This window comes from Streptomyces sp. STAM6 (genome assembly GCF_054963715.1).
The window spans coordinates 110,879-154,663 of the sequence record NZ_JBUEFZ010000014.1 but is presented as its reverse complement, the minus strand read 5'-3'; the positions used below and the strand labels follow the sequence as shown (position 1 = coordinate 154,663).

Genomic DNA, 43,785 nt, shown 5'->3' with positions numbered 1-43,785 from the left:
GTTTGCGGCTCGGTCCTCCCCCTGGCTTCGCCGGGGGGACCCCCCACCGGGCGCCTGTCGCTGCTCCGCTCACTCGCCCGACACCCGACCGGCCGGATTGGTTCCCGGACGGCGGGTGAGGGTGCTCTCACCGCCGACGGCCCGAACGGCCGGTACGATCGCTCGCAATCGAATCGTTACCTTGCCGAGCAGGGGAGAGCTCCGTCGTGGGTAAACGTGCCGCCGCACCCCGTCGCCGTCGCCGTCGCAGCGGCGGCCGGGGGCGTTCCGGTGGCCGCCGTTCGGTGGCCCCGATAGTTCTCCTGGCGCTGGGCCTCGTGGCCCTCTGCCTGGGCGGGGGCGCCGCCCTCGCCCGCTGGCGGGGCGGGGACCACTCCGCCACCGCCACCCCCGGCAACGCCGCCAGTCCCATGGGCCGGGCCCCCGGCACCCCGGTCGGTGAGCCCACCCCCGGCACCGCCCCCGGCAGCGTCCCCGACACCGCCCCCTCTCCCCGTCCCTCCGGCGCCGCCCAGCCCCCGAAAAGCGTGCCTTCCCCGGGCCCCGGCACCTTCACCACCGCCCGCGCCACCGGCGCCAAGGTCGGCTCCGGGCCCCTGCGCCGCTACCGCGTCCAGGTCGAGAACGGCACCGGCATCTCCGCGCCGCAGGCGGCCCAGGAGATCCAGGGAATCCTTGCCCACCCGCGCGGTTGGGCCGCCCACGGTCGCGGCTCGTTCCAACTCGTCGCGGAGAAGGCGGACTTCGTCATCCGGATCGCCACCCCGAAGACCGCCGACACGCTCTGCGGCGCCCAGGGGTTCGACACCGGCGGGGAGTTGAACTGCGAGACGACCGACGGCGTCGTGGTCAATCTCAAGCGCTGGACACAGGGCTCGCCGACCTTCACGGGCCCCGCCACCGAGTACCGCCACTTGATCATCAACCATGAGGTCGGGCACGAGATCGGCATCCGGCAGCACATGGGCTGCGGCGGTCCCGGAAAGCTCGCCCCGGTGATGATGCAGCAGATCAAGGGCCTGGACGGCTGCAGATCCAATGCGTGGCCGTATGACGAGGACGGCCGGTACATCACCGGGCCGCTCGTGCAATGATGCGACTGGGACCGCGCACCGGCGCGTGACGCGGCCCGAGGGGACCGGGGCTCCACCGCAGGCGCGAGTGAGCCGAAGGGGCGCGCGGGCGTCGAGAGGGAGAAACGCGGAGGGTCGCGAGGTACGAGCGACCCGAGCACGATCGACCGTCGACGCGCGCAGCAGGCGCCCCGGAGGCGAACCCAGCGCCGGAACAGGTGTGGGCAGACCGCTACCCGGTAGCACGCATTGATGGAGACAGCGATGTCTACTGCCCCCAATGCCTCCGCAGCCGGTTCGGACACCCCGAACCTGGACTTCGCAGGCACGACGCCGTACGAGGACTACGTCCAGGCGGATGTACTCACCCACCTCCAGCACCCGCTCTCGGACGATCCGGGAGAAATGGTCTTCCTGGTGACGACCCAGGTCATGGAGCTGTGGTTCACCGTGATCGTCCACGAGTGGGAGACCGCGAGCCGCGCCCTGCGCGAGGACCGCGTCCCGGTCGCGATGGACGCGCTGAAGCGGTCCGTACGGGAGCTGGAGGCGCTGAACGCCTCCTGGAAGCCGCTGGGCCAGCTGACGCCCGCGCAGTTCAATTCGTACCGCAGCGCCCTCGGGGAGGGCTCCGGGTTCCAGTCGGCGATGTACCGGCGCATGGAATTCCTGCTGGGTGAGAAGTCCGCGTCGATGCTGGTCCCGCACCGGGGCGCGCCGCGGGTCCACGCCGAGCTGGAGAAGGCCCTGCACGAGCCGAGCCTGTACGACGAGGTGCTGCGGCTCCTCGCGCGGCGCGGGCTGCCGGTGCCGGACAGTGTGCTGCGGCGCGACCTGTCGCAGCGGTACGAGCCGTCGCCGGTGATCGAGGAGATCTGGGCGGGGATCTACGGGGACCCGGACCAGAACGGCGAGCTGGTGCGGCTCGGCGAGGCGCTCACGGACGTCGGCGAGCTGGTGTGGCGCTGGCGCAACGACCACCTGGTGGCGACCCGGCGGGCCATGGGCTCGAAGACCGGCACGGGTGGTTCGGCGGGTGTGGCCTGGCTGGAGAAGCGGGCCCGCAAGAACGTCTTCCCCGAGCTGTGGACGGCGCGCAGCCATGTCTGATCTCACGGCGAGGGCGGCGGCGCTGGACACCGCTGATGTGCTGGCCAAGCACCGTGAGCTGTTCGCGCTCGACGACGGTGCGGTGTATCTGGACGGGAACTCGCTGGGCGCGCTGCCCCGCCACGTTCCCGGCCGGATGGCGGACGTCATCGGCCGCGAGTGGGGCGAGCTGCGCATCCGCTCGTGGGACGAGAGCGGCTGGTGGACCGCGCCGGAGCGGATCGGCGAGCGGATCGCGCCGATCGTCGGCGCGGCACCCGGCCAGATCGTCGTCGGCGATTCGACGAGCGTGAATGTCTTCAAGGCGCTGGTCGGGGCCGTGCGGCTGGCGGACGCGGACCGTGACGAGATCGTCGTGGACGCGACGACGTTCCCGACGGACGGGTACATAGCGGAGTCGGCCGCACGTCTGACCGGCCGGCGTCTCGTGCCGGTCGAGCCCGGTGACGTACCGGCCGCGGTCGGCCCGCGTACGGCCGCCGCGCTCGTCAACCACGTCGACTACCGCACGGGCCGGCTGCACGACCTGCCCGGCATCACCGCGGCGATCAGGTCGGCGGGCGCCCTCGCGGTGTGGGACCTGTGCCACAGCGCGGGCGCCCTGCCGGTGGGCCTGGACGCGCACGGTGTGGACCTGGCGGTGGGCTGCACGTACAAGTACCTCAACGGCGGCCCCGGCGCGCCCGCGTACCTGTACGTCGCCGAGCGCCACCAGGGCCGCTTCGACTCGCCGCTGCCGGGCTGGAACTCGCACGCCGACCCGTTCGCGATGACGCCCGGGTACACGGCGGCGGACGGTGCCCTGCGCGGCCGGGTCGGCACGCCGGACATCCTGTCCATGCTGGCGCTGGAGGCGGCGCTGGACGTGTGGGACGGAGTGTCGATCGAGGACGTACGTGCGAAGAGCCTGGCCCTGACGGACTTCTTCCTGGAGTGCGTCCGGGCGTACGCCCCCGAGGGCCGCGTCACGTCCGTGACGCCGGAGGCCCACGGGGAGCGCGGCAGCCAGGTGGCGCTGCGCTGCGACGACGCTCCCGCGGTGATGAAGGAGCTGATCGCGCGCGGTGTCGTGGGCGATCTGCGCCGCCCTGACGTGCTGCGTTTCGGCTTCACGCCGCTGTACGTCGGCTTCGCGGACACCGAGCGGGCGGCACGCGTCCTCGCGGACGTGCTTTCGGGTCCCACGGCCTGATGTTCGAGCTTGATCTGCGGGGGCCGTACTCCTGATACGGTCCCCCGCAGGTCAGGCCAATTCGGCCCCAGCTCCGAAAGGTTGAGCACTATGCCCGACCCCGCCGCGCGCGACGCCGCAGAGGAAGCGTCGGCCCTGTCGCATCCGGCCGTCGACCCGGACTCCACCGCTTCGTACGGGGAACACCCGGACCAGATCGTGGACTTCTACGCTCCCCGGGACGACGGGGGCGGCCTGGGTGAACGCGTGCCGCTCGTCGTGGTGCTGCACGGCGGGGCGTGGCGGGCGCCGTACGACCGGCGGCACATCACCCCGTTCGTGGACTACCTCGCGCGGCGCGGCTTCGCCGTCGCCAACGTGGAGTACCGGCGCGGCGGTGACATCCCCAGTGGGCGGGGCCGGGAAGCGGCGGGCGACGGCCCGGTCGCGGGCCGCTGGCCGGAGACGTTCGACGACGTGGCGGCGGCGCTCGACGCGCTGCCCGCCCTGGCCGCCACGCATCTGCCGCAGGCCGACCCGCGCCGCACCGTCGTGACCGGGCACTCGGCCGGCGGGCATCTGGCGCTGTGGGCGGCCGCCCGGCATGTACTGCCCGCCGGGTCGCCGTGGCGGCTGTCCGCGCCGCCCGAGCTGCGCGGAGTCGTCGCCCTCGCTCCCATCGCGCACTTCGAGCGGGCCGTGGAGCTGGACGTCTGCACCGGTGCGGTCCACCAACTCCTCGGCGGTCAGGCGGAGTTCCCGGGCCGGGTCGGTCATGCCGACCCGGCCGCGCTGCTGCCGACCGGGATCGCCACGGCCGTCGTGCAGGGCCGGGAGGACACCGTCGTCCCGCAGGCCGTCGCGGAGGCCTATGTGGAGGCCGCGGCGAAGGCGGGCGAGACGGTCGGGCTGACACTCCTGGAGGACGTGGGCCACTTCCCGCTCATCGACCCGGTCGCGGACGCGTGTGCGGTGGTCGCGGAGGAAATCGCGCAACTCGCCTGGTGACGCGGCGACTCGAGGACGGAAGCTGACCGCAAGGGCCCGTAGCTTCGGCGCCATGACGAATCTCGTGACCGGAGCAACCGGAACCGTCGGCCGCCAGGTGGTCGCCGAACTGCTGCGCCTCGGCAGGCCCGTCCGCGCCCTCACCCGCGACCCGGAGAAGGCCGGCTTCCCCGAGGGCGTGGAGGTCGTGCGCGGCGACCTCACCGACCCCGACACCCTCACCGACGCCCTGAAGGGCGTCACCGGACTCCATCTGATCACCTTCTCGGGGGAGTACTTCGCCCCGCTGGAGACCGGTCCGCGCATCCTGGAACTGGCCCGCGAGGCGGGCGTCCGGCGGATCACCGTGCTGCACGGCGGGGGACCGAGCCCGCTGGAGGACGCGGTACGGGCCGATCCCGGCTTCGCGTGGACCGTGCTCATGCCGGTGGAGTTCATGGGCAACGCCCTGGAGTGGGCCGAGCCGGTCCGTGCCGCGGACGAGGTCCGCGAGCCGTTCACCGGCCGGCTGAGCGCCATGGTCCACGAGGCCGACATCGGCGCGGTCGCGGCGGTCGCGCTCACCGAGGACGGGCACGGCGGCCGGGAGTACGTGATCACCGGCCCCCAGGTGCTCACCCTCCAGGACAAGGTCGACGCCCTCGCGCAGGCCCGGGGCCGCGCCATATCGCTGATCGAGCTCTCCGAGGAGGCGGCGGTCGAGCAGTGGCGGGCGGCCGGGCACCCGCAGGACGTGATCGACTTCCTGCTGGAGGCGTACGGCGACACCCCGGCCGTCGGGCGCACGGTCGTCGACACGGTCGAGCGGGTCACGGGCCGCCCGGCGCGCACGTTCGCGCGGTGGGCGGCCGAGCACGCGTCCGCGTTCCGTCCCTGATCAGCGGTGTAGTCCTCAAGGGGGACGCGGAAGGATCCGCATCGAAGGTGACGACCGCGTCCCCGCCCCCGCTTACGGTTTAGGGCGTGACCGAGACCAAGACCTCCAGCCGGAGCCCCGAGTACCGCATGGCCAAGGACCTGGTCCAGGGCCTGCGACGGGAGCTGTTCGACGACGTATTCGAATACCGGCTGCTCCCGCCCCTGGGCACCGACGGCCCGGTGATACGGCGCATGCCGCGCCGGATACGCCCCCAGCTGGTCTGGACGCCGCACGCCACGGTGGCCATGGCCGCCCTGATGGTGCTGTTCATCGGGTACGACACCGGCCTGTCGGTGTTCGCGGTGATCCCGGCCGCTGCCGTACTGCTCACTCTGGTCCGGCCGCTCGCCGCGTTCTGGCTGTCGATGGCGTCGGCGCCGTTCCTGGCCGTGCTGGCGGCGGGGAACTGGACGGGGTGGCCGTGGCAGGACGCCTCGTTCGTGGCGCATCTGATCGTGCTGGTCGTGGTCGCGGCGCGCACCCGGCCCCGGGCCGCGGCCTGGATGTGGATCGTCACCGCGGTGTACGGGGTCTTCGCCGGGGCCGTGCTCAGCCGCGGCTTGGGCGAGAACACCCCGCAGATGCTGTTCTTCGCCGCGCTGGCCCTCCTCGTCGTCACGGTCCGGCAGGTGCGCCGCGAGGCCAAGGAGGAGGTCACCGCGCAGCAGACGGTCACCGCGCAGGAGCGTTCCAGGCGGACCCTGCTGGAGGAGCGCACCACCATCGCCCGCGAACTGCACGATGTGGTGGCCCACCACATGTCGGTCGTCGCCATCCAGGCCGAGGCCGCGCCCTACCGGGTCGAGAACCCGCCGCCGGAGCTGGAGCAGGCCTTCGTCACGATCCGCGAGAACGCGGTGGCGGCGCTGACCGAACTGCGCCGCATCCTCGGGGTGGTCCGGGCCGAGGACTACGAGGCGCCGGACGCGCCGCAGCCCACGCTCACCGATCTGGACGGCCTGATCACCAACGTCCGTGACGCCGGGCTGACCGTCGACAAGACGGTGACCGGCGCGCCGCGGGAGCTGCCGCAGGGTGTGGAGCTCTCCGCCTACCGGATCATCCAGGAGGCACTCAGCAACGTGCTGCGGCACGCACCGGGAGCGGCCGCGAAGGTGGAGGTGTCGTACGTGCTCGGCGGCCTCGGCCTGCGGATCGTGAACGGTCCGGCGCGGGGTCTGGTGAAGCCCTCGCCCGGTGCCGGGCACGGCATCACCGGCATGCGGGAGCGGGTCGCCATGCTGGACGGCGAAATGACGGCGGAGGCCACGGAGGACGGCGGCTACGAGGTCGCGGCGTTCATCCCGGCCCCGAGGGACCCGGGGGAGCGGTCATGACCATCCGCGTACTGATCGTCGACGACCAGATGATGGTCCGGGAGGGCTTCTCGGTCCTGCTGAACGCGATGCCCGACATCGAGGTCGTGGGCGAGGCCGTCAACGGCCGGGAGGCCGTCCGGCAGGTCGCCGCCCTGCGCCCGGACGTCGTCCTGATGGACATCCGCATGCCGGAGCTGAACGGCATCGACGCCACCCGCGAGATCGTCGCGGCCGACGGTGACGCGAAGGTGCTGGTGCTGACCACCTTCGACCTGGACGAGTACGTCTACCAAGCGCTGCGCGCCGGCGCGTCGGGCTTCCTGCTGAAGGACGCGTCGGCCCGGCAGCTCGCCGACGGCGTCCGGGTCGTCGCGGCCGGCGAGGCCCTGCTGGCGCCCACCGTCACCAAGCGGCTCATCACGGAGTTCGCGAAGGCGGCGGAGACCCCGCGCCCGCCGGCCCTGGCCCAGGTGGGCGATCTGACCGAGCGCGAGACGGAGGTGCTGGTGCTGATCGCGCAGGGCCTGTCGAACTCCGAGATCGCCTCCCACCTGGTCGTCGCCGAGTCGACGATCAAAACGCATGTGAGCCGCATCCTGGTGAAGCTGGGGCTGCGGGACCGCACACAGGCGGCGGTGTTCGCGTACGAGGCGAGGCTGGTGACACCCGGATAGGCCGCCGGGTAGCGTCCCGCCATGGATGCCACCGCCGTTTTCGATCCCTGGGCGCCCGCCTTCGTCGCCGATCCGTATCCCGCGTACGCCGCGCTGCGGGCGCGCGGGCGGGTGCACTGGTTCGAGCCGAGCCGGCAGTGGCTCGTCCCGCACCACGCCGATGTCTCCGCGCTGCTGCGGGACCGCCGGCTGGGGCGGACGTATCTGCACCGGTTCACCCACGAGGAGTTCGGGCGGACCCCTCCGCCCGCCGCGCACGAGCCGTTCCACGTGCTGAACGGCAACGGGATGCTCGATCTGGAGGCGCCCGACCACACCCGGATCAGACGGCTGGTGTCGAAGGCCTTCACGCCCCGCACGGTCGAGCGGCTGGCTCCGTTCGTCGAGCGGCTCGCCGACGAGCTGGTGGGCCGGCTGGTCGAGGCGGGCGGCGGGGACCTGCTGGCGGAGGTCGCCGAGCCCCTGCCGGTCGCCGTCATCGCCGAGATGCTCGGTGTCCCCGAGGCCGATCGCGGGCTGCTGCGGCCCTGGTCGGCGGCGATCTGCGGCATGTTCGAGCTGAACCCGGACGAGGCGACCGCGGAGCGGGCCGTACGCGCCTCGCTCGACTTCTCCGGCTATCTGCGGGAGCTGATCGCCGAGCGGCGGGCCGTGCCCGGCGAGGACCTGATCAGCGCGCTGATCGCGGCCCACGACGAGGGGGACCGGCTCAGCGAGCAGGAGATGATCTCGACATGCGTGCTGCTGCTGAACGCGGGCCACGAGGCGACGGTGAACACCACGGCGAACGGCTGGTGGACACTCTTCCGCCACCCCGAGCAGCTGGCCGTGCTGCGCGCGGGCGACGCGGCGCTGCCGACGGCCGTGGAGGAGCTGCTGCGGTTCGACACCCCGCTGCAGATGTTCGAGCGGTGGGTCCTGGACGACATCGAGATCGGTGACGTCACCGTCCCGCGGGGCTCCGAGGTGGCGCTGCTCTTCGGTTCCGCCAACCGCGACCCGGCCCGTTTCGAGGACCCGGACCGGCTGGACCTGACCCGGGCGGACAACCCCCACATCACCTTCGGCGCCGGTGTGCACTACTGCCTGGGCGCCCCCCTGGCCCGTCTGGAGCTGTCCGCCTCCTTCGGCGCGCTGCTCCGCCGCGCGCCGCGGATGCGGCTCGCGGCGGAACCCGAGTGGCAGCCCGGTTATGTCATCCGGGGCCTGAAGGAACTGCGCGTCGAGGTGTAGGGGCCGGACACCTTTCCGGCCGGGGCACCTTTCCGGCCGGGAGCCGCTGGGCCGTGGAGCCGCTGGGCCGGGGAGCCGCCGGTCTGGGAGCCGCTGGGCCGGGAAGCCGCTGGTCTGGGAGCCACTGGCCGGGCACCTTTCCGGGCCGGGGAGCCGCTGGGCCGGGAAGCTGCCGGGCCGGGAGCCGCTGGGCCGGAATGCGCCGGAGCCGGGGAGCCGCCGGCTCGGGAGCCGCCAATCCGGGAGCCGCTGGCCCCGGCCGGCTCACGTGGTCATGTCCCGGCGCTTGAGCCCCGCCAGGCCCGCGGCGACCAGGGCGGCCGCCAGGGCGAGGAGGACCAGGACCGGGCCCCATTCCATCTCCTGGCCCGGGAGCTTCGGCAGGTGGCCGAAGGGCGAGAGGTTCAGCACCGTCCGCGGGAGGTTCAGCGCCGGGCCGATCCAGCCGAGGGCCAGCGCCAGACCCGCCACGCCCCAGGCCGCCACCGCGGCCTTGGGCGCGGCGCCGTGCAGCAGGACGGCGAGGGCGCCGAGCAGCCACACCGCCGGGAGCTGGACGAGTGCGGCGCCCAGGATGGGCCCGAAGTCCCTGCCGTACGACAGGGCGAGCCCGGCCGCGGCCGCGGTCAGGACGAGGACCGCTCCGCCGAAGGCGATGACGAGGTGTCCCGCCGCCCAGCGCAGCCTGCCGACCGCGGCCGCGAGGACCGGTTCGGCGCGCTGCGAGGTCTCCTCGCCGTGCAGGCGCAGTACCGAGCCGACCACGTACAGCGCGGCGATCAGGCCGAACAGCCCGGTCATCGCGGCGAGGAAGGCGTCCGTCAGACCGCCGCTGCCGCCCATCCGCTCGAAGATCTCGCGGGTCCGCTCGTTGTCGCCGACCAGCTCGGCCGCCCCCTCGACCATGCCGCCGAAGACCAGCCCGCCCGCCAGGAAGCCGAGCGTCCAGCCGAGGACACCGCCGCGCTGGAGGCGCCAGGCGAGGGCACCGGCCGTGGCGAGCCGGCCCACCGCGGGTCCCGGCCGGGTGGGCAGGAAACTCATCCCGACGTCACGGCGCCCGGCGAGCGTGTAGGCCACCACGGTCTGCACGGCCACCGCGGCGGCGAGCAGCAGCAGCACCCACCACCGCTCGCCCGCGAAGGCGCGGACGTTCTCCGCCCATCCGATGGGGGAGAGCCAGGTCAGCACGGACGATCCGTCGTCCGTTCCGGCGTCCCCGGCGGCCCGCAGCACGAACGCCACGCCCAGGGCCGCCGCCGTCAGCCCCTTGGCGAGCCGTGCGCTCTCGGTGAGCTGGGCGACGATGGCCGCCATGGTGGCGAAGACCATGCCGGTCCCGCCGACCGCGAGGCCCAGGGCGAGCGCCCCGCCCGCGCCCTGTCCGGCGAGTCCGGCCGTGATGAGCAGGGCGACCGCGGTGTTGGCGAGGAGCGCGGCCAGCAGTGCGGCCGTCAGCGGGGCGCGCCGCCCGACCACGGCCGCGGACAGCATTTCCTGACGGCCCGTCTCCTCTTCCTCCCGGGTGTGCCGGACGACGACGACCAGGCTCATCACGGCGGCGAGCACGGCGGCGAAGACGCCGAACCGCCAGGCGACCAGGCCGCCGACGGAGTCGGTGAACACCGGGCCGTACAGCGACCGCATGGAGCTGTTGGCGTTCATCGTCGCGGCGGCCGCGGCCCGTTCGGCGGCGCTGCCGTACACGCTCTGCAGCGAGCCGGAGCCACTGGCGACCATGCCGCCGACGACCACGACCCACAGGGGCATCATCAGCCGGTCGCGGCGCAGGGCGAGCCGCCCGAGGGTGCCGGTTCCGGCGAGCGCGCTCATCGGCCCGCCGCCTCGTCCGCGTAGTGGCGCAGGAACAGCTCCTCCAGGGTGGGCGGCGTGCTGGTCAGCGACCGGATTCCGGACTCCGCGAGGGACGTGAGCACCCCGTCCAGCCGGTCGCTCTCGACCTGCAGCCTGACCCGGTTCCCCCGGATGTCGAGGTCGTGGACGCCGGGCAGGTGCGCGAGTCCGTTGGGCGGTCCGGCCAGTTCGGCGGTGACGCTGGTACGGGTCAGATGGCGCAGCTCGGCGAGTGAGCCCGACTCGACGGTGCGGCCCTTGCGGATGATGCTGACCCGGTCGCAGAGGCTCTCCACCTCGCTGAGGATGTGGGAGGAGAGCAGGACCGTCCGTCCGCGGTCGCGCTCCTCGTCCACACAGTTCTGGAAGACCTCCTCCATCAGCGGGTCGAGGCCGCTCGTCGGCTCGTCGAGGATCAGCACGTCGACGTCCGAGGCGAAGGCGGCGACCAGGGCTACCTTCTGGCGGTTGCCCTTGGAGTAGGTGCGCCCCTTCTTGGTGGGGTCGAGCTCGAACCTCTCGACGAGGTCGGCGCGCCGGGCCTTGTCGAGCCCCCCGCGCAGCCGCCCGTAGAGGTCGATCACCTCTCCGCCCGACAGGTTGCGCCACAGGGTGACGTCACCGGGGACGTACGCGACCCGCCTGTGCAGTTCGACGGCGTCGCGCCACGGGTCCTTGCCGAGGAGCCGGGCGGTGCCGGAATCGGCGCGCAGCAGTCCGAGCAGGACCCGGATGGTGGTGGACTTCCCGGCGCCGTTGGGGCCGAGGAACCCGTGGACCTCGCCGGCCTCGACGGTGAGGTCGAGTCCGTCCAGCGCGTGTGTCCGCCCGAACGACTTGTGCAGGCCGGTGACCTCAAGAGCGAGGTATGCCTTCGTCATACTTCAGAACGTACGCGACTTTCACAAATTTGTGAAGTTAAGGAAGCGTATAAAGTCGAGGAGTGCGGTGGACGACGGGAGACGATGAGGTCATGGCGACGGCGAACGAGCGCAACGAGGAAGAGGTCGGCCGCGTCGTGGAGCGGTTCGCGGCCGAACTCACCGAGGCCGGCATGCAGCGCATGGCCGCCCGGGTCTTCGCCGCGCTGCTCGTCTCCGAGAACGCGGCGCTGACCTCCGCCGAGCTGGCCGAGCGACTGAAGATCAGCCCCGCCGCCGTCTCCGGCGCGGTGCGTTACCTGGCCCAGGTCAACATGGTCAGCCGCGAGCGCGCCCCGGGCTCCCGGCGCGAGCGGTACGTCCTGCACAACCAGGTCTGGTACGAGGCCCTCGCCCGGCGCGACCATTTGCTCGGCCGCTGGCAGACGGTGATGAACGAGGCCGCCGACACCCTCGGCCGGGAGACCCCGGAGGGCGCCCGGGTCGCGGAGACCGCCGAGTTCTTCGAGTTCCTGCAGAAGGAGATGCTCGGGATTCTGGACCGCTGGCGCGAGCACCGGGCCCGTAGTGGATCATGAGTCCATGAAGAGGATAGTGCTGCGCACGGCCGGTGTCGTCGTCCTGCTGGCCGGAATCGCCCTCGGCTTCTGGGTCGTCTTCGGAGCGCCCCACGACTGGACGGGCGGCATGCGGCTGCTGAAGTTCGCGCTCGGACTGACATCGATGGGCCTGATCGCCGGAAGCGCCAAGATGATCTTCCCCGGAGACGGTTCCGAAGAACCGGACGAGGACGAACAGCTGCCGGTCGCCGGTCCCCTGGACGCGCTCTGACGGACGGGCCGGCGAGGCGCGGGGTCAGGCGATCCGGACACCGCCCCGGCTCTGGCCGGTGCGCTGGTCCGGCACCGTCAGGGACCAGGCCCCCGGCCGCAGCGTCCAGGTGCGGGTCCAGACGGGGCCCGTGATCGCCGCGTCCGCGCGGTAGCGGAACGACGCGCCCGAGACGGTCACGGCCCTGGCGTCCACGCGGACCGGCTCCGCCGCCCTCGGCCGGACGACCACCTGCGCGACCCCGCCGCGCGACGCCACCGTCACGTTCTCCACCGGATCGTCCAGGTCGCTCAGCAGCCGCCCGTCGGCCTCGACCCGCAGCCGGTGCAGCCGGGCCGCCCGCACCGGGGGCGCCGGGCGGACCAGGGTGCGCACCAGCGACCGGCAGGTGTCCCACACCGTGGCCGTCGGGACCGCGGTCACCCGGGCCGGGCCCGCGGGGATGCGCAGCCCGCCCACCACCACCCCGTCGCTGTCGTCGACCAGCAGGTCCAGATGCCGCTCCGTGCCGTCGAGCACGGCCCGCGCGGCGGCCACCGCCCCGAGGGGCACCCCGAGCGAGCCGGCCAGCTGCACCGATCCGCGCGGGCCCACCGGGACCACCGACACGGCCCCGCCCGTGAGCTCGCGGCCCCGGTGCAATTGGGCCACGGCCCGCAGCAGCGCACGGTCGTCGCCGACCACCACCAGACGCCGGGAGCCCCGCCGCGCCACGGCCCGGGCAAAATCCCCCGGGCCGTCCGGCAGGCAGATTTTCGCTTCTGAGCCCCCGCGCAGTACGTCTTTCGCGATCCGCACGGACTCGCCGTCAGTTCGGCGGGCGACCGGGTCGATGACCACCATCAGCTGGTCGTGAGCCGACACCTCGGTCCTTCCTCGGGTAGCATCTTTGTGCAAGAGCCCCTTGCGCTATTGCGCCAGGGGCTTCGTCTATTCCGGGGCACACCGGTGAGGCGGCGTCGGCCCCCTGACCTTGGACATGCCCCGCCCGGAAGGGGTGTACGCCTGTGCCCGCACTTGTGCTGCTCGGTGCTCAGTGGGGTGACGAGGGCAAGGGAAAGGCCACCGACCTCCTCGGTGGATCCGTTGATTACGTGGTGCGCTACCAGGGCGGCAACAACGCCGGCCACACGGTCGTCGTCGGCGACCAGAAGTACGCGCTGCACCTTCTCCCTTCCGGAATCCTCTCGCCGGGGTGTACCCCGGTCATCGGAAACGGTGTCGTCGTCGACCCGGCGGTCCTGCTCTCCGAGCTGAGCGGGCTGAACGAGCGCGGCGTCGACACGTCGAAGCTGCTGATCAGCGGTAACGCGCATCTGATCACGCCGTACAACGTCACGCTCGACAAGGTGACGGAACGGTTCCTCGGCAAGCGGAAGATCGGCACCACGGGCCGCGGCATCGGCCCGACCTACGCCGACAAGATCAACCGTGTCGGCATCCGCGTCCAGGACCTGTACGACGAGTCGATCCTCACCCAGAAGGTGGAGGCGGCGCTGGAGCAGAAGAACCAGCTCCTCGCCAAGGTCTTCAACCGCCGCGCCATCGAGTCCGGCCGGATCGTCGAGGAGATGCTCCAGTACGCGGAGCAGATCAAGCCGTACGTCGCCGACACCACGCTGATCCTGAACAACGCCATCGACGAGGGCAAGGTCGTCCTCTTCGAGGGCGGTCAGGGCACCCTGCTGGACGTCGACCACGGCACGTACCCCTTCGTGACCTCCTCGAACCCGACCTCCGGCGGTGCCTGCACCGGCGCGGGCGTCGGCCCCACGAAGATCAGCCGGGTCATCGGCATCCTCAAGGCGTACACCACCCGTGTCGGCGCGGGCCCGTTCCCGACGGAACTCTTCGACGAGGACGGCGAGGCGCTGCGCCGCATCGGTGGCGAGCGCGGTGTGACCACCGGCCGTGACCGCCGCTGCGGCTGGTTCGACGCGGTCATCGCCCGCTACGCGACCCGGGTGAACGGTCTGACCGACTTCTTCCTCACCAAGCTGGACGTGCTGACCGGCTGGGAGCAGATCCCCGTCTGTGTCGCGTACGAGATCGACGGCAAGCGTGTCGAGGAGCTGCCGTACTCGCAGACCGACTTCCACCACGCGAAGCCGATCTACGAGTACCTGCCCGGCTGGTCCGAGGACATCAGCAAGGCGAAGACCTTCTCGGACCTGCCGAAGAACGCGCAGGCGTACGTGAAGGCGCTGGAGGAGATGTCCGGCGCGCCGATCTCGGCGATCGGTGTCGGCCCGGGCCGCACCGAGACGATCGAGATCAACTCCTTCCTGTAGGACCCGCAGGTCCTTCACCTCTGACCGGTGGCCGGTACTCACTGAGTGCCGGCCGCCAGTCATAGGGCCGTGCGTGCCCTGGCTACGCTGTACGACGCGGCGACAAAAGGGGGCAGCTGATGGGCGCGAGGAAGCCGCCGACCGAGCGGCAGCGCCGGCTGGGCATGGAGCTGCGCCGGATGCGTGAGCAGGTCGGGCTCAGCATCAACGAGGCCGCGGTGCTGAACGGCACCGACCGGACGACCGTGAGCAACACGGAGTCCGCGCGCTTCGGCGTAAGCGCTGATCGAGTCCGTGTCTGGGCTTCCAACTATGCATGCCCTGATGCCGATTATGTCGACGCGCTCGCCTCGATGGCCCGGGAGCGCGGCGGTGGCCACTGGTGGGACGAATACCGCGACGCTGTCGCTCCGGCACTACTCGACCTTGCGGAACTGGAGCACCGTGCCACCGCCTTGAGGCATATCCAGATCACGCACTTGCCCGGGCTTCTGCAGTCTCCGGACTACGCCCGCGCTGTGTTCCAGGAGGCAGTGCCCCCGTTGAGGGAGGAGGAGATCGAGCGGCGGATCGAGTTCCGCACGAGACGGCAGGGCGTCCTCGATCGATCGGATGCTCCGGAGTGCTCGTTCCTTGTGCACGAGGCGGCACTACGTATGCGCTTCGGTGGCCGGGCTGTCATCAGGGCGCAGTTGGATCGCATGCTGAAGCAGGCCGACCGGGAGCAGGTGACCATCCGCGTCATCCCCTTCGAAGCCGGTGGCTTCACAAGCGTCGGGGGCTCCACCCTCTACGCGTGCGGGCCCGTGTCAGCGCCCGACACGGTTCAGATCGACCTGTCCAGCGGGATGGATTTCCTGCACGCGGAGACTCACCTGGTCAACTACCGAGCGGTCCTGGCACGTATGGAGGATCGCTCCCTCGACCCGGCTCGCTCGCGGGACTTCCTCCATGAAGTGGTGCAAGAACTGTGAGGGTGTGCTCAGAGTGGACATTCAGTGGCGCAAGTCGTCTTTCTCGGGCCCGGAGGGCAACTGCATCGAACTCGCTGTGCGGGACGGGCAGATCCTGGTGCGGGAGAGCGACGACCCCGACGTCATAGTGACGACGAGCCCGAAGAAACTGCGGGCGTTCCTGGCCGGCGTCAAGGCGGGCGAGTTCGACGACCTCATCTGACGGCAAGTCCAGCCTAATGTGTTGTGATCCCCAACATGTTGGGTCTACGGTGAGTGTGCTGCGCGCCACACATAGTGATGAGCGTGATCTCGGCGCGCGAAAAAGGGCGCCCCGGCGGTGTTGGTAGCACCCCGGGGCGTGGCCAACGAACTCTGCGGAGCGTCAGCATGGTCCACCGTATCCGGCATGCCCTCCAGCGGGCAGCCGCTTTCCTTCATCTCGCCGCACCGGGCGCGCCTCAAGTCCCCCTCCCCGCGCCGCCCCTGTCTCCGCGCCCGCGCCGGGTCTTCCTCGGTGACCTCGTCCTCGACTGCCCGAGCCCCCTCGTCCGTCCCTATGTGGTGGGCCGATGAGCCCCCTCACCGTGGTGCGGCGGTGGAGCCGGAGTCCGCGATGTGTGGGGCTCGCGCGGGGCGAGCTCGCCGTCACGCTGGCCGGCTGGGGTCTGCAAGGGATTGAGGACTCGGCGGTCCTGGTGCTGTCCGAGTTGTTCACCAACGCCGTCCGGCACGCCCGCGTCCGCGGCCGGGACGTGGAGACCCGCTTTCTGAGACTGGCGCGCGGCGCGCGTGTCGAGGTGCACGACGCGTCGAGCGTACGGCCGGTACGGGGCGACGGCCGGGGCCTCCTCGTCGTCGACGCCGTGTCCAACCGGTGGGGGGTCTCCGGCCGCCGGGGCCCCGGCAAGGCCGTCTGGGCCGAACTGCGGTCCGGGGTGGTGACCGTATGAGCGGGCCCCTCGCCTGCGTGGAGCCGCCCGGTGCCGAGTCCGTGGACAGCCTCGGTGTCACCTCCTGGGTCGACCGTGGCGCCGGCGGCCTCGCCTGCCTGCTGATCACGGGGTGGCTGCCCGGCAGCGAACGTGCCCTGCGGGGCACGGCGCTCGGCCTGTGGCTCGCCCCGGTCACCAGTCGCCGGACTCCCCTCGGGTGCGGGCGGCTGCTCATGCGCGGCGACGTCGTCGCACTGGACTACGGACATGCGTCCTGTCTCCTGCGGGTGCCCACACCGGGCCCGGTGTGGCTGGCCCGTGCTGCCGTGCTGGGCGCGGTCCGCGTCACGGTGGGGCTCGATCCGCTGACGCTCGGGGCGGACAGGGAAGAAGTGGGGGCGTACCTCGGCCGCGCGAGGGAGACGGGTCGCGCGTTCGTGGGAGTCTGTGTCGCGACGCAAGATGCCAGTCGGGTTCCGTGACTCGGCGACAACCGTTCCGGCTTCACCTTCGCCGCTGCACGCGTGGCACCTCTCCAAGGTCCGAGCCCGGTTCGACCGCCATGCCCCCGTCGGCGCTGTCCTCATCACGTCCGTTCTGCGGCCTACTGAGGTCGTGCGAAGGGGGGGCCGGGGCGCGTCAGAACTCCTTGAAGTACTCGCCGGGCTCGCCGTCCGCCGCCATGCCGTACACCAGCAGCCGGTCCTTGCCCTCGAAGCGGTCGAGACGCAGGCTCTGCGAGGAGCCGGAGCCGAACTCCTCGCAGCCGGGGTCCGACCCGGTGTCCAGGGACGGCGGGCCGATGATCACCAGGTTTCCCGCGCCGCCGAGCACGGCGGTGCTCGCGCAGTTCAGCGAGGAGCCGGTCGGTTCGCCGGTCTCCTCGTCGGTCTTGGGGTAGCTGTCCGAGAAGTGCACCAGCGGGGCGCCGACCGGGCCCTGGGTGATGGTGATCTCGGAGCGGTAGAGATCCTGCTCCGCCTTGGGGATCTCGGGGTGCGGGGCCTGCTTCCAGTGGCCGACCATCTTCGCCGGGACGATCTCCGTCGCCGTCCGCACCTTGCGGAAGGTGGCCGTCACCGTCCCCGACGTCCACTGCAGGACGTCCGGCGAGGTCATGGTCAGGGTCTGGTGCGCGGCGGGCACGCACTGCTTGGCGGGCACGCTCGTCGTCACGTCGCTCTCGCCGAACACGACCTTGTCCTCGTCGGCGGAGACGAGCGTGGAGCGGCCCATGCACAGTCGCTCGCCGGTCACATGGACGTACGTGCCTGCCTTCTCGCCGGGAAGGCCGGTGCCGATCTCGATGCGGGCGGTCTCGTACGGAGCGTCCTGGGTGCCTTTGACGACGCCCTCCCAGGCGCCCCGGAAGGCGGCCGGGACCGCGTTCGTGGCCTTGCCCGGGGTCTTGTGGTCCTTCGTCGTGACGGCGCGCTCGCCTGGCCAGTAGGTGTAGGCCAGGCCTCCGGCGGTCGCCACCACGACCGCGGCGGCGGCGCAGGCGGCGACGAGCGCCCGGCGCCGCTTGCGTGGTGTGCCCGTGCCGCCGGCGCCGTCCGGGCCGCCCGGCACGGACGGCAGGGGCGTCGCGGGCGTGACGGGGGTGGGGTCGCCGTCCTCGTCGAGGAGGCGGGCGGCGTGGCGGCCGAGCTGGGCGAGGAGCCCGGCGGGCAGCCACGGGTCCGACGCCGGGACGTGTTCGGCGAGGTGCGCGGCGGTGGGCCGGGCGGCCGGGTCCTTGTGCAGACAGCCGCGCACCAGGTCGTCGAGCTCGGCGGGCAGGCCGGTCAGGTCCGGCTCGTCGTGGGCGATGCGGAACATCATGGCGTGGACGCCGCTGTCGGCGGTGCCGAACGGGGCGCGGCCGGTCGCCGCGTACGCCAGGACGGACCCGAGGCAGAAGACGTCCGACGCGGGCGTGAGCCGTTCGCCCCGCACCTGCTCGGGCGACATGAAGCCGGGGGAGCCGACGACCGCGCCGGTGCTGGTGAGGCCGCCGTCGGTGACCGTGTCGACGGCGCGGGCGATGCCGAAGTCGATGACGCGGGGGCCGTCCACGGTGAGCAGGACGTTGGCCGGCTTCAGATCGCGGTGGACCAGTCCGGCGGCGTGGATGTGCGCCAGGGCGCGGGCCAGGCCGACGGCGAGGGAGCGCACGGACGACGGGGGGAGCGGGCCGAACTCCTGGGCGACGACGGACCGCAGGGAGGGCCCGGCGACATAGCCGATGGCCACCCACGGCGCCTCGGCCGCCGTGTCGGCGCCGAGTACCGGGGCGGTCCCGGTCCCGCCGACCCGTTCCAGTGCGGCGACCTCCCGCGCGAACCGCCGGCGGAACTCGTCCTGGGCGGCCAGTTCGGCGTGCACGACCTTGACCGCGACGGTGCGTCCGCCGGCCGATCGTGCGAGGTAGACGCGGCCCATGCCACCGGACCCGAGCCTGCCGAGCAGGCGGAAGGGGCCGATCTGGGTGGGGTCGTCGCCGTTCAAGGGGTCCACTGAACAGAGCATGCCAGACAGGTGTCACCGGGCGGTCTCGACGCCGGGGCTCCCTCGGCGGGCGGGAGTTCACAGGTAACCAGGATTGGTCCAGACCTTGACAGGTACAGACCATTCGCGGTTCGGTGGGGGCCGGCCCCCCACCGGAAGGACCCCCATGCTGCGACGCATGTCGGCTCTGTTAGCCGCGCTCTGCACCGCCGTCGGACTCGCCGTCCTCCTCCCCGCCTCCACCGCCTCGGCCGCCGAGTGCGCCGCGCCGTGGAGCTCGTCCGCCGTCTACACCGGCGGCAAGACCGCCTCGCACAACGGCCGCAACTGGCTCGCCAAGTGGTGGACCCAGAACGAACGCCCCGGCTCGGCCGACGTCTGGTCCGACCAGGGCGCCTGCGGCGGCGGATCCGGAGACCCCGGCCCCTCGCCGTCCGGTTTCGTGGTGAGCGAGGCCCAGTTCAACCAGATGTTCCCGAACCGGAATCCGTTCTACACGTACAGTGGGCTGACCGCCGCGCTGAGCGCGTACCCCGGCTTCGCGAACAGCGGCAGCGACACGGTGAAGAAGCAGGAGGCCGCGGCCTTCCTCGCCAACGTCAGCCACGAGACCGGCGGCCTGGTCCACATCGTGGAGCAGAACACCGCCAACTACCCGCACTACTGCGACCGCAACCAGCCCTACGGCTGCCCGGCCGGCCAGGCCGCCTACTACGGCCGCGGCCCCATCCAGCTCAGCTGGAACTTCAACTACAAGGCCGCCGGCGACGCGCTCGGCATCGACCTGCTGAACAACCCGTACCGCGTCGAGCGGGAGCCGGCCGTGGCCTGGAAGACCGGCCTCTGGTACTGGAACACCCAGAACGGCCCCGGCACGATGACCCCGCACAACGCCATGGTCAACCAGGCCGGCTTCGGCCAGACGATCCGCTCCATCAACGGGGCCCTGGAGTGCGACGGCAAGAACCCGGCACAGGTCCAGAGCCGGATCAACAACTACCAGCGCTTCACCCAGATCCTGGGCGTACCGACGGGCGCCAACCTGAGCTGCTGACACTCCCCCCGGGAACGCACACCGCCGTCGCGCGCCGCTCCGCGCGGCGGCGGTGTGCCCTCACCCGCTCCGGGACATTCCCGCCGGAGGGGCGAAACTGGCCCGCAGATACCGCTCGTCGAGTTCGGGCGGGTCCGGCAGGCCCAGCTCCGCGCACCGCCCCCGGGCGTACGTCCGGTGCAGCCGCCCGTACGCCGCGACGCCACCGCCCAGGCGCGTCAGCAACTGCTCCAGCATCCCGCGCGGCGCGGCACCCTCCGGGTCCAGCTCCACCCGCAGCCAGGGCGTGTGGTGGGTCATGGCGTCCAGCAGCCGCCGGACCGGGGTCTGCCGGGGATGCACCACGTGATAGGTCGTCACACCGGGGGCGGCCGGCCGCCGCGACACCTCGACCATCGTGTCGGCGGCGTGCTGCACCGGCAGCACGTTCATGTGCGCGTCCGGATCCCCGGGCATCCGGGCCACCACCACACCGCCGCCGGACCGGACCACCCGGCCCGTGAGCGGACCCGAAAGCAGGCCGCCGACCCGCGCGAGTCCGGCCGCGGCCACGGTGTGCGGGCTGCGCGGCCCGCCCGGCGTCGCGGGCCGGTCGTCGGCCAGCACACTGGGCCGCAGCACCGCGATCGCGTCGTCCCGGCCGCAGGCGAAGGCGCGCACGAGCTGCTCCGCGCGGAACTTCGACCCTTCGTACGGGGTCAGGAAGCCGTCGCCGCAGTCGAGTTCGTCCTCGCCCACGTGGCCGTGTGCGCGGCCGCCCGCCACATAGGCGGTGCTGACGTGGAAGAGGCGGACCGGGCGGCGCGCGGCCGCGACCAGATCCAGCACGTGGCCGGTGCCCCGCACGTTCGTGCGGTCCAGGACGTCCGGCCGGGCCGTGAGCCGGATGTCACCGGCCACGTGCCAGATCGCGCCGGCCCGTTCGGCGAGCGTCCGGTACGTGCCCGGGTCCAGACCGAGGCGCGGCCGCACCACGTCGCCCCGGACCAGACGTACGCGCGCGTCGAGATCGGTGGGCAGGGGGACACCGGTCGCGCGCAGGGCGATGCGCAGACGGGCGGCCGCCGCGCACGGATCGTCCCGGACCAGCGCCACGACACGGCTCCGGCCCGCCCGCAGGAGCCGGGCGAGCAGATGGGAACCCAGAAAGCCGGTGGCACCGGTCATCACGAGCAGGTCCGGCTCACCCGTCAGCGGTTCCACGGTCGTCGCCGCGTCGCCGGAGCGAGTCATATATTCACCTTTCGCGGTGGACGGGAATCCGGGGCAATTATCGGATCGCTGCCCGGAATTCCTCGCAAAGCATAGCCCTGACGCGTGAACTGCCCTTCCGGCGTGGACCGCGCGCCGTTGAAAGAGTCGTCCGATGATTAGCCCCTGATAGTTTCGCGTCCGCCCTTCTCCGCCCGGAACGTCGACCACTCGCATTCCAAGGAGCGTCATGACGGACATGTACCGCGTACTCGCCGAGAAACTCGCCGAGCAGCCGTTCGGCATCCCGGCGGAGGAACTGACGCCACAGGCCACTCTCGCCGGACTGGGACTCGACTCCCTCGCGCTGCTGGAACTTCTGACGGTCCTGGAGGACCAGTACGGGGTCAAGCTCCTGGAGGAGGAGAACGCCCCCGGTCCCGACAGCCCCCTCGCGGACATCGCGGCCTGGCTGGAGGGCCGGCTCGTCCAGGTGGGCCCGTGAAACCGGACGACGTCGTCGTCACCGGCCTCGGCCTCGTGACACCCGCGGGCGTGGGTGCTGACGAGAACTGGTCGGCCCTGTGCGCGGGGCTGTCCACCGCCCGCACCGACCCGGCACTGGCCGGCATGCCGGTCGACTTCTCCTGCCACCTGCGGGACTTCGACGCCGCGGCGCTCATCGGCCGTGCCGCCTGGCGCATGGACCGCTTCACCCAGCTCGCCGTGTGCGCGGCCCGGCAGGCCGTGGCCGACGCCGGGCTCGACCCCGCCTCCTGGGACGGGGCACGCGTGGGCGTGGTCCTCGGGGTCGGCTCGACCAGCATGGAGCTGTGGTCGACGGAGTTCGGCAAGGTCCTCGGCGGCCGCCCGCAGGCCGTCTCACCGCTCGTCCTGCCCCGCAGCGTGCCGAACATGGCGGCCGGGGAAGTGGGCATCGACCTCGGGGCCCGGGGCCCCGGACTGGCCGTCAGCACCGCCTGCGCCTCCGGGGCCACGGCGATCGGCACGGCCAAGGCACTGCTGACCGCGGGCGCCTGCGACGTCGTGATCGCCGGCGGGAGCGAGGCGCCGCGCCTCTCCCCGATCGTCAGCCTCTGCTTCTCCCGGATGACCACCCTGTCCACCCGGGGCCACGACCCGGCGGGTGCGTCCCGCCCGTTCGACGCCGACCGCGACGGCTTCGTACTCGGCGAGGGCGCGGGGCTCCTCGTCCTGGAACGCGCGGACCACGCCCGCGCCCGCCGCGCCCCCGTCCGCGCCCGCCTCGCCGGCTTCGGCCTCTCCGCGGACGCCCACCACCCCACCGCCCCCGCACCCGACGGCGCGGGACTGCAGCAGGCGGTCCGGGCGGCCCTGGCCGACGCCGGGATGCGGCCCACCGACATCGGCCACATCAACGCGCACGGCACCGCCACCCGCACCAACGACCTCGTCGAGGCCAGGGCCATGACGGCGGTCTTCGGTGGCGGCCCGCCGCCCGTGACGGCCACCAAGAGCGTCGTCGGGCACGCGCTCGGCGGCGCCGGCGGCATCGAGGCGGCGTTCGCCGTCCTGACCCTGCAGCACCAGATGGTCCCGCCGACGGCCAACCTCGACCGCCAGGACCCGGAGATCGACCTCGACGTCGTGACAAAGGTGCCGAGGCACCTGCGCATGGAGGCGGTCCTGTCGAACTCCCTCGGATTCGGCGGCCAGAACGCGGCCCTGATTCTCGCGGCGCCCTGACCCGAAAGGAATTCCGCCCTTCCGCCCTTCCGCCCTTTCCCGGTTCACGCCCGGGCGCCACGCCGGTATATCGCCTCGCCCGTCCCGGGCCCGCCGCCCCGTAATGTCATTTCCCGTCCCAGGAAAACCCGGAGGTGGGAGAGTCGTGATCCGACGGGCGATCGGCAGGCCGTGGCGGGTGCTGTTCTGCGCACTGGGAATCGGCCTGCTGATGGCGGCCGCCGCGATCGGCACCGGATCCCGGCTCTCCAACGGCGGCTACATCGCGGAAGGCACCGAGGCCACGCGCACCGACGCGGAGATCCGTGAACGCTTCGGCGCGGGTATTCCGGACGTGGTGCTGGAAGCGAGGGCGGACGGGCCCGTCACCGCGCCCGACGTGGCGCGCGCCGGCATCGCCCACACCCGGCGCGCGGCCCGGGAGCCAGGGGTCGGCCGGGTCGTGTCCTACTGGACCACCGGCGACGCCCGCATGCTCGGCAGGGACGGCCGGACGGCCCTGATCACCCTGGAACTGCCGGGCGGTGAACACACCGCCGCCCGCCGCGCCGCGACCCTCGTCCCCGAACTGACCGGACGACACGGCCCGTTGCGGGTCAGCGCGACCGGACCGGCGTGGAGCATGGCCCAGGCCACCGCCCTGAGCCGCGCCGAGCTGATCCGCGCCGAGCTCATCGGCGCGCCCCTGGCCGTCCTGGTCGGCCTCTTCGCCTTCGGCTCCCTGACGGCCGCGCTGCTCCCGGCCGTGATCGGCGCCCTGGCCGTCGTGAGCACCTTCGCCGTGCTGCGGGCCGTCACCGTGCTCATGCCGGTCTCCGTGTACGCGGCGAACATCACCACCGCGCTCGGCTTCGGACTGGCCGTCGACTACGGGCTGTTCGTCGTCACCCGCTACCGGGAGGAGCTCGCCGCCGGCGCCGGCCCTGCCGACGCGGTGGTACGCACCATGCGCACCGCCGGGCGGACCGTCCTCTACTCCGCCGTCACCGTCATCGGCTGCCTGGGCGCGCTGCTCCTCTTCCCGCTGGGCATCCTGCGCTCCATGGCCGTGGCGGGCATGTGCGTGGTCGCGCTGGCCGCCGCCGCGACCTTCCTCGTCCTCCCCGCCCTGCTGGCGGTACTGGGCCACCGGATCGACCGGGGCGACCTGTTCGCCCGGCTGCGGCGCGGCGGCCGGGCCGTCTGCGGTGCCGCCTGGCGGCGCGTCGCCCGCGCGGCGAGCAGCCGGCCCCTGCTGGCGGCCGGGGGCGCGGCGCTGCTCCTCGCGGCGCTGGCACTGCCGTTCACACACGTGCGGTTCGGCGTCACCGACGAGCGGGCCCTCCCGGAGCGCGTCGAGTCCCACGCCACCGCCCAGCGCGTCGAACGGGACTTCGCGGCGCCGTGGAACCGCACGGTGTCCGTGCTGCTGCCCCGCCTGGACGCCCGCGAACGGCCGGGCGAACTCGACGCCTACGCCCGTCGTGTCTCCGCCCTGCCGGCCGTCGCCGACGTCAGGGCCGCGACCGGTGTCTACCGCGACGGCCGCCGCGCCCAGGCCCCCGGCCCGGACGCGGTGGTCCACACAGCCCCCGGCGCCACCTGGCTCGCGGTGACCGGCCGGGGCGCCGCCGACCGGGACGAGCGACTGGTCGAGGCGGTGCGCGCCCTGCCCGCTCCCGGACCCCACGCGGTCTCCGGCCGCCCGGCCCGCGTCCTCGACACCAAGAACGCGATGCTGGACGCCCTGCCCACGGCCGCCGCTCTCATCGCCGGCAGCGTGCTCCTGCTGCTGTTCTGCTTCACCGGTTCGGTGCTCATCCCCGTCAAGGCGGTGATCGTGGGCGCGCTCAGCCTGAGCGCAGGCTTCGGGGCCATGGTCCACGTCTTCCAGGACGGCCACTTCCGCGATCTGCTGGGCGGCTTCACCGTCACCGGACACCTGGACATCCCCGTGCCCGTCCTGGTCTTCGGCATCGCCTTCGCGCTCTCCCTGGACTACGAGCTGTTCCTCCTCTCGCGCATCCAGGAGCACTACCGGGCCACCGGCGACCACGAGGCCGCCGTGGTCGACGGCACGGCGCGCACGGGCCGCGTGATCACCACGGCGGCGGTGGTCTTCGCCGCGGCGCTGCTGCCCCTGGTGACCTCGGGCATCACCCTGCTCAAGCTGATCGGCTGCGGCCTCGCCCTCGCGGTCCTCATGGACGCCACGGTGGTCCGGGGCGTCCTGGTCCCCGCCTTCATGCACCTGGCGGGCCGCGCGAACTGGTGGGCCCCGCGCCCGCTGGCGGCCCTGCACGGCCGTCTGCTGCCGGGCCGGCGACACGGGCCGGCCCTCACGCCGGTCCGTGTCGGTCTGGACGAGGCCTGAGGGAGCCGGGGGCCGCCGGCCTAGGCCCTGTGCTCCAGCAGCTCCTTGAGGTGTTCCTCGTTCCTCGGCAGTTCCTTGCGCACCCTGGGGCGGACCATGAGCGGCACGAGCACCTTGCCGATCCCGTGGCCCTCGAAGTCCATGTCGAGCGTCAGCCGGGACCGCTCACCGTCGCCGAGCGGTTCGACCGTGCCGTGGACGTGGCCCCTGACAGGCCCGTCGACGCCGTCGATGCGCCAGCTGCGCGGTGGATCGAGCTCGCTCATCTCCATGGTCATCGGCATCTGCCGCCTCCCGACCCTCCGGGTCACCACGGTCCGCGAGCCCACGCCGAACGGGGCGTCGCCCACCGGCCGTACCGCCACCGCGCTCTCCTGCCATTCCGGCAGATGGGAAGGGTCGGTCACATAGGAGAAGACCTCTTCGGGACGGCACGCGATGTCGATGGTTTCCTTGATCGAGGACATGGCGCCCCCTTTCGTGGGAGTCAGGAAAATCGTCGCACCCGTAACGCGGTGGCGTCCAATATGCCCGTCCTGCCGGGGAACCCCAGCGCCTAGCGGGTTCCCCAAGGGGCCGGAGGCCGTGTTCCGACCACGACCGTGGCGTACAGGTCCTCGCACGTCGCCACCCGCGGCACCAGTCCGTCGGCCGCGACGACCGCCGTGGCCGCCGGGACCTGGCGCTCGCTGGTCTCGAAGAGCAGGCTGCCGCCCGGGGCCAGCCAGTCGGCCGCCTCCGCGGTCACCCGGCGCAGGACGTCCAGGCCGTCGGCGCCGCCGTCGAGCGCCACGCGGGCCTCGTGGATACGGGCCTCCGGCGGGAGCAGCGCGACGTCGTCGGTCGGGACGTACGGGACGTTGGCGAGCAGCACGTCGACGCGGCCCCGCAGCGCGGCGGGCAGCGGGGCGTACAGATCCCCCTCGTAGACCTCGCCGCCGACCGGTGCGACGTTCCGCCGGGCGCAGGCCACGGCGGCGGGGTCGATGTCGGAGGCGTGCAGTGCGGCGCCCTCCAGGGTGGAGACGAGCGCCGCGCCCAGGGCGCCCGAGCCGCAGCACAGATCGACGACGAGCGCGCCGGTGCGCGGGGCGAGGGACTCGGCCCGCTCGACGAGGAACTCGGTGCGGCGGCGCGGTACGAAGACGCCCGCGTCGACGGCCATCCGGTGGCCGCGGAACTCCGCCCAGCCGAGGACGTGTTCCAGCGGGTGGCCGGCGGCACGGCGCTCGACCATCGCGTCGAGCTCGGCCGCTGTGGCGGCGGTGGACAGGATCAGTTCCGCCTCGTCCTCGGCGAAGACGCACCCGGCCGCGCGCAGCCGGGTGACGGTCGGCGGAAACAGCCACGCGCGCAACGGGGCCGCGGGCGAGGGGAGTGCGGGCGAGGGGAGAGCGGAGGAAGGAGAAGCGGGCCGTACGGGAAAAACCGACATGGAGGTGGAACCTTCGGGATGCCTAGGGGCGCTCCCGCGGCGGAAGCACCCGTCCTGACCTGGCGTTGATGGGTACTCACCTCCTTGGTCGTGTCTCCTGGACGGAGAGGCTGTCACTCTACCCCCGTGTCCGCCCTGTTCAGGAAGGACCCGACGACGTGGCGGAAGTGCTCCGGCTCCTCCGCCATCGGCAGGTGCGCGCTCTCCTCGAAGTGCACCCACTCGGCGCCCCGGATGCCGTCCGCCAGCGGGCGCACCACCGCCGGCGTGGTCACGTCGTGGCGTCCCGAGGCGAGAAGAACGGGCAGGTCGAGCTCACCGAGGCGCGGTGTGACGTCCCAGTCCCCGAGGCTGCCGGTGATGTTCCACTCCGGGCCACGCATGGCCTCGTAGATGTCCTCGCGCCAGTTGGTGAACGAGTGCATGAGGTGGCGGGGCCACGGGTCGAGCCGGCACAGCCACTGCCGGTAGAAGGCCATGGTGGCCTTCATGTAGGCGTCGTCGCCGGTGGTCCCGTCCCTCTCGTGCCGGTCGATGACGGCCTGCACGTCCGCGGGGAGCGACTCCTTCAGCCGGCGCGCCTCGGACTCGTGGAGACGGGCGCTGGCGAGGGGCCCGACGAGCACCAGGGACGCCAGGCCGGCGGGCCGGCTCAGCGCGTACTCCAGGGCGACCTGGGCGCCCCACGAGTGGCCGAGGAGGTGCACCCGGTCGAGGCCGAGTTCGCCGCGCACGGCGGCGATCTCCTCGACGAAGGTGTCCATCACCCAGACGTCGGGGTCGTCGGGGTGATCGGAGCGGCCGCAGCCGAGCTGGTCGTAGAAGACGACCGGGCGGTCGTTCTCGGCGGCCAGCGGTGCCAGGTCCAGCATGTAGTCGTGGGGGCAGCCCGGCCCGTCGTTGACCACGAGCAGCGCGGACCGCCCGGAGGACGCGGCGGGCCACCGGCCCACGATCCGGTACCACGTGCGGTACTCGCGGAACGGCACGGTGCCTTCCGTGACTGCCATGAGGCGCCTCCTCGAATTTCTTCTCCAGCGTCACCCCAGTCACTTCCCCCGGCACCTCGTGGTCAGCGCCCGGACACGGAGGCCCCCTCGCCGCCGGGCTCGCCCGACCCGCCGGACCCCGGTCCGCCGGACCCCGCCCCGCCGGGCCGCTCGCCGGACCCCGCCCCGCCGGGCCGCTCGCCGGTGACGGTGTCGAGGGCACGGGAGAGCCGGTCCAGCACCCGGGCCGTCTCCGCGAAACCCTCCTCGCCGAGCTCGGCGGCCAGCCGGGCCGCCAGGCCGGCATGGCCGGGGCCGATCTTCGCGATCGCGGCGCGGCCCTCCTCCGTGGGCGTGAGGAGCTTCGCGCGGCGGTGGGCCGGGTTCGTGGCGTACGCGGCCAGGCCCCGCTCCACCAGCAGGTCGGCGATCCGCTGCACGCTCTGGCGGGTGATGCCCATCGCGCGGGCGATCCCGGCGACGGGCAGCGGCTCGGTGAGTACGGCGCCGAGGACCTGCCACCGGGCGGCGGTGAGCCCGGCGGGACGGGCCAGCTCCTCGGACACGGCGAGGAACTGGCCGTTCAGCCGGAAGACGCCGAGCGCCGTCCGGCTGAGCAGCTCCTGCTCGTGGCGGCTCACGAGTTCAGCTCCTCGTAGGCCGCCGGGTCGGAGTCGTGGAACAGCCGGTACCAGGCGTCGAGCCGCGCACCCTCGAAGGCGCCCATCCGTCCGAGCACCTCGCGGGCGAACGCGACCGGTTCGGTGGGGCCGGCGGTGATCAGGTCCCCGTCCGTGACGGCGTCCGCGTCGACGTACCGCTCGCCGCCCTTGTAACCCGTGGCCGCGAGGTAGAACGACACGGCGCTGGTGTGGGCTCGGTCGTCGAGCAGCCCCTCACGGGCCAGCCCGGCGGTGGCGCCGCAGATGGCGGCGACCGGCACGCCCGCGTCGAGGAAGGCGCGGGCCTTCGCGGCGAAGGGGGCGAGGTCGTCGCCCTCGTCCCACTTGTCGCCGCCGGGGAGGATCAGCAGGGCGCTGTCCTCCGGCCGCAGGTCGGTGAGCGGGAGGTCGGGGGTGATGCGCAGTCCGCCGATGCTGGCGACGGGCTCGGCGGTCGGCCCGACGGTGCGGATCTCGTAACCCGCGCGGGCGAGCCACGCGGTGGCGTGGCCGGTCTCCCAGTCGGCCAGCGTGTCGTAGACGGCCAGGTGAACGACTCCGCGGGTGTTGCCGGTCATGGTTGCCTCCTGAGGCCCTCGTCTATGACAACAGACTGTCATTTCGACAGGATGCTGTCAATGGTCAGGGGGGGAGGACCAGGACCCCCGTCGGCCGCCCGGGCCCGACACCCTGCCGATCCATCACGCTTCCGCCATACAAGATGGCCATACCGGCACCCACCTGCGTCTCCTTACCCTGGCCCGCATGACCCCTCATGCCGATCCGCAGGCCGGCGCCGCCGTCAAGGCCGCCGACCGCGCGCACGTGTTCCACTCCTGGGCCGCCCAGGAACTGATCGACCCGCTCGCCGTCGCCGGCGCCGAGGGGGCGTACTTCTGGGACTACGACGGAAACCGCTACCTCGACTTCACCAGCGGCCTCGTCTACACCAACATCGGGTACCAGCACCCGGCGGTCGTCGCCGCGATCCAGGAACAGGCCGCGAAGCTGGCGACCTTCGCGCCCGCCTTCGCCGTCGACGTACGCTCCGAGGCCGCACGCCTCATCGCCGAGCGCACCCCCGGCGACCTCGACAAGATCTTCTTCACCAACGGTGGCGCCGAAGCAGTCGAGAACGCCGTCCGGATGGCCCGGCTGCACACCGGCCGCCCCAAGGTGCTCTCCGCCTACCGCTCGTACCACGGCGCCACGTCCACGGCGATCAACCTGACCGGCGACCCGCGGCGCTGGGCCTCCGACACCGCCTCCGCGGGCGTCGTCCACTTCTGGGCGCCGTTCCTCTACCGTTCGCCGTTCTACGCCACCACCGAGGCCGAGGAGTGCGAGCGGGCGCTCACCCACCTCGAGGACACCCTCACGTACGAGGGCCCGCACACCGTCGCCGCGATCGTCCTGGAGACCGTGCCCGGCACCGCCGGGATCATGACGCCGCCGCCCGGCTACCTCAAGGGCGTCCGCGAGATCTGCGACCGGCACGGCATCGTCTTCGTCCTCGACGAGGTCATGGCCGGCTTCGGGCGTACCGGCAGGTGGTTCGCCGCCGAGCACTTCGACGTCGTCCCCGACCTCCTCACCTTCGCCAAGGGCGTCACCTCCGGCTATGTGCCGCTGGGCGGCGTCGCCATCTCCGGCGCCGTCGCCGAGACGTTCGCCAGGCGGCCCTACCCGGGCGGCCTCACCTACTCCGGCCACCCCCTCGCCTGCGCCGCCGCCGTCGCCACCATCCGGGTCATGGCGGAGGAGAAGGTCGTGGAGCACGCCGCCCGCATCGGCGAGACCGTCCTCGGCCCCGGCCTCAGGGAGCTCGCCGAACGCCACCCCTCCGTCGGCGAGGTGCGCGGCCTGGGCGCCTTCTGGGCCCTGGAACTGGTCCGCGACCGGGAGACCCGTGAGCCGCTCGTGCCGTACAACGCGGCGGGCGAGGCGAACGCCCCCATGGCCGCCTTCGGCGCGGCCTGCAAGAAGAACGGCCTGTGGCCCTTCGTCAACATGAACCGGACCCACGCCGTACCCGCCTGCAACATCACCGAGGCGGAGGCCAAGGAGGGCCTCGCGGCGCTCGACGCGGCCCTCGCCGTCGCCGACGAGCACGCGACCGCGCACGGAGCGTAATCGTTCTGGGTGGCCCTCTCCGACTGGCTTATGGTGTCCGGAACCGGACGGAGGGGGCCACGAACCATGCCCGCGAGCGGAGCTGTGACCCGCAACACCCTGCGGCAGCAGATCGCGGACGCGCTGCGTGACGAGGTGCTCGCGGGGCGTCTCAAGCCCGGGCAGGAGTTCACCGTCAAGCAGATCGCCGAGCAGTACGGCGTCTCCGCGACGCCCGTGCGCGAGGCGCTCGTCGACCTGTCGGCGCATGGCCTGCTCGATTCCGACCAGCACAAAGGATTCCGCGTCCACCAGTTCTCGGTCGACGACTACCGCGGCATGGTCGAGGCCCGTTCGCTGATCGTCGACGGGATCTTCCGGCGGCTGTGCGACCGCACGGTCCAGCTCGTCGGCGCCCACGGGGCGCACGGCGCGCCGCTCCTTTCGGTACGGCGCCGCGCAGAGGAGGCCGCCCGCGCCGCGCGCGCCGGTGACCTCGACATCCTCATCGGTTACGACCTCAGATTCTGGCGCGAGCTCAGCGGCTTCGTCGCCAACCGTTACATCGCCGACTTCCTGCACCGGCTCCGCGTCCAGGCCTGGGTCTTCGCCGTTCCCCATCTGCGGACCGTCCGCGAGCCGGGCCAGTGGCTCTGGAGCGGACACGAGGAACTCGCCGACGCCGTCACCCTCGCCGACCCGGAGGCCGTGATGGCGGCCATCGACGCCTACAACGCGCACTCCTTGCGGTGGGCCGACCATCTGGAGCGACTTCAGCGGTGACCGACCTGACGGTAATCGTCCCCGCCTACAACGAGGAACAGCGCCTGCGGCCGACCCTCGACGCGATCCGGGCGCATCTGAACGCCGACCCGGGCCGCTGGGGCGAGTGGGAACTGATCGTCGTCGACGACGGTTCGACCGACGACACCGCGCGTGTCGCCCGCGAGGCCGCCGCCGAGGAGCCGCGCATCCACGTGCTGTCCGCGATGGCGAACCGCGGCAAGGGCCACGCCCTGCGGCTCGGGGTCCTCGCCTCGTACGGCAGCCGGGTCCTGCTCACCGACGCCGACCTCGCGACCCCGATCGAGGAACTCGACCGGCTCGACAAACAGCTCACCGCCGAGGGCACGGCGGCCGCGATCGGCTCCCGGGCCCACCCCGACGCCCGCATCGAGGTCCACCAGCGGCGCTCGCGCGAATGGCTCGGCCGGCTGGGCAACCGGTTCATACGGGCGGTCGCGCTGCCCGGCATCCGCGACACCCAGTGCGGCTTCAAGCTCCTCGACGGCGACCGGGCCCGGACCGCGTTCGCCGCCTCACGGCTCAACGGCTGGGGCATCGACGTCGAGATCCTCCGGTTCTTCCGGCGGGCGGGCTGGCCCGTGACCGAGGTGCCCGTGCGCTGGTCGCACCGGGACGGCTCCAAGGTCCGGCCCTTCGACTACGCCAGGATGCTCGGCGAACTCGCCCTGCTGCGGGCCCGGTCGGTGCGCCGCGCGGACCTCGCCGTCGTGGCACTCTTCACGCTCGCCTCCGTGCTCCTCTACAAGGGCCTGTGGAGCGATCTCGACCGGGCCTATCTCGCCGACGCCGGCCAGGACCAGAACCAGTGGGAATGGTTCTTCGCCGTCACCGCGGACAACATCGTCCATCTGGGCAACCCCCTCTTCACGACGGCGCAGAACTATCCGGACGGCGTGAACCTGATGGCCAACACCGTCATGCTCGGCATCTCCGTGCCGTTCACGCCGGTCACGCTCGCGCTCGGCCCGACGGTGACCTGGGCCCTGGTGCTGACCCTCGGCCTCACCGCCACTGCCTGCGGCTGGTACTGGCTGCTGGCCGGGCGGGTGGTGCACAACCGCTGGGCCGCCGCCGTGGGCGCCGGGCTCGCCGCCTACGCGCCGCCGATGATCTCCCACGGCAACGCCCACCCCAACTTCCTGCTGCTGTTCATGATGCCGGTCCTCATCGACCGGGCCCTGCGCCTGTGCGAGGGGCGCGCGGTGGTCAGGGACGGGGCGCTGCTCGGGCTCTTCGCCGCGTACCAGATCTTCCTCGGCGAGGAAGCGCTGCTGCTCGCCACGATGGGCATGCTGCTGTTCGCCCTCTCCTACGCGCTGTCGGGACGCGCCGGGCTCGCCGTCGCGCGGGCGGCGTGGCGGCCGCTGCTGAAGGGGACCGGCGTGGGGCTGGCGGTGTGCCTGCCGCTGATCGCCTTCCCGCTGTACTGGCAGTTCTTCGGCCCGCAGAGCTACCACAGCGTCCTGCACGGCGAGCACGCCAACAACAGCCCGCTCGCCTTCCTGGAGTTCGCCGGCCGCTCCCTCTTCGGCGACGAGGCGCGGGCCGACGCCCTCGCCCTCAACCGCACCGAGCAGAACGCCTTCTACGGCTGGCCGCTGGTCGCCCTGACCTTCGCGATCGCCGTACGCCTGTGGCGGCGTCCCCTGGTGAAGGCGCTCACGGCCACGGTGCTCGGCATGGCCCTGCTCTCCCTCGGCCGGGAGATCCGCATCCCGTTCACCGAGGTGATCCTGCCCGGTCCGTGGCTGCTGCTGGCCGAGCGGCCGCTGTTCGAGTCGGTCATCGAGTCCCGGGTGGCGATGGTCTGCGCGCCCGCCCTGGGAGCCCTGGTGGCGCTGGCGGTCGACCGGCTCGCGGCGTCCCGCTCACCGGCGAACCAGGCCGTCGGACTCGCGGCGGTCGCACTCGCGCTCATCCCGATCCTCCCCACGCCCTACCCGGTACGGGAACGGCCGGAGCTGCCGGGCTTCGTCGCGTACGGAGCCTGGCGCGACCACCTGGGGCCGGGGGAGTCGCTCGTGCCGATCCCGGTCCCCGACCCGGGCAGCGCGGACGCCCTGCACTGGCAGTCGGTCACCGGATTCGCCTTCCCGCTGCCCGGCGGATACTTCAACGGACCCTACGGGCCCGAGCGCACCGGTATCTACGGCGCTCCGCCCCGCCACACCTCGAACCTCCTTCGGGATGTCCGCTGGAGCGGCAACGTGCCCGCGATCGGCCCGGAGTGGCGGGCCCAGGCGAAGGCGGACCTCGCGTACTGGAAGGCGGGGGTGCTAATCCTGCCGCCGCAGGACAACGAGGCGGCGCTTTACGAGACCGTTTCCAAGCTCGTGGGCCGCGAGGGTGAGCGGATCGGCGGTGCGTGGGTATGGGATCTGCACTGAGTGCGCACGCGACACGCACGAGCCGCGCACGCGGCACGCACTGAGTACGCTGTCCCGGCTTTTCCCGACGATCCGACTCTAGGAGAGCGAGTCTCCCTTGGCCTGTGACCTGTGGTTGGTCCCCCTCGTCGATGTGCTGTGCCACAGCCCCGACAATCCCTTCGCGGAAGAGATCGCCGCCTACGACAAGGCCCTGACCGAATCCGGACTGCCCACCGTCCCCGTCTTCGCCTACATGCCGGGCCTGTCCGGCGACGTCGCACCGGTCGCCGGGTTCGACTACGACGCCCTGCACTTCCTTCGCCGCGCCTACCTGCTGCAGATCTGCGGCCTCGCCGTCACCCCGGTCGACGAACTGGGCGGCGACTACGAGCAGTTGCTGGAGATGTTCGAGTCGACGGCCCAGCAGTCGCACCTCGTCTGGCACTACGACCACGCGGGCGCCTACGTCCCGGTGGACTTTCCCACCCCGCTGTCCACCGAGGAACTCCTCGCCGGCGGCGGCCCGCTCGGCTCCGCGCAGGGGCTGCTGCGGGAGCTGGAGTACGTCGCCCCCTCCATCGGCATCGACCCGGCGAACCCGCCGGCCGCGCCACAGCCCCCCGAGCGCCCCACCTCACTGGAGGAGCCGGCGGGCCCCATTCCCTACGACGACAGTCCCTTCGCCCGCGAGCGGCACGTCTGGCTCGGCCTGCACGCCGCCGCCACCCGCAGCCTGGGCCAGGGTTCCATGATCATCTTCAGCTGACCGGACGCCCCGCGCTCCTCAGCGGGGCTCCGGAGGGCGCTGGCGGGGCATGTTCGGCCGGGTGCCCGGCGGAAGCGGGAAGCGCCCCGACGGCGGTGGGCCCTCCGGCCGCGGCGGGGACGTCAGGGACGACTGCATCACCATCGGCGCCGGCCCCGAGCGGAACTCCACCATCCAGTCCGCCGTCTCCGACCGCACCAGCTCCGCCACGTCCTCCGAGAACCGCCGCAGCACGCCCAGGCACCGCTCCGCCGCCTCGCTGGCCGTACCCTCGGTCGGCCCCAGCACCTCGCGGACGCTCTCCGACGCCCAGTCGAACTGCAGCGCCAGCAGTCGGCGCTGCACGGCCTGGGCCGTCGCCACATCCCTCATCCAGCCGGACGTCAGACCGAAGTACCGGTCGCAGGCCAGACAGGCGGCGGCCAGCAGCAGCGACACGTAACCCCAGCCCGCCGCGCCGTCCAGTGAGCCCGTCACGTCCAGCAGCGGCAGCGCGGCCCCGGTGATCACCCCGATCGCGGTGCACACGCGCAGCGCCCGCGCCCCGCGCCGCTTCCACACCCGGTCCAAGAGGTACCACTCGGTCGTGCGCAGGGCGTGGGTCTCGACCCACCGGTACAGCTCGTCCAGCCGCTCGGCCGGCTCGCCCCAGTCGCCGAGCGGGAACGGCCGCCCGGTCAGATCACCGCCGTACCGGTCATGGCTGTCGCCCTCCCCCCGGGCGGGGCCCCCGGGCTGCATCTCCGGCTGGCTCACCGGGGCACTCCTCTGCGCTCTGCGTGACATTGCGTGACGTGCGGTGATGTAGCGGTGCGCGCGTAGGTACAGCTACAGGTACTGGAGCGGTGCGCATGCCCTTCCTACCGCCGAATGGCGGGCCTCAGGCGCCGAATACCGGTATTTCCGCCCGCAAGGGGGGCTTGATCAGGAGGAGGGCGCGCCCGTTTACCACCCGGACGAGTGAAGACCTGCGGATGACGCGCCCCGCCCGGGGACCACGTAGGCTCGGCTTACCGAATACTCATCGTCGAAATGCCAGGAGTGAACCGTGATTCCCGGTGGCGGCCAGCCCAATATGCAGCAGATCCTCCAGCAGGCCCAGAAGATGCAGCAGGACCTCGCGCGCGCCCAGGAGGAGCTGGCGCGGACCGAGGTCGAGGGTCAGGCGGGTGGCGGCCTGGTGAAGGCCACGGTGACCGGCTCGGGCGAGCTCCGGGGCCTGGTCATCGACCCCAAGGCGGTGGACCCGGAGGACACCGAGACCCTCGCGGACCTCGTCGTCGCGGCGGTCCAGGCGGCGAACGAGAACGCGCAGGCCATCCAGCAGGCCAAGCTCGGTCCGCTCGCCCAGGGCCTGGGTGGCGGCATGCCGGGCCTCGGCTTCTGAACCGCTCCGGATCCCGGGGGACCGGCCGCGGCCCTTCTAACCCGTTGGCGCAGCAACTACCGTAAGCATCACAGCACTCCAGGAGAGGCGTTCCGTTGTACGAAGGCGTGGTTCAGGACCTCATCGACGAACTGGGCAGGCTGCCCGGCGTCGGGCCCAAGAGCGCCCAGCGGATCGCCTTCCACATCCTGCAGGCCGAGCCCACCGACGTCCGCCGCCTCGCCCATGCCCTCCTGGAGGTCAAGGACAAGGTGCGGTTCTGCGCGGTGTGCGGCAACGTCGCCCAGGAGGAGCGGTGCGGCATCTGCCGCGACCCCCGCCGCGACGACGCCGTCATCTGCGTCGTCGAGGAGCCGAAGGATGTCGTGGCGATCGAGCGGACGCGTGAGTTCCGCGGGCGGTACCACGTCCTGGGCGGCGCGATCAGCCCGATCGAGGGCGTCGGCCCCGACGACCTGCGGATCCGTGAGCTGCTGGCACGCCTCGCGGACGGCACGGTCACCGAGCTGATCCTGGCCACCGACCCGAACCTGGAGGGGGAGGCCACCGCGACGTACCTGGCGCGGATGGTCAAACCCATGGGCCTGAAGGTCACGCGCCTCGCCAGCGGACTTCCCGTTGGCGGAGACCTGGAATACGCCGACGAGGTCACGCTCGGGCGTGCGTTCGAAGGGAGACGACTCCTCGATGTCTGACGCCACACTGCACGCGCACTCGATGGACCCCGACAGCTTCGCGGTCCAGATCGCCGACTCGATCGAGTCCTTCATCGTCGCCACCACGGAAGTGGCCAAGGGCGACGAGCCCGACAGCGCCGTGCCCTTCCTGCTCCTGGAGGTCTCCCAGCTGCTGCTCACGGGGGGCCGGCTGGGCGCGCACGAGGACATCATCCCGGAGGAGCGGTACGAACCGGACACCGGTCCGGACGTGGACGTCGACGAGCTGCGTGAGCGGTTCGCCGTGATGCTCGACCCGGTGGACGTCTTCTCCGAGGTCTTCGACCCGTACGAGCCGCGCAAGGCGCCCGTGCCCTGCCGGATCTCCGACAACCTGGCCGACATCGTCATGGACCTGCGCCACGGCCTGGCCCACTACCGGGCGGGCCGCACCACCGAGGCGCTGTGGTGGTGGCAGTTCTCGTACTTCTCCAACTGGGGCCCGACGGCGTCCGCGACCCTGCGGGCCCTGCAGTCCCTGGTCTCCCACGTCCGCCTGGACCAGCCGCTCGCCGAGCTGGACGGGCTGGACACGGACGAGGACATGGCCGAGGACGCCCTGGCGGAGGAGGCGGGCCGGGTCATGGCCCGCGAGATCCTCGGCCCGCTGGGGATGCGTACCGCCCCATAGCCCGGTAGGGCACTGTCACCGGGCCCCGGCTCCCCAGGCCTCCCGGACCCGGCCGCGCAGCCAGCCGTGCGCCGGGTCCGCGTCGTTACGGGGGTGCCACGCCATGCCGAGCGCCAGCGGCGGCAGGTCCAGCGGGACCTCGAACGTCCGCAGGCCGAGCGCGTCCGGACAGTGCTCGGCGACCCCGGCCGGGCTCAGACAGACCAGATCGGCGTCCCGGCACAGGAACAGCGCCGCCGACCAGCTCGGCAGGACGGCCACGACACGGCGGCGCAGGCCCCGGGCGGCCAGGGCGTCGTCGACGGGTCCGCGCACCCGGCCCTGCCGGGAGACTCCGATGTGGTCCGCCGCGGCGAAGGCCCGGGCGGTGACCGTCGCGCGGGCCGCGAGCGGATGCTCCGGCCGTACGACCCCCACGAGCCGGGTCCCGCCCAGAGCTTCCACCCGGGTCTCCGGGTCGGCGTGCCCGATCACCCCGATCTCCAGGTCGAGCCGCCCGTCGCGCAGGGCGGACGTGCCCTCCAGGCTCTCGGGGAGGAACCGCAGGGTGACCCCGGGGGCCTCGCGGGAGACCGCGGAGATCAGCCGGGCCGCGAGCCCGGCGAGCACCACGTCGCTCGCCTGGACGGTGAATTCCCTGGTCAGCGCGGCGGGGTCGGCGGCGGGGCCGGGGGCCAGCAGGCCGCGGGCCTGCCGCACCACGGCGTGGACGCGCGGGCGCAGTTCCACGGCCCGCGGGGTCGGCACCATGTTCCGGCCGGCCCGGACGAGCACGGGGTCCCCCAGGGCGGCACGGATGCGGCCGAGGGTGCGGCTCATGGCGGGCGCGGAGACGTGCAGCCGCTCGGCGGCGCCGGTGACGCTCTCCTCCTCCAGCAGGGCGTCGAGCGCGACGAGCAGGTTCAGATCGAGCGCTTCCACGGTGTGACTCCCCTCACGGCCCGGCCCGCCGGTCTCTGCCGTGGCCACCCTCTTTGATCTGTGTGCAATGACTCCTTGCCAGGATTGCACTGGAGTCAATGGCATGCGGACCGGAGCCTGAGTCCATGACCGAGACAAGAGATGTCCTCGCGGTCGTGAGCCAGAGCGGCCCGACCGTCACGTTCTTCGACGCGGCCACGTACCGGCGGCTCGGGGTGCTCGAAGTGCCCGGCGAGCCACACGAGTTGTGCTTCGACCCCGCCAGGCGGCTGCTGTACTGCACCGTCACCTACCGCTCCGGCTACTACCACGCCAACGGCGGCCGGGCCCACGAGCTGGTGGTCGTCGACCCCGACGAGCGGCGTGTGGTGGACGTCGTCGACCTGCGGCCCGAAGTGGCGCCGCACGGCGTCGCCCTGGATCCGTCGGGTGCGCTGCTGTGGCTGAGCGTCGAGGCCCACGGCGACCAGGAGGGTGCCCTGCTCGCGCTGGACGCGGACTCCCGCAGGCCGGTGCGCCGGATCCCGGTGGGCGCGCCGGGGCCGCACTGGTTCACCCTCACTCCCGACGGGCGGCGCGCGTACACCGCGAACAAGGAGGCGCCGTTCGTCTCCGTGGTGGACGTGGAGTCGGGCACACCCGTCGGCCGTGTTGAACTCCCGGGCGGCAGCGAGGGAATTGCCGTCTCGGGCGACGGCCGGCGGGTCTATGTCGCCGGGCCGAAGGGCGACTTCGGCGCCGGGCCGGTGTGCGGGGCGGGCGTCCGCGTCGTCGACACGGCGAGCGGGACCGTCGTCCGCACGCTGCCGACGGAGGGAGTCGTCTTCCCGGTCCATGTCACCGCCTCCGGGCTGCTGTTGGCGGGAGAGCTGCGGATGGCGGCCGGTCGATCGGCGCTGGGCGCCCAGGAGCCGGGGCTGCTGCACGTGTACGACGCGGACGGCGAGGAACGGGCCCGGCTGGAGGTCGGCCGCTTCCCCCTCACGATCACCTCGTCCCCGGACGGCCGGTACGGCTATGTCGCCGCCGTCTCCTCCAGCACGGTGACGGTGGTCGACCTGGTGGAGCCGGCGGTGGTCCGGACGCTGCAGGTGGACCGGGCCGGTGAGCCCGGGGCCCACGGCCTGGCCTACATCCCGGGCGGCTCCCGGGCGCGGCGGGGAGGCGCTGGTCCCGGCGAGGGCGCAGGCGAGTGACCGGTGGGCGAACCGTCGGGTGACCGGGCGTGTCACCGGGCGTGTGACCGGGTGCGTGACTGGGCGAGTGACCCGGCACACATTGCGCGTACCGCGCCCGGCGGCGGGCATGTGCCAGTCCGAGCGGCTGGGAACGCACCGGTGCTTGATCACTGGGTGAGCGGGACATCTCATCATGTGATATGGAAAGGGCGATTCCCGGCCGCTCGTTAGACTGAGCCGACCGCAAACGGACTGAGCGAGGAGCGCACGTGGGCCTTGTCGTGCAGAAGTACGGAGGCTCCTCCGTTGCCGATGCCGAGGGCATCAAGCGCGTCGCCAAGCGAATCGTCGATGCCAAGAGGAACGGCCACCAGGTGGTCGTCGTGGTTTCGGCGATGGGCGACACGACGGACGAGTTGATCGATCTCGCCGAGCAGGTATCCCCGATCCCTGCAGGGCGTGAGTTCGACATGCTGCTGACCGCCGGAGAGCGGATCTCCATGGCCCTGCTGGCCATGGCGATCAAAAACCTGGGCCACGAGGCGCAGTCGTTCACGGGCAGCCAGGCGGGCGTCATCACCGACTCCGTCCACAACAAGGCGCGCATCATCGATGTCACGCCGGGCCGGATCCGTACGGCGCTAGACGAGGGCAACATCGCCATCGTCGCCGGGTTCCAGGGTGTGTCCCAGGACAAGAAGGACATCACCACTCTCGGTCGCGGCGGATCGGACACGACCGCCGTCGCGCTCGCCGCGGCGCTCGACGCCGAGGTCTGTGAGATCTACACCGACGTCGACGGTGTCTTCACCGCCGACCCCCGGGTCGTGAAGAAGGCCCGGAAGATCGACTGGATCTCCTTCGAGGACATGCTGGAGCTCGCCAGCTCCGGCTCCAAGGTGCTGCTGCACCGCTGCGTCGAGTACGCACGCCGTTACAACATCCCGATCCACGTGCGGTCCTCCTTCTCGGGGCTCCAGGGCACGTGGGTCAGCAACGAACCGCGAGGGGACCGCAAGATGGAGCAGGCCATCATCTCCGGTGTCGCCCACGACACGTCCGAGGCGAAGATCACCGTCGTCGGAGTCCCGGACAAGCCGGGTGAGGCCGCCGCGATCTTCCGCACCATCGCGGACAACGAGATCAACATCGACATGGTGGTGCAGAACGTCTCCGCCGCGTCGACCGGTCTGACCGACATCTCCTTCACGCTGCCCAAGGCGGAGGGCCGCAAGGCCATCGACGCCCTGGAGAAGCGGAAGCAGCTCATCGGCTTCGAGTCGCTGCGCTACGACGACCAGATCGCCAAGATCTCGCTCGTCGGCGCCGGTATGAAGACCAACCCGGGCGTCACCGCCGGCTTCTTCGAGGCGCTCTCGGACGCGGGTGTGAACATCGAGCTGATCTCCACCTCCGAGATCCGCATCTCGGTGGTCACCCGTGCCGACGACGTCAACGAGGCCGTCCGCGCCGTCCACACCGCCTTCGGCCTGGACAGCGACTCCGACGAGGCCGTCGTCTACGGAGGCACCGGCCGGTGACACGATGAACCGCAAGCCGACGCTCGCGGTCGTCGGGGCGACCGGAGCCGTCGGTGCGGTGATGCTCCAGATCCTGTCGCAGCACGCCGACGTCTGGGGTGACATTCGCCTGATCGCCTCGCCGCGCTCGGCCGGCCGCAAGCTGGCCGTGCGCGGCGAGGAGGTCGAAGTCCTCGCGCTCGGCGAGGAACCACTGGAGGGCGCCGATGTGGCGCTCTTCCTCGTGCCCGAGGAGGTCGCCGCCCAGTGGGCGCCGATCGCCGCCGCCAAGGGCGCCGTCGTGGTGGACGCCTCACCGGCGTTCCGGACGGATCCGGACGTGCCGCTGGTCGTTCCCGAGATCAACCCCCATGCCGTGCGGGTGCGCCCGCGCGGCATCGTCGCGAGCCCGGGCTGCACCACGCTCGCGCTGATCGTGGCGGTGGGCGCGCTGCACGCCGAGTTCGGCGTGAGCGAGCTGGTGGTCTCCGCGTACCAGGCCGTCAGCGCCGCCGGCCAGGCCGGTGTCGACGCGCTGCGCGAGCAGCTGTCGCTGGTCGCGGGCACGGAACTGGGTTCCGGGCCCGGCGATGTGCGCCGGGCCGTCGGTGACGACACCGGACCGTTCGCCGCGCCGCTGGCGCTGAACGTGGTGCCGTGGTCCGGTTCGCTCCGGGAGGGCGGCTGGTCCTCGGAGGAGCTGCGCGTCCGCGACGAGGCCCGCAAGATCCTCTGCCTGCCGGAGCTCCGGGTGTCGGCGACCTGTGTGCACGTCCCGGTGGTGACCACGCACTCGGTCTCGGTCCACGCGCGGTTCGAGAACCAGGTGACGGTCGCTCGGGCGCACGAGATCCTGGCGACCTCGCCCGGTGTGGTGCTCTATGACGACCCCGCCGCCGGGGACTTCCCGACACCCGCCGACGTGGTCGGCACCGATCCGACGTGGGTCGGGCGGGTGCGCCGCTCGCTGGACGACGACCGGGCCCTGGAACTGTTCGTCTGTGGCGACAATCTGCGCAAAGGTGCCGCATTGAACACCGCGCAGATTGCGGAGGCGATCGCTGCCGAATTCACGGTGGACTGATCGTCCGGCCTTTGTAGGATCTGTGAACACCCTGTGAGCAAGTTGCCGGTCCTGGTCACTTGAACTGGGGTGATGGCATGTTCGACGATGCTTTTCCCTCTTGCCGCAACCGGCGGTCGGGCGGGGAGCGTCTATGCGGTCGCCCCTTTGTGCTGCCGCCAATCGGGGCACTTGGGAAGAGCGGGTACGCATGAGGGCAAACGACGCACCGTCAAAAGCGGTGGCGTGCGCGTACAACCCTGACGGGGGGAAGCGTGTCCAACAGGCGTGGCAGAGGTACTCGACATCACAGCGGTGGCCCCGCTCCGCGGCGCCGGCACGGTGCGCCCGCTCCGGCGGCGGCCCCGTCGGCCCGGCGGCATGCCGGTGATCGCTCCCATGCCCGCCGCACGCCCCACCCGCATCCCGTCGCAGGCCTCGCCCGAGTCCGCCGCCCAGGTGTCCCAGCCGGCACAGCGTGCGGACGCTGAAGGCGCGATGACCGCGGGGACCACCGTCGATCACCTCACGGAGACCTACCGCGCCCACTACCGGTCGCTGCTCGGTCTGGCCGCGCTGCTGCTGGACGACACCGCCTCGTGCGAGGACGTCGTCCAGGAGGCGTTCATCCGCGTGCACTCCGCGCGCAGCCGGGTCCGCGACCGTGAGAAGACCCTGGCGTATCTGCGTCAGACCGTGGTCAATCTGTCCCGTTCCGCCCTGCGCCGCCGCATACTCGGACTGAAGCTGCTCTCCAAGCCGATGCCCGACATGGCGAGCGCGGAGGAGGGGGCGTACGACCAGCTGGAGCGCGACGCCCTGATCAAGGCCATGCGCGGACTTCAGCGCCGCCAGCGCGAAGTCCTGGTCCTGCGGTACTTCGCGGACATGACGGAGGCCCAGGTCGCCGAGACCCTCGGTATATCGCTGGGCTCGGTGAAGGCGTACGGCTCACGTGGCATCGCGGCGCTGCGCGTCGCCATGGAGGCCACCGCATGAGCGAGCACGACAAGCACAAGCACGAGCACGCGCACGACAAGCACGAGCACGACCAGCACGAGCGCGAGTTTGAGCAGTACGGGCCGGACGGGCCGTTGAACGACCGGACTGGGAACGGAATTGTGAACAACGGGCCGGAAAACGATCTCGGCGGCCTCGGTGGTGCCCTCGGCGGCCACGAGGGATCCGACGTCGACGAACTGGCACTGCGACGCATGTTCCAGGGCGCGGTGGAGGGCCTGGAGCCCTCCGACGGCGCGCTCGACCACCTGCGCAGAGCGGTGCCCGCGCGGCGGGCGCGCAAGCGTCAGGCATTCGTCGGCATGGCCGCCGCGGCGCTGCTGTTCGGCACGGCGATCCCCGCGTTCGTCCATGTCGCGAGCTCCGACGGCGCCTCCGAGGCCAACCCGGTCAACGCCGGGCACGGCGAGCAGGTCCAGGGCGGCACCGGCGAGGAGACCGGCGGCGAGGGCGCCGAGGCGGACCCCGACAGCCCGGCCGACAGCCACGGCAAGGGCCCCGGCGGAGCCGGCAAGGACCCCTCGCAGAAGCCGCAGGAGTCCGTCTCCGGCACCTCCGACGGCACCGTCGGCGCCACGGCGAACCCGACGAACTCGGTGCCGCCGAGCATCCCGGTCTGTGAGGCCGGCCAGCTCGGTGTCGCCGCCGCCGACACGGCACAGCCCGACCCCGAGGGGAAGGTGTACGGCACCTTCCGCATCGCCAACACCTCCGGAACCGACTGCGCCGTGGGCGGTGACGGCACCGTCACCTTCCAGGCCAGGGGCGCTGCGGACGCCGCCAAGATCTCCGTCGTCGCGCACACCGCGGGGGACGCGGCGCCGGGCCTGCCGGACCCGTCGCAGGAGCCCGAGGCCGTGGTCCTGAAGCCGTCGGCGGCGTACGAGGTGAAGTTCGCCTGGGTGCCGTCGGAGACGTGCCCCACGACGACCAACCCCTCGCCCGACCCGACGCCCACCGACGCCACCGCCTCCACCACCGGCTCCGCCGGCACAGGGCAGGCGGACACCCAGGCCCAGCTCGCCACGGAAGACACCCCGGCGGACGGCAGTGTCGCGGTCGCCCACGCGGCGGCCCCGGGCACCCCCACCGCGGAGACCACCATCTCCGGCGCGTGCGCGGGCACGATCTACCACACGGG

42 protein-coding genes and 1 pseudogene (1 of these 43 running past the window's edge) are annotated in these 43,785 nt (G+C 72.3%); 31 read left to right on the top strand and 12 right to left on the bottom strand.

Annotation, left to right across the window (positions count from 1 at the left end; translation table 11 throughout):
- Nucleotides 1–284 precede the first annotated feature (284 nt).
- The 8 genes from ACY34K_RS19135 (at nt 285) to ACY34K_RS19100 (ending at nt 8,507) form a co-directional block, all read left to right on the top strand.
- Nucleotides 285–1,094, top strand: a complete 810-nt coding sequence (locus tag ACY34K_RS19135) for a DUF3152 domain-containing protein (protein WP_462748586.1) — start codon at nt 285–287, stop codon at nt 1,092–1,094.
- A gap of 243 nt (nt 1,095–1,337) precedes the next feature.
- Nucleotides 1,338–2,183 carry a tryptophan 2,3-dioxygenase gene (locus ACY34K_RS19130; protein WP_462748584.1) on the top strand — a complete coding sequence of 282 codons (846 nt, stop codon included), beginning with the start codon at nt 1,338–1,340 and terminating at the stop codon, nt 2,181–2,183.
- Nucleotides 2,176–3,375, top strand: coding sequence for a kynureninase (gene kynU / locus ACY34K_RS19125; protein ID WP_462748581.1), 1,200 nt, complete (start codon nt 2,176–2,178; stop codon nt 3,373–3,375). Before ACY34K_RS19130 ends, kynU begins: the two co-directional genes overlap by 8 nt.
- 90 nt (nt 3,376–3,465) lie before the next feature.
- Nucleotides 3,466–4,362, top strand: coding sequence for an alpha/beta hydrolase family protein (locus ACY34K_RS19120; protein WP_462748579.1), 897 nt, complete (start codon nt 3,466–3,468; stop codon nt 4,360–4,362).
- 52 nt (nt 4,363–4,414) lie between these two features.
- Nucleotides 4,415–5,239 carry an NAD(P)H-binding protein gene (locus tag ACY34K_RS19115; RefSeq protein WP_462748578.1) on the top strand — a complete coding sequence of 275 codons (825 nt, stop codon included), beginning with the start codon at nt 4,415–4,417 and terminating at the stop codon, nt 5,237–5,239.
- 128 nt (nt 5,240–5,367) lie between these two features.
- Complete coding sequence (locus tag ACY34K_RS19110; protein ID WP_462748590.1) at nt 5,368–6,618, top strand: sensor histidine kinase; 1,251 nt, start codon at nt 5,368–5,370, stop codon at nt 6,616–6,618.
- Nucleotides 6,615–7,274: a response regulator gene (locus ACY34K_RS19105; RefSeq protein ID WP_462748576.1), complete on the top strand. Its 660-nt coding sequence runs from the start codon at nt 6,615–6,617 to the stop codon at nt 7,272–7,274. Before ACY34K_RS19110 ends, ACY34K_RS19105 begins: the two co-directional genes overlap by 4 nt.
- A 21-nt stretch (nt 7,275–7,295) precedes the next feature.
- Nucleotides 7,296–8,507 (top strand): cytochrome P450, encoded by a 1,212-nt coding sequence (locus ACY34K_RS19100; protein WP_462748574.1) that lies wholly within the window; start codon nt 7,296–7,298, stop codon nt 8,505–8,507.
- A 264-nt stretch (nt 8,508–8,771) separates the two neighbouring features.
- Here the strand turns inward: ACY34K_RS19100 and ACY34K_RS19095 are convergent, their stop codons facing one another.
- Together ACY34K_RS19095 and ACY34K_RS19090 are read right to left on the bottom strand one after the other, a co-directional pair.
- Nucleotides 8,772–10,340, bottom strand: a complete 1,569-nt coding sequence (locus ACY34K_RS19095; RefSeq protein WP_462748572.1) for an ABC transporter permease — start codon at nt 10,338–10,340, stop codon at nt 8,772–8,774.
- Nucleotides 10,337–11,242, bottom strand: a complete 906-nt coding sequence (locus tag ACY34K_RS19090) for an ABC transporter ATP-binding protein (RefSeq protein ID WP_462748570.1) — start codon at nt 11,240–11,242, stop codon at nt 10,337–10,339. Before ACY34K_RS19090 ends, ACY34K_RS19095 begins: the two co-directional genes overlap by 4 nt.
- A 92-nt stretch (nt 11,243–11,334) precedes the next feature.
- Between ACY34K_RS19090 and ACY34K_RS19085 the strand changes: the two genes are divergently transcribed.
- Both ACY34K_RS19085 and ACY34K_RS19080 read left to right on the top strand, forming a co-directional pair.
- Entirely contained in the window at nt 11,335–11,820 is a 486-nt protein-coding gene (locus tag ACY34K_RS19085) for a GbsR/MarR family transcriptional regulator (protein WP_462748569.1), read from the top strand.
- 4 nt (nt 11,821–11,824) lie between these two features.
- Nucleotides 11,825–12,073 (top strand): hypothetical protein, encoded by a 249-nt coding sequence (locus ACY34K_RS19080; protein WP_462748567.1) that lies wholly within the window; start codon nt 11,825–11,827, stop codon nt 12,071–12,073.
- Nucleotides 12,074–12,097: 24 nt separating this feature from the next.
- Here ACY34K_RS19080 and ACY34K_RS19075 read toward each other — a convergent pair whose 3' ends face one another.
- Nucleotides 12,098–12,937 carry a diacylglycerol kinase family protein gene (locus tag ACY34K_RS19075; protein ID WP_462748565.1) on the bottom strand — a complete coding sequence of 280 codons (840 nt, stop codon included), beginning with the start codon at nt 12,935–12,937 and terminating at the stop codon, nt 12,098–12,100.
- A gap of 143 nt (nt 12,938–13,080) precedes the next feature.
- Between ACY34K_RS19075 and ACY34K_RS19070 the strand changes: the two genes are divergently transcribed.
- The 5 genes from ACY34K_RS19070 to ACY34K_RS19050 all read left to right on the top strand — a co-directional run bounded on the left by ACY34K_RS19070 (nt 13,081) and on the right by ACY34K_RS19050 (nt 16,734).
- On the top strand, nt 13,081–14,364 hold the full coding sequence (locus ACY34K_RS19070) for an adenylosuccinate synthase (protein WP_462748564.1): 1,284 nt from the start codon (nt 13,081–13,083) through the stop codon (nt 14,362–14,364).
- 119 nt (nt 14,365–14,483) lie between these two features.
- Nucleotides 14,484–15,338, top strand: coding sequence for a Scr1 family TA system antitoxin-like transcriptional regulator (locus tag ACY34K_RS19065; protein WP_462748563.1), 855 nt, complete (start codon nt 14,484–14,486; stop codon nt 15,336–15,338).
- 13 nt (nt 15,339–15,351) lie between these two features.
- Nucleotides 15,352–15,540: a DUF397 domain-containing protein gene (locus ACY34K_RS19060; RefSeq protein ID WP_462748561.1), complete on the top strand. Its 189-nt coding sequence runs from the start codon at nt 15,352–15,354 to the stop codon at nt 15,538–15,540.
- 349 nt (nt 15,541–15,889) lie between these two features.
- Nucleotides 15,890–16,270, top strand: coding sequence for an ATP-binding protein (locus ACY34K_RS19055; RefSeq protein WP_462748560.1), 381 nt, complete (start codon nt 15,890–15,892; stop codon nt 16,268–16,270).
- Nucleotides 16,267–16,734 (top strand): hypothetical protein, encoded by a 468-nt coding sequence (locus ACY34K_RS19050; RefSeq protein WP_462748558.1) that lies wholly within the window; start codon nt 16,267–16,269, stop codon nt 16,732–16,734. Before ACY34K_RS19055 ends, ACY34K_RS19050 begins: the two co-directional genes overlap by 4 nt.
- Nucleotides 16,735–16,891: 157 nt before the next feature.
- Here ACY34K_RS19050 and ACY34K_RS19045 read toward each other — a convergent pair whose 3' ends face one another.
- Nucleotides 16,892–18,763, bottom strand: a complete 1,872-nt coding sequence (locus tag ACY34K_RS19045; protein WP_462748556.1) for a serine/threonine-protein kinase — start codon at nt 18,761–18,763, stop codon at nt 16,892–16,894.
- 145 nt (nt 18,764–18,908) lie between these two features.
- On the opposite strand from ACY34K_RS19045, the gene ACY34K_RS19040 reads away from it, so the two are divergent.
- Nucleotides 18,909–19,796 (top strand): glycoside hydrolase family 19 protein, encoded by an 888-nt coding sequence (locus ACY34K_RS19040; protein ID WP_462748555.1) that lies wholly within the window; start codon nt 18,909–18,911, stop codon nt 19,794–19,796.
- 60 nt (nt 19,797–19,856) lie between these two features.
- Here the strand turns inward: ACY34K_RS19040 and ACY34K_RS19035 are convergent, their stop codons facing one another.
- Complete coding sequence (locus ACY34K_RS19035) at nt 19,857–21,029, bottom strand: SDR family oxidoreductase (RefSeq protein WP_462748553.1); 1,173 nt, start codon at nt 21,027–21,029, stop codon at nt 19,857–19,859.
- 208 nt (nt 21,030–21,237) lie between these two features.
- Here ACY34K_RS19035 and ACY34K_RS19030 point away from each other — a divergent pair, with 208 nt between their 5' ends.
- From ACY34K_RS19030 to ACY34K_RS19020, 3 genes are all read left to right on the top strand, one after another.
- Complete coding sequence (locus ACY34K_RS19030; protein WP_462748551.1) at nt 21,238–21,492, top strand: phosphopantetheine-binding protein; 255 nt, start codon at nt 21,238–21,240, stop codon at nt 21,490–21,492.
- Nucleotides 21,489–22,715: a beta-ketoacyl-[acyl-carrier-protein] synthase family protein gene (locus ACY34K_RS19025; protein WP_462748549.1), complete on the top strand. Its 1,227-nt coding sequence runs from the start codon at nt 21,489–21,491 to the stop codon at nt 22,713–22,715. Before ACY34K_RS19030 ends, ACY34K_RS19025 begins: the two co-directional genes overlap by 4 nt.
- A 145-nt stretch (nt 22,716–22,860) precedes the next feature.
- Complete coding sequence (locus ACY34K_RS19020; protein WP_462748548.1) at nt 22,861–25,068, top strand: MMPL family transporter; 2,208 nt, start codon at nt 22,861–22,863, stop codon at nt 25,066–25,068.
- A gap of 20 nt (nt 25,069–25,088) precedes the next feature.
- Here the strand turns inward: ACY34K_RS19020 and ACY34K_RS19015 are convergent, their stop codons facing one another.
- The 5 genes and pseudogenes from ACY34K_RS19015 to ACY34K_RS18995 all read right to left on the bottom strand — a co-directional run bounded on the left by ACY34K_RS19015 (nt 25,089) and on the right by ACY34K_RS18995 (nt 28,732).
- Nucleotides 25,089–25,535, bottom strand: a complete 447-nt coding sequence (locus tag ACY34K_RS19015) for an SRPBCC family protein (protein WP_462748546.1) — start codon at nt 25,533–25,535, stop codon at nt 25,089–25,091.
- An 89-nt stretch (nt 25,536–25,624) separates the two neighbouring features.
- Nucleotides 25,625–26,503, bottom strand: a complete 879-nt coding sequence (locus tag ACY34K_RS19010) for a putative protein N(5)-glutamine methyltransferase (RefSeq protein WP_462748544.1) — start codon at nt 26,501–26,503, stop codon at nt 25,625–25,627.
- 113 nt (nt 26,504–26,616) lie between these two features.
- Nucleotides 26,617–27,513 (bottom strand): proline iminopeptidase-family hydrolase, encoded by an 897-nt coding sequence (locus tag ACY34K_RS19005; RefSeq protein ID WP_462748543.1) that lies wholly within the window; start codon nt 27,511–27,513, stop codon nt 26,617–26,619.
- Between the two features lie 182 nt (nt 27,514–27,695).
- Nucleotides 27,696–28,133 (bottom strand): annotated as a pseudogene (locus ACY34K_RS19000) (MarR family winged helix-turn-helix transcriptional regulator); the annotation flags it as partial.
- Nucleotides 28,130–28,732, bottom strand: a complete 603-nt coding sequence (locus ACY34K_RS18995) for a DJ-1/PfpI family protein (protein ID WP_462748542.1) — start codon at nt 28,730–28,732, stop codon at nt 28,130–28,132. The gene ACY34K_RS18995 and the pseudogene ACY34K_RS19000, both read right to left, overlap by 4 nt.
- Before the next feature lie 187 nt (nt 28,733–28,919).
- Between ACY34K_RS18995 and ACY34K_RS18990 the strand changes: the two genes are divergently transcribed.
- The 4 genes from ACY34K_RS18990 (at nt 28,920) to ACY34K_RS18975 (ending at nt 34,208) form a co-directional block, all read left to right on the top strand.
- Nucleotides 28,920–30,287 (top strand): aminotransferase class III-fold pyridoxal phosphate-dependent enzyme, encoded by a 1,368-nt coding sequence (locus ACY34K_RS18990; RefSeq protein ID WP_462748541.1) that lies wholly within the window; start codon nt 28,920–28,922, stop codon nt 30,285–30,287.
- 66 nt (nt 30,288–30,353) lie between these two features.
- Complete coding sequence (locus tag ACY34K_RS18985) at nt 30,354–31,049, top strand: GntR family transcriptional regulator (protein WP_462748539.1); 696 nt, start codon at nt 30,354–30,356, stop codon at nt 31,047–31,049.
- Nucleotides 31,046–33,460: a dolichyl-phosphate beta-glucosyltransferase gene (locus tag ACY34K_RS18980; protein WP_462748536.1), complete on the top strand. Its 2,415-nt coding sequence runs from the start codon at nt 31,046–31,048 to the stop codon at nt 33,458–33,460. The genes ACY34K_RS18985 and ACY34K_RS18980 overlap by 4 nt, the downstream gene beginning before the upstream one ends.
- 97 nt (nt 33,461–33,557) lie before the next feature.
- Entirely contained in the window at nt 33,558–34,208 is a 651-nt protein-coding gene (locus tag ACY34K_RS18975; RefSeq protein ID WP_462748534.1) for a hypothetical protein, read from the top strand.
- Between the two features lie 18 nt (nt 34,209–34,226).
- Here ACY34K_RS18975 and ACY34K_RS18970 read toward each other — a convergent pair whose 3' ends face one another.
- Complete coding sequence (locus ACY34K_RS18970; RefSeq protein ID WP_462748532.1) at nt 34,227–34,964, bottom strand: SLATT domain-containing protein; 738 nt, start codon at nt 34,962–34,964, stop codon at nt 34,227–34,229.
- Between the two features lie 292 nt (nt 34,965–35,256).
- Here ACY34K_RS18970 and ACY34K_RS18965 point away from each other — a divergent pair, with 292 nt between their 5' ends.
- The 3 genes from ACY34K_RS18965 (at nt 35,257) to ACY34K_RS18955 (ending at nt 36,942) form a co-directional block, all read left to right on the top strand.
- Nucleotides 35,257–35,595, top strand: coding sequence for a YbaB/EbfC family nucleoid-associated protein (locus ACY34K_RS18965; RefSeq protein WP_462748531.1), 339 nt, complete (start codon nt 35,257–35,259; stop codon nt 35,593–35,595).
- Between the two features lie 95 nt (nt 35,596–35,690).
- A complete protein-coding gene (gene recR, locus ACY34K_RS18960; RefSeq protein ID WP_189549944.1) occupies nt 35,691–36,290 on the top strand; it encodes a recombination mediator RecR in 600 nt (199 codons plus the stop codon).
- Nucleotides 36,283–36,942, top strand: coding sequence for a DUF5063 domain-containing protein (locus ACY34K_RS18955; RefSeq protein ID WP_462748530.1), 660 nt, complete (start codon nt 36,283–36,285; stop codon nt 36,940–36,942). The genes recR and ACY34K_RS18955 overlap by 8 nt, the downstream gene beginning before the upstream one ends.
- Before the next feature lie 15 nt (nt 36,943–36,957).
- Here ACY34K_RS18955 and ACY34K_RS18950 read toward each other — a convergent pair whose 3' ends face one another.
- The gene (locus ACY34K_RS18950) at nt 36,958–37,863 is read right to left on the bottom strand and encodes a LysR family transcriptional regulator (protein ID WP_462748528.1); all 906 of its coding nucleotides are present in this window, start codon (nt 37,861–37,863) and stop codon (nt 36,958–36,960) included.
- 125 nt (nt 37,864–37,988) lie between these two features.
- Here ACY34K_RS18950 and ACY34K_RS18945 point away from each other — a divergent pair, with 125 nt between their 5' ends.
- The 5 genes from ACY34K_RS18945 to ACY34K_RS18925 form a co-directional block, all read left to right on the top strand.
- On the top strand, nt 37,989–39,059 hold the full coding sequence (locus tag ACY34K_RS18945) for a YncE family protein (protein ID WP_462748526.1): 1,071 nt from the start codon (nt 37,989–37,991) through the stop codon (nt 39,057–39,059).
- 251 nt (nt 39,060–39,310) lie between these two features.
- Nucleotides 39,311–40,582, top strand: a complete 1,272-nt coding sequence (locus ACY34K_RS18940; RefSeq protein WP_462748524.1) for an aspartate kinase — start codon at nt 39,311–39,313, stop codon at nt 40,580–40,582.
- A 4-nt stretch (nt 40,583–40,586) separates the two neighbouring features.
- Nucleotides 40,587–41,645, top strand: a complete 1,059-nt coding sequence (locus ACY34K_RS18935) for an aspartate-semialdehyde dehydrogenase (RefSeq protein WP_462748522.1) — start codon at nt 40,587–40,589, stop codon at nt 41,643–41,645.
- A 267-nt stretch (nt 41,646–41,912) separates the two neighbouring features.
- Nucleotides 41,913–42,623, top strand: coding sequence for a SigE family RNA polymerase sigma factor (locus tag ACY34K_RS18930; RefSeq protein ID WP_462748521.1), 711 nt, complete (start codon nt 41,913–41,915; stop codon nt 42,621–42,623).
- Nucleotides 42,620–43,785 carry the 5' portion of a hypothetical protein gene (locus ACY34K_RS18925; RefSeq protein WP_462748519.1) on the top strand. It continues 19 nt past the right edge of the window, so 1,166 of the gene's 1,185 nt are visible here — the first part of the coding sequence; it begins with the start codon at nt 42,620–42,622; the stop codon falls past the right edge of the window. Before ACY34K_RS18930 ends, ACY34K_RS18925 begins: the two co-directional genes overlap by 4 nt.

Bases quoted from the DNA above. Each gene is read 5' to 3' on its own strand.
- ACY34K_RS19130 (WP_462748584.1), top strand. From the start codon at position 1,338: ATGTCTACTGCCCCCAATGCCTCCGCAGCCGGTTCGGACACCCCGAAC.
- ACY34K_RS18945 (WP_462748526.1), top strand. From the start codon at position 37,989: ATGACCGAGACAAGAGATGTCCTCGCGGTCGTGAGCCAGAGCGGCCCG.
- ACY34K_RS19010 (WP_462748544.1), bottom strand. From the start codon at position 26,503: ATGTCGGTTTTTCCCGTACGGCCCGCTTCTCCTTCCTCCGCTCTCCCC.
- ACY34K_RS19095 (WP_462748572.1), bottom strand. From the start codon at position 10,340: ATGAGCGCGCTCGCCGGAACCGGCACCCTCGGGCGGCTCGCCCTGCGC.
- ACY34K_RS19030 (WP_462748551.1), top strand. From the start codon at position 21,238: ATGACGGACATGTACCGCGTACTCGCCGAGAAACTCGCCGAGCAGCCG.
- ACY34K_RS19080 (WP_462748567.1), top strand. From the start codon at position 11,825: ATGAAGAGGATAGTGCTGCGCACGGCCGGTGTCGTCGTCCTGCTGGCC.
- ACY34K_RS19005 (WP_462748543.1), bottom strand. From the start codon at position 27,513: ATGGCAGTCACGGAAGGCACCGTGCCGTTCCGCGAGTACCGCACGTGG.
- ACY34K_RS18995 (WP_462748542.1), bottom strand. From the start codon at position 28,732: ATGACCGGCAACACCCGCGGAGTCGTTCACCTGGCCGTCTACGACACG.
- ACY34K_RS19045 (WP_462748556.1), bottom strand. From the start codon at position 18,763: ATGCTCTGTTCAGTGGACCCCTTGAACGGCGACGACCCCACCCAGATC.
- ACY34K_RS19035 (WP_462748553.1), bottom strand. From the start codon at position 21,029: ATGACTCGCTCCGGCGACGCGGCGACGACCGTGGAACCGCTGACGGGT.
- ACY34K_RS19065 (WP_462748563.1), top strand. From the start codon at position 14,484: ATGGGCGCGAGGAAGCCGCCGACCGAGCGGCAGCGCCGGCTGGGCATG.
- ACY34K_RS19115 (WP_462748578.1), top strand. From the start codon at position 4,415: ATGACGAATCTCGTGACCGGAGCAACCGGAACCGTCGGCCGCCAGGTG.
- ACY34K_RS19040 (WP_462748555.1), top strand. From the start codon at position 18,909: ATGCTGCGACGCATGTCGGCTCTGTTAGCCGCGCTCTGCACCGCCGTC.
- ACY34K_RS19050 (WP_462748558.1), top strand. From the start codon at position 16,267: ATGAGCGGGCCCCTCGCCTGCGTGGAGCCGCCCGGTGCCGAGTCCGTG.
- ACY34K_RS19105 (WP_462748576.1), top strand. From the start codon at position 6,615: ATGACCATCCGCGTACTGATCGTCGACGACCAGATGATGGTCCGGGAG.
- kynU (WP_462748581.1), top strand. From the start codon at position 2,176: ATGTCTGATCTCACGGCGAGGGCGGCGGCGCTGGACACCGCTGATGTG.
- ACY34K_RS19085 (WP_462748569.1), top strand. From the start codon at position 11,335: ATGGCGACGGCGAACGAGCGCAACGAGGAAGAGGTCGGCCGCGTCGTG.
- ACY34K_RS18935 (WP_462748522.1), top strand. From the start codon at position 40,587: ATGAACCGCAAGCCGACGCTCGCGGTCGTCGGGGCGACCGGAGCCGTC.
- ACY34K_RS18955 (WP_462748530.1), top strand. From the start codon at position 36,283: ATGTCTGACGCCACACTGCACGCGCACTCGATGGACCCCGACAGCTTC.
- ACY34K_RS19110 (WP_462748590.1), top strand. From the start codon at position 5,368: ATGGCCAAGGACCTGGTCCAGGGCCTGCGACGGGAGCTGTTCGACGAC.
- ACY34K_RS19120 (WP_462748579.1), top strand. From the start codon at position 3,466: ATGCCCGACCCCGCCGCGCGCGACGCCGCAGAGGAAGCGTCGGCCCTG.
- ACY34K_RS18990 (WP_462748541.1), top strand. From the start codon at position 28,920: ATGACCCCTCATGCCGATCCGCAGGCCGGCGCCGCCGTCAAGGCCGCC.
- ACY34K_RS19055 (WP_462748560.1), top strand. From the start codon at position 15,890: ATGAGCCCCCTCACCGTGGTGCGGCGGTGGAGCCGGAGTCCGCGATGT.
- ACY34K_RS19015 (WP_462748546.1), bottom strand. From the start codon at position 25,535: ATGTCCTCGATCAAGGAAACCATCGACATCGCGTGCCGTCCCGAAGAG.
- ACY34K_RS19100 (WP_462748574.1), top strand. From the start codon at position 7,296: ATGGATGCCACCGCCGTTTTCGATCCCTGGGCGCCCGCCTTCGTCGCC.
- ACY34K_RS18985 (WP_462748539.1), top strand. From the start codon at position 30,354: ATGCCCGCGAGCGGAGCTGTGACCCGCAACACCCTGCGGCAGCAGATC.
- ACY34K_RS19090 (WP_462748570.1), bottom strand. From the start codon at position 11,242: ATGACGAAGGCATACCTCGCTCTTGAGGTCACCGGCCTGCACAAGTCG.